Consider the following 57,425-nt stretch of genomic DNA (forward strand, 5'->3'; position numbering starts at 1 on the left):
CCAGCCAGCCCGCATTGGCCAGGCCGGCCACCTGAAAGACCGATCGCGTGGGCAGGTTCGGCTGCGCCTCGGTTCCGAAGAACTGGCGATAGCCGTTCATGAATCCCGCGAAATCCATCGGGGTGTCGGCATCCGGCGCGACCAGATAAACCTGCATCTTCACGACATCCGACAGCGACAGATCAAGGCTCTCCAGCGTATCCGAAATGGACTCGAGCGTCGTCACGGTCTGCGCCTCGGTATCGCCATAGGCGGCAAGGGTGCCACGCTCGGCGGTTTCATCGACCACGCGCGGCACCGCGCCGCTCAGGTAGACCAGCGTCGCATCGGCCGGGATCTCGACGGCGCGCAGGATCGGAAAGTCCGAATTCGGGATCGGATGGCGGATCACCTCGGCCTGCAGCGGAGTGGCCAGGGCCATGGCGGCAGCCAGGGCTGCGACGATACGTGTCTTCATCGGTTATCTCCTTGAGGATGGGTCAACGGTGGGCGGCGACGGCTTCGGCCGTCACAGGGTCGGCATAGTCATTGCCAAAGTTCGTGCGGATGAAGCTCACCACCTCGGCGATCTGGTCATCGTTCAGAACCCCGCCCAAGGGCGGCATCGCCTTCTGGCCATGGATCGTCAGGCTGATCGCGTAATCGGGGAATTCAAGCCGGTCATTGCCGGCAAGCGCCGGGTAATGGCCCGCCCCCTCGGCGCCCTGGCCGTCGGGCATGTGGCATCCGGCACAGACGGCCGAATAGATCGCGGCACCGCTTTGCTGCGTCAGGGCCGACCGGCTGGCGAACCAGGCTTCGGGCTCAAGCTCCTGTGCCGTGGCAGGCAGGGCTGCAAGAAGGGCGAACAGTGTCAGGACAGGTTTCATGATCTCTCTCCTTCAGCCATTGACCACGCGGTCATGCAGCCGCGAAATCGCATCGAGCGAGGACAGGATTGCCCCCTCCATCCAGGCCGGCAGATAGGACAGATGTTCGCCGGCCATCACGACGCGCCGATCCATCGCCACGGCATCCTGATACTGCGCGGCCTTGTCCTGCCAGATGCCGTAACAGCCCATGACCCAGGGCACCCGGTGCCAGGCGACGGCAACGCCGCTGGTGAAATGGTCGCGGTACTGCGGATGGATCTGCGCGCCATAGTCGAGTGCACGCGCGATCCGGTCTTCGGGCGGCAGCGCGTTGAACTGATAGGATGTGGCCCCCCAGCTGTAAGCCCCCAGCAGAACGCCGCTGCCACGGCGGAAATAGTCGTTCGAGGGATAGCTGATCATCGAGATCGGCAGATCGGTATAGGTGATGCCGCCGAAGATCTGCTCATCCTCTTCCCAGAAGCGGCGATCGAATTCGAGCCCGACCTTGATCGAACTTGCGTAATGCATCGTGTCGATCACATTCGACAGCGGGCCCGACAGGTTGTGGTCCACCTGCCCCAGCACCGAGAAGGGCAACGTGCAGACGCAGTAATCGGCGCGCAGCTGTTCGGTGCTGCCGGGGCTGCGCCGGTCCTCAAAGGTGACCGTCACACCTTCGTCGTCCTGTTCAAGCGCCACGACGCGGGTGTTGAAGCGGATCAGATCCTCGACCTCCCGCTGCATGGCCTGGGCGATCATGTCCATGCCGCCGCGCGGCTGGAACATCGGCATCTGGGTGTTCATCGAGTCACTGGCCGACAGATGTTGCCAGAGCCGCGATTGCAGCACGCTGGACAGATCGAGCGGATCGTTGGGGATCGGTTCGCCCTCCACCCCGCCACCGGGCGCACGTTCATAGCCGCGCCGCCCGCTGGCCGAGCTCGACCGCTGGTAACGCATCTCGCTGTCCAGCGCGCCGAAACTGCGCAGGGATTCCAGCAGCAGCGCGCGATCCTCGGCGCTTACCATCTGTTCCAGCGCGCCCTGGTCGGTCACCTTGGACAGAAGCTCGGCCACGTGGCCGCGATAATCGGCGCTGATTTCGCGCTGCCGGCGCGGCGTACCGTCGAAGGCGGTGGTGGAGTGCAGATAGGCGTTGCGGTTGTCCTGCAGGAACGGCTCCAGCTCGACCCCGAGGCGCTGGCAATAGTCCAGAACCGCATGGTGATGATAGGGAATGCGCCAGGGACCGGGGTTGAAGTAGTTGCCCTCGGTAAAGGCCACTTCCTGCTCGGCCCCGCCAAGTTCGGTGTAGCGGTCCCCGCCGCGCAGCGTCCAGCAACGGCCACCGGCCTTTTCGCGGTATTCCAGCACCTGCACCGAATAGCCGGCAGCGCGCAGTTCCATCGCGGCCACCATTCCGGCAAGCCCGGCGCCCAGCACCAGAACCGTGGCCCCCTGCGGATCGCCCTCAAGCCGCACCGGCCCGGTATAAGGCGAGGCATGGGCCACGCCCAGCATTGCCATCGCCTGATACATGGCCGAAGCGCCGGCCACCGTGCCGATCATCCCAAGCAATTGTCGCCGTGTCGGGGCGAGTTGCGGTTCTGACATTTCCGTTCCCTCTTGCTGCCATCACTCTCGGGCGCATGCCGGCGTGCCGCGCCGCAGCAAAGCGGCGAGGGGGTCACGCTTCCACCTCTGGTGGAGCATTCCGACATGCGCGATCCAATCCCCTGGAAGGGGGTCGTTATCGCTGAACGCGAATTCCTTAGTGATGCCCGCCGTAACCTGCTGTGTTTGCTGGATCATTATCAGCAGTCGCCGCAGGATCATCGCCAGGTGACGTATGATCCCACTGGGCAGAGGGGCACCTCCGCTGTTGTCGGGTTCAAGGCTATACAACCCCCGGTTCATGTCAACCACGCGGCCCATCAAATTTCTTGATCCGGTTTCACACCGGACCTTCTGCACCTGCAGCATCTTGACGCTCGGGTTGATGCAGCCTAGGTAGCCTTTGCACAAACTGCAAATTTCATGACCGACACCAGACATCCCCCTTCCCTGCGCGACCGGCGACGTCGCCAGACCGCACGCGACATCCAGGCCGCGGCGCTGCGGCTGGTCTGCGCACAGGGCTTCGACCAGGTGACGACCGAGGCGATTGCCGCCGAGGCCGGCATCAGCCCACGCACCTTCTTCAACTATTATCCCTACAAGGAGGCCGCGATCGTCGGACCGCCGCCCGCCCTGCCGGCCGAAGCCGTAGCACGGTTTCTTGCCGCCGAAGGCGCGGTGCCGACCGATCTTGCCGCGTTGATGCGGGCGCATCTGCTCGCGCTCGAAGACGCACGCGAACGGTTCCGCATCCTGCGCAGCCTTGCACGGACCCAGCCCAAGATCCTCGCGCTGCATCAGGGCTCGATCCTCGCGCTGCGCGAGGGGGTAGAGCGGCTCGTGGCGCAGCGCCTGCCCGACGACCCGGTTCTTGCGCGTTATCTTGCGATGCTCACGCTGGATGCCGCGCGCATTGCCCTCGACCATTGGCTTGAACATGACGAACCGCTGGCCCAGGTGCTGGATCGCGTGCTGAGCCGTCTGCCCGATCTGGGCGCCCTTCTTCTGCAGTTTTCCCCGTCAGGATCCGCCCATGCCCCGCTCTGAACCGCTCTGGCGGCCGTTCCTGTTCTTTCTTCTGCCGCTGATGGCGACGAACATCCTTCAGTCGTTGTCGATGACGATCAACAACATCTTCCTTGGCCGCATGCTGGGGGTCGAGGCGCTGGCCGCAGCCGCCGTGTTCTTTCCGGTGGCCTTCTTCTTCATCGCCTTCCTGATCGGCCTTTCGGCGGGCGCCACCGTGCTGATCGGGCAGGCGTTCGGGGCCGCGCAGCGCGACAAGATGCAGGCGATCACCGGCACGGCCCTGGGCGTGGCCTTTGTCGGCGGCGTCCTGATCGCGGCCACCGGCGGCATTCTGGCCCCCGCGATCATGGGCGGGCTCGGCACGCCGGAAACCATCCTGCCCGAGGCGATCGCCTTTGCCCGGACCAGCTTTCTGGTCATGCCGCTGACCTTCCTGTTCCTTGTCTCGGCCTCGCTGCTGCGCGGCACCGGGGACACGATGACGCCGCTGCTTGCGCAGCTGTTCGCGACCGTCCTCGCGGCGCTGCTGACGCCGGCGCTGATCCGCGGCTGGCTTGGCTTTGCCCCTATGGGCGCACCGGCAGCGGCGCTGGCCTCGGGCCTTGCCTTCGGCCTTGCGCTGCTGGCGCTGGCGGTCTTTCTGGTGCGTATCCGTCACCCGATGGCGCCAGACCGGGCACTGCTGCGCAAGCTGGTGCCGGATCTGCGTCTGCTGTGGCTGGTGCTGCGCATCGGCCTGCCGACGGGGGTGCAGGTGGTGGCGGGGTCGATGGCCGGGCTGGTCATCGTCGGGCTGGTCAACAGCTTCGGCTTTCAGGCCACCGCGGCCTATGGCGCCGTGGCCCAGGTTCTGACCTATGTGCAGTTTCCGGCGCTGTCGATCGCGATCGCCGCCTCGGTCTTTGGCGCACAGATGATCGGCGCCGGCCGGACAGACCAGCTCTCGGAGGTGTTGCGCACCGCGATGGTGATGAACCTTGTGCTGACCGGAAGCCTGGTGGCCGTGACCTACGCGGGGTCGCGGCACCTTGTGTCGCTGTTCCTGACCGACCCCGAGGTGATCGAGCTCAGCCAGCAGCTGCTGCACATCATCACCTGGTCGGCGCTGATGTTCGGGGCGGGCACGATCTTTTCGGGAATCATGCGCGCCTCGGGCACCGTTTTGGTGCCGATGCTGATCGGGCTTTTTGCCATCGTCGCCGTCGAACTGCCGGTGGCAATCGTGCTGTCGAACATGATCGGCCTGCCGGGGATCTGGTGGGGCTATGTCGCCTCGTTCGGGGCGATGATGGTGATGCAGGGCTCGTTCTACTGGTTCGTCTGGCGGCGCAAGACGATCCACGCGCTCGTCTGATACCGCGGCGATGGCTTGCGGAGGGCGCGCCTTCTGCCTAGCCTCGTCCCGCACAGGCAGGGAGCGCTGATGCCGCAGATCCGACCGCCATGCCGCGCAGCCGCGGCCACCGCACGCAGGCGTCGGCCCGCGGCATCCCTCGCGTCCCTGCGTTCGGGGCGCCGCCATGCGCATTGACCGCCGCAACGACCTGAGCCTGCGCCATCTCGAGGTGTTCGGCGCGGTGATGGAGCATCGCACCACGGTCGGCGCGGCCGAGCATCTGGGCATTTCGCAACCGGCAGTCTCGAACGCGATCCGCGCGCTGGAACGGCAGCTGGGCCTCGCGTTGTTCGAGCGCATCGGCCGCCGCCTGCGGCCGACCGAGGAGGCGCTGCTTCTCGTGCAGGAAAGCGAACCGATCTTCGCGATGCTGCGCGCGCTGGAAGAGGAGGTGCGCGACCTCAAGCATGCCCGCACGGGCCGGTTGCGCATCGCCGCCACGCCGCCGCTGGGTCATACGGTCCTGCCCCATGCCCTGCGCGAAGTTCTGGCGGGACGCGACCGGATGCAGTTGCGCTATTCGGTGCAACGCATCGGCCTTGTGCTTCAGGCGGTGGAAAGCGGCGCGGCGGATCTTGGCGTGTTCCTTGGGCCGCTCCAGAACCCGGGCCTGACAAGCCACCTTCTGACCGAGGCCGAACTGGTCGCGGTCGTGCCGCGCGATCACCCGCTGGCGGCCCGCGCGGTGCTGACGCCCTCGGACCTTGCCGATCACCCCCTGATCGGGCTCGAGACCACGATCGGCAAGCAGGTGACCGCGGCTTTTGCCACTGCCGGCGTGCCTTATCTGCCCCGGATCGAGACCCGGTATGGCCAGACGGCCTGTGCCCTTGTCAACGCAGGGCTTGGGGTTTCGGTGGTCGATCCCTACACGGCGGCAGCGGCCTCGGGGCTTGCCGTTGTCGCGCGGCGGTTTGCGCCCGTGTCGCGCATCGCGGTGATCGCCGTCACCCGCAGCGGAAACAGCGCCACCTCGTTGGCCGCCCAGGTGATCGAGACCCTGCGCCGCCGTCTGCATGCGACGCCGCCGCTGCCCCGGCTCTGAACGTGATATAGGCGCTCCGAATGAATCAATTACGAAATTAATAAGCAGCTTCCCGTTCTACCTCTGCTTGTTAATTTGGCAAACCGCCGGGCACTGCCTTGATCCGGCTCATAAAATACCTCCGCGGGTTGCGTGCCTCACAGGTCCGACCGCTTCTGCGACAGGGCGATTGACGCGTGCCACCGGCCGCGCCTTAACTCTCCTATAAGCTGATCGTCACTGTCCGGCCGCAGGAGGTCTCCGTCCCATGTCCCACCCCACCCATAGCCCTGCCAAGCGCCCAGCGGGCCCCTTCCGCTTCGGGTGCCGCCCGTGACCAAGGCCGATCTGGTTCTGACAAACGGGAAAATCTGGTGTGGCCTGGGCCTTGGCCATACCGAAGCCCTCGCGGCGGGCAAGGGAGAGATCCTCGCCACCGGGACAGCTGCCGAGATCGGCAGCATGATCGGCCCCGCCACCACCGTGATTGATCTGCAGGGCCGTCTTGCCGTTCCGGGCCTGAATGATGCCCATATGCACCTGCTGCCCTATGGCACCGCCATGGCCGAAGTGGATCTGCGGCCCGCTGCCGCCCCGACGCTGCCAGCGCTTCTGGATGCCGTGCGGGCCCGCGCGGCGCAGACGCCGGCAGGCGGCTGGGTGATCGGGCGCGGCTATGACCACTTCCTGTTCGATGAAAAGCGCCACCCCTGGCGCGAGGAGCTGGACGCGGCCTGCCCCGACCATCCGGTCTATATCGTCCGGACCTGCGGTCATCTTGCCGTCGCCAACAGCCGCGCGCTGGCGCTGGCCGGGATCACCGAAGCCACCCCCTCGCCCGAGGGCGGACTGATCGAGCGTCAGAACGGAAAGCTGAGCGGCCTTCTGGCGGAAACCGGGCGCGAACCGGTGATGGCCGTCATGCCCGCCGCCTCGGAAGAGACGCTGGTGACTGCGATCGAACGCGCGGGGCGCGATCTTCTGACCTATGGCATCACCTCGGTGATGGAGGCCGCCGTGGGCATCCGCGACGGCTGGACCGAGATGCTGGCCTATCAGCGCGCGCACCGCGAAGGGCGTCTGCCGGTGCGCACCTATGCCTGCCTGATGGGCGACAAGACACGATCCATCCTTGCCCAGGCCGAGGCTGCGGGGCTGGTGACAGGCCGGGGCGATGACATGTTCCGCATCGGCCCGGTGAAGATCTTCACCGATGGCAGCGCGGGCGGACGCACCGCCGCCATGACCCGGCCCTACAAAGGTTCTGAGGATCACGGCATCCTCTGCATCCCCGATCAGGAAGAGCTGTCCGAGATGGTGCTGTCCGCCCATCGCGCCGGCTATCAGATGGCGATCCACGCGATCGGGGATGCGGCGATCGACCAGGTGCTGAACGCCTATGCCGGCGCGCTGGCCGACACGCCCGCCCCCGACCGCCGCCACCGGATCGAGCATTGCGGCTGGCTGCGCCCCGACCAGATGACGCGGATGCGCGACATGCAGGTGATCCCCGCGCCGCAACCTTCATTCATGTATTACTTCGGAGACCTCTACCTCAGCGTTCTGGAGGAAGAGCGCGTCGCCGCCTCGCATCCCTACCGCACCTGGATCGACGCCGGGCTGAACCCCTCGGCCTCGACCGATTGCCCGGTGACCGAGATCGCGCCCCTGCCCGGCATTTACAACATGGTCACCCGCAAGACGAACCGCGGCACCCTCATCGGCCCCGACCAGCGCCTGACGCTGGAAGAGGCGTTGCACGCCTATACCTCGGCTTCTGCCTATGCGAGCGGCGAGGAACGGCGCAAGGGTCAGCTTGTCCCGGGGCAACTGGCGGATATCGCAGTGTTCGACCGCGATCTGTTCGCCGGCGATCCCGAAACCCTGCTGGAGGCGCGCTGCGATCTGACGATCCTGGGCGGGCACGTCGTCTTTGACCGGGCCGCCGCATGATCGAGACGATCTTCAACCGCCTGATCCTGTCGATCCCGGTCCTGTTCGGTGTGCTGCTGCTGGGCTTCATGCTGGTGCAGCTTGCGCCCGGCGATCCGGCCCGCGTGCTGGCCGGGCCGCAGGCCCCGCCCGAGGTCGTGGCCCAGATCCGCGAACGCATGGGGCTTGATGATCCGGTCTTCGTGCAGTTCTTCCGCTATCTCGGCCGCGTGGCCGAGGGGGATTTCGGCCGCTCGCTGATCTCGAACAAGACGGTGCTGAGCGAATTGGGCGCGGCCATCGGCCCCACGGCCGAACTGATGCTGGCCTGCCTGATCTGGTCGATCCCGCTGGGCATCGCAATGGGCACGCTGGCCGCCGTCTGGCGCGGGTCGCTCGTGGACCGGGCGATCATGGCCTTTTCGGTCGCGGGCGTATCGCTGCCGATCTTCTTCATCTGCCTTGTGCTGATCCAGGTACTTGGCGTGCAGCTGAGGCTCTTGCCCTTCATCGGGCGCGGCGGTCCGCTCTGGACGGTTGACGGGTTGCGCCACATCGCGCTGCCGGCACTGTCGCTGGGGCTGATCTTCATCGGACCCGTGGCGCGGATGACGCGATCAAGCGTGCTCGAGGTGTTGCGGCTGGACCATGTGCGCACCGCGCGCGCCAAGGGCCTGGCGGAAGGCCGGGTGATCCTGCGCCACGGCCTGCGCAACGCCCTGATCCCGGTGGTGACGCTGGTCGGGCTGCAGGCCGGCTATCTGCTGGGCGGCGCCGTGGTGACCGAGACGATCTTTTCCTATCCAGGCATCGGACGGCTTGCCGTCGGGGCGATCCTGTCATCGGACTTCCCGCTGGCGCAGGGCACGATCCTCGTGCTCGCGCTGGCCTTCATCTTCATCAACATGATCGTGGATGTGCTTTACGCAGCCCTTGATCCGCGGGTGCAGAAGAAATGAGCGCGACCGCAACCGACACCACGACCGACACGCCCCGCGATGACACGCCGCGCCGCCGCAGCTGGTGGCGCAGGCTTCTTGCCGATCGCGCGGCGGCGCTCGCGCTGGCGACGCTCGGGCTGATCGTCCTGGGCGCGCTTCTCGCCCCGCTTATCGCGCCTTACGATCCCGCAACAAGCAGCCGTTCGGTGATGACACCGCCTGTCTGGTCCGAGCGCGGCAGCTGGGACCATATCCTCGGCACCGACGGGCAGGGCCGCGACATCTTCAGCCGGGTGCTGCACGGAACGCGGCTCACGCTGCTGATCGGCGTGGTGGCGGTGGGTCTGGGCGGTGTGGCGGGCTCGCTTCTTGGCCTGCTGTCGGCCTTCTACCGCCGTATCGACCCCTACATCATGCGGCTGGTTGACATGATGCTGTCCTTCCCGGCGATCCTTCTTGGCCTTGCGCTGGTTGCGGTCTTCGGGCCGGGAACGCTGCCCGTCATCATCGCCCTTGCCATCGCCACGGTGCCCGACTGTGCCCGGATCGCCCGGTCGATCGCCGTCAGCATCATGGAACAGGAATTCATCGAGGCTGGCCGCGCGGTGGGATTGTCGGACGGGGCGCTGTTCCGGCGCTACCTGCTGCGCAACTGCATCTCGTCGATCATGATCTTCATCAGCCTGCGCTTCGGGCAGGTGATCCTGCTGGGCGCGGCGCTCAGCTTTCTTGGCCTCGGGGCGCGGCCCCCCGCGGCCGAGCTCGGGATGATGGCGGCACAGGGCCGCGACTTCCTTCTGTTCGCACCGCATATCGCGGTGATCCCCTCGGTGGTGATCTTCATCATCGTGCTGGCCGCCAACATCACCGGCGACGCGCTGCGCGACGTGCTCGACCCGCGTCTCAGATCATGACGGATAATCAAGACCAACAGGGAAAAAGGAGACTGCCAAGATGAAAGGGTATCGCCCGCTGCTGGCGGCCTGTGCTGCGCTGGCCCTTCCCGGCCTCGCGCTTGCACAGGAAATCACCATTGTCCGCGAGGTGGACAGCAACAATTACGACCCCCACAAATCCACCGCCCGCGCGGCAGCCGAAGTGCTGTTCATGATCGGGGACACGCTGGTGACACTCGAACCCGACATGCAGACGCTCGCGCCCGGCCTTGCCGAAAGCTGGGAGGTCTCGGACGACGGGCTCACCTATACCTTCACCCTGAAGGAGGGCGTGCAGTTCTGCGACGGCAAGCCCATGACGGCCGAGGACGTGGTCTATTCCTTCAACCGCTGGATCAACCCGGAAACCGCCTCGCCCGTTGCCTGGCGCGCGGGCGATGTGGAGGAGATCACCGCCCTGGACGATCGCACAGTGGAATACCGGCTTTCCGCGCCGTTCTCGGAACTGCTCTATCAACTCACCCAAAGCTTCGCGACGATCATCGACGAAGACAATGTGGCCGAACTGGGCGAGGATTTCGGCATCAACGGCATGAACGGCACCGGCCCGTTCTGCTGGGAAAGCTGGACCCCGCGCGACCGCATGGTCATGACCCGCAACGACACCTACACCTGGGGCCCAGACTTCTATGACAACCAGGGGCCCGCGCATATGCAGCGGATCACCTGGCAGATCGTGCCCGAGGAAAACACCCGCACCGTGGCGCTGATGACGGAACAGACCCAGGTCACGCAATATGTCCCGCATATCGCGCTGGAACAGCTGCGCGCCGCGCCCTCGATCGAGGTGCAGCGTTCGGACGAAGCCTTCTGGACCTATTTCATCGGCTTCAAGGTGGACAAGGACACCGTCTCCGACCCCGCCGTGCGCCAGGCGATCAACCTTGCCGTCAACCAGGAAGCGCTGGCCGAGGATCTGTTCTTCGGCGAGGTGGAACCGGCCTACAGCTATATCAGCCAGGCAACGCTGGACTGGAACCCGGGGATCGACGACCAGCTTCTGCGCCATGACCCCGAGCGAGCGAAGGCGCTGCTGGACGAGGCCGGCTGGGTGCCGGGCCCCGACGGCGTGCGCGTCAAGGACGGCGTGGCACTGCGGCCGGTGGTCTATGTGTTTGCCGGCTCGACCTGGCAGAAGATCTCGGAATTCGTGCAGGCCGAACTTCTGCCCATCGGCGTCGCGCTGGATGTCCAGGCCTATGACGCGACGGTCGCCTGGGGAATGATGGCCACCCAGGACTTCGACATGTTCGGAATGAGCTATCCCTACGTCTCGGCGGGTGACGCGCTCAATCTCTATTTCCGCTCGACCAACATGCCGACACCGAACCGGATGAACTGGGACGACGCCGAAACCGACCAGTGGCTTCAGGAAGGCAAGACCGCGCTGGACGAAGACACCCGCGCCGAGGCCTATGGCAAGGTTCTGGAAAAGGTGCATGAAGCCGCCGTCTGGCTTCCGCTTTATCATGAACCGATGTTCATCGCGCATACGGCGGCGCTTGAGCCGATCGTGCCGCACAACAACTATGGCGCCGGGCTCTACAAGGGGCTTGACCTCAAGTACCGCGACTGACGGCCGGGCCGGGCTTCGCCCCGGCCTGCCACCCCGGTGCGAACAGCCCGATCGCACCGGCCTCCTCCCGCACCACGTGATCCCGCAACACCTGATCCCGGAGTCCGCCCCCGTGAGCACCGACCAGAGCCCCGCGCAGCCAAGTTCCGACCAGAAGGTCACCGTCATCCGCAATGCCTCCTGGATCATTGCCTGGAACGGCGAAAGCCATGAATACCTCCGCGACGCGGATCTGGCGTTTCAGGGCGACCGCATCCTTCAGGTGGGCGGGCACTACGACGGCCCGGCCACGCACGAGATCGACGGGCGGGGGCGCATGGTCGCGCCGGGGCTGGTGAACATCCATTCCCACCCGCTGTCCGAACCGATGAACAAGGGCATCCTGGACGAGCTTGGCAGCCCCCGGCTGTACATGAGCTCGCTTTACGAATTCATGCCGCTGTTCCGCCCCGATGACGCCGGACGCACCGCCTGCACCGAGGTTGCCCTCTCCGAGGCGCTGCTGTCCGGCGTCACCACGCTGGTGGATCTGTCGGTGCCCTATCATGACTGGATCGACCTTCTGGCGCGTTCGGGACTGCGGGCGGTGGCGGCGCCGATGTATCGTTCGGCGCGCTGGTTCACGAAGAACGGCCATGTCGTCGAATATGAATGGGACGAGGCCGCAGGCCGCGCCGCCATGGACGAGGCTATGGCCGCCATCGACACCGCGACCGCCCATCCCTGCGGGCGTCTGACCGGCATGGTCGCCCCCAGTCAGATCGACACCTGCACCCCCGACCTGATCCGCGCAAGCTTTGACGAGGCACAGGCGCGCGGCCTGCCCTTCCAGATCCATGCGGCGCAATCGGTGGTCGAGTTTCACGAAATCACCCGTCGCCATGGGCGCACCCCGCTGCAATGGCTGGATGACCTGGGGGTATTGGCCCCCGGCGCGATCATCGGGCATGGCATCTTCCTCAACGATCATCCCTGGGTGCACTGGCCGCAGGCGGAAGACTTCGCGCTGCTGCGCGACAGCGGCGCGGCGGTTGCGCATTGCCCCACCGTCTTCCAGCGCCGGGGCATCGCGATGCGCAGCGTCGGCCGCTATATCCGCGCGGGCATTCCCGTCGGCATCGGCACCGACACCTATCCGCACAACATGCTGGAAGAACTCCGCCACGCGCTGATCAATTCGCGGCTGATGTCGGGCGATCCCTATGACCTGCGCACGCATCACATCTTCGATGCCGCCACCACCGGCGGCGCGCGGATCCTCGGGCGCGACGATATCGGACGGCTGGCGCCCGGGGCCAAGGCCGATCTGTTCCTGACCGATGTGACGCATCCGGCGATGCGCCCGGTGCGCGACCCGCTGCGCTCGCTTGTCTACGTGGCGGCGGAACGCGCGGTGCGCGACGTCTTTGTCGATGGCCGCCAGGTGGTGCAGGACGGTCGCGTCCTGGCCTTCGACCTGCCCGATGCGCTTGAACGGCTTGAAGCCGCACAGCGCCGCGCCGAGACCGAGTTTGCCAAGCTGGATTTCGCCGGGCGCAGCCATCTCGAGGCTTCGCCCCTTGCCTATCCGGTGGCCGGATGACCCAGCCGCTTCTGTCGGTCGAGGGGCTTCGCATCCAGTTCCGCATCGAGGGGCACGATCTGCGCGCCGTGGACGGAATCAGCTTCAGCGTCTCGAAGGGGCGGACGCTGGGCGTGGTGGGCGAATCCGGCTGCGGCAAAAGCGTGACCTCGCTGGGGATCATGCGGCTCGTGCCGCAGCCGCCGGGGCGCTATGTCGGCGGGCGGGTGATGTTTGACGGGCAGGATCTGCTGCAACTGTCCGAACGGCAGATGCGCCGGCTGCGGGGCGGACGGATCGGCATGATCTTCCAGGAACCGATGACCTCGCTCAACCCGGTCTATACCTGCGGCGAACAGATCGTCGAAAGCCTCCGCATCCACTCCGATCTTTCGGCCCGCGCGGCGCGCGACCGCGCCATCGAACTGCTGGATCTCGTGGGCCTGCCCTCGCCGAAAAAGCGGGTGGACGATTATCCGCACCAGCTTTCGGGCGGGCAGCGCCAGAGGGTGATGATCGCGCTGGCGCTGGCCAACGATCCCGACCTTCTGATCGCGGACGAGCCGACGACCGCGCTCGATGTCACGATCCAGGCGCAGATCCTCGAACTCATGCAGGATCTGCAGCAGCGCACCGGCACTGCGATCCTTCTGATCACCCACGATCTGGGCGTGGTCGCGGAAACCTGCGACGAGGTGGTTGTGATGTATGCGGGATCGGTGGTGGAACGCGCGGCGACGGCGGATCTCTTTGCCGACCCGCAGCATCCCTATACCATCGGTCTCATGGCCGCGGTGCCCCGCATTGATGTGGAAGCCGACCGGCTGGCCACGATCGAGGGGTCGGTCCCCGCCCCCTGGGTGCGGATCGACGGCTGCCGTTTCGCCTCGCGCTGCCCGCTTGCGACAGACCAATGCCGCGCCGAGATGCCGCCCCTGCGCGATGTCACCCCCGGCCACGGCGTTGCCTGCTGGTATGCGCCGATCGAAAGGGTTGCCCCATGACGCCTGTCCTCGAGGTTGAAAACCTGACCAAGCATTTCCCCGTCCGCCGCGGCCTCTTGCGCCGCACGGTCGGACAGGTGCAGGCGGTCACCGATGTCAGCTTTTCCGTGGCGCCCGGGGAAACCCTGGCCGTGGTGGGCGAATCCGGCTGCGGCAAATCCACGACGGGGCGCGCGCTGCTGCGGCTGATCGAGCCCACCTCGGGCCATGTCCGCCTTGACGGCGAAAGCGTGACCGATCTGGGCAAGGCCGATCTGCGCCAGATGCGGCGGCGGATGCAGATCATCTTCCAGGATCCCTACGGTTCGCTCAACCCGCGCATGACCGTGCGCGAAGTGCTGTCCGAACCGCTTCTGCTGCATGGCGTGGCAACCCCGCGGACGCTGGACGCAAAACTGGCCGAAGTGCTGGAGCTTTGCGGCCTCTCCTCCTTTCATGCCGAACGCTATCCGCACGAGTTTTCCGGCGGGCAGCGGCAGCGGGTGGGGATTGCGCGCGCACTGGCCACCCGCCCCCGGCTCATCGTCTGCGACGAACCCGTCTCGGCGCTGGACGTGAGCGTTCAGGCCCAGATCGTGAACCTGCTGCAGGATCTTCAGCGCGAACTGGGGGTGGCCTATGTCTTCATCAGCCATGATCTTGCCGTGGTCCGCCATATCGCCACCCGCGTCGCGGTGATGTATCTGGGCCGTATCGTCGAGGAAGGCGCCGCGGCGGGGCTTTTTGCGCGCCCGCTCCACCCCTATACCCGTTCGCTCATTGCGGCGGCGCCCCGGCCCGATCCGACCGCCGGCCGGGTCCACGCCTCGGTCCAGGGCGATGCGCCAAGCGCGATGGCCCCGCCGCCAGGCTGCGCCTTTCATCCACGCTGCCCGATGGCCATCGACCGCTGCCGCACCGAGCGTCCGGCGCTGCGGCCCTTTGGCGCCGCGCGGGTGGCCTGTCACCGGGCCGAGGAGGCGCCCGTTGCCGCCGGCATACTCCCCCGTGACGTCAGCGACACGCCGCTGGCCCGGCGCATGGCGGTCCTTGCCAAGGCCCGCAGCGGCGCGTGATAACGACCAGGAAGAACCGAAGGAGAGGCCCATGAACGGCGCCGAAAGTCTGGTCCGCACCCTGCATGGGGCAGGTGTGGACGTCTGTTTCGCCAATCCCGGCACGTCCGAGATGCAATTCGTGGACGCGCTGGACCGGACGCGGCTGATGCGCTGCGTGCTGGGCCTTTTCGAGGGCGTGGTGACGGGCGCGGCCGACGGCTATGCCCGCATGGCCGGCAAGCCCGCGGTGACGCTGCTGCACCTTGCGCCGGGCCTCGCAAACGCAGGGGCCAACATGCATAACGCCCGCAAGGCGCGGTCGCCGATGCTGAACCTTGTGGGCGATCACGCGGTGCGCCACCTTGCCTATGACGCGCCGCTGACGGCGGATGTGGCCGGGGCGGCCACGCCGTTTTCGGATTGGGTGCGCACGGCAACCTCGGCCGCGACGATTGCCCGCGACGCAGCCGAAGGGCTTGCCGCCGCCGCGGGGCATCCGGGGCGGATTGCCACCCTGATCGCGCCTGCCGATATCGGATGGGAAGAAGGCGGGGTGATCGCCGAACCGGTTGCGCCGCAGGGGCCGCGCCCGCTGGATGCGGCCGTCCTCGACCGGGCGGCGGCGCTTCTGCAGCCGGGCACGCTGATCTTCTGCGGCGGCTCGGTGCTGGAGGATCCGGCCACGCTGGCGCTGCTGGCGGGGATTGCGGCGAAAACCGGCGCTGATTTCCTCGCCCCCACCTCCAACCGCCGGATCGAGCGCGGCGCCGGGCGCAGCGACATTGGCCGCCTGCCCTATCCCGTCGATCTCGCGCTGGAACGGCTTGCCCCCTATTCCCGCGCGATCCTGATCGAAGCCCCGGCGCCTGTGGCGTTCTTCGCCTATCCCGACCGGCCCAGCCTGCTGCTGCCCCCCGGCTGCGAAACGCTTCAGCTTGCCGATTTCGATCAGGATGGCTGCGCCGCCATCGCCGCCCTGGCCGAGGCGGTCGGCGCCCGCCCCGCCGCAGCCGCCGACCGGCCCCGTCCGCAGGCGCCGCAGGCAGGGCCCATCACCCTTCCGGCGCTTGGCGCGGCCATCGCCGCCGCCCTGCCGGAAGCGGCGATCGTGGTGGATGAAGGCGTGACCTCGGGGCGCGATATCGGCACCGCCAGCGCCGGGTCTCCGCCGCACAGCTGGCTTGCCCTTACCGGCGGCTCGATCGGGATCGGCCTGCCGATGGCTGCCGGTGCCGCCATCGCCTGCCCCGATCGCCCGGTCGTGTCGCTGCAGGCGGATGGTTCGGCGATGTACACGATCCAGGCGCTCTGGACCCAGGCACGCGAGGGGCTGAACGTCACCACGGTGATCTTTGCCAACCGCAGCTACGAAATCCTCAAGCAGGAGCTTTACCGCGTCGGCGCCAATCCCGGTCCGGACGCGCTGAACATGCTGGACCTGTCGCGCCCCGATCTGGATTTCGTCGCGCTGGCCCGGGGCATGGGCGTGCCCGGCCGCCGGGTCGAGGATGCCGCCGAGCTTTGCCGCGCCATCGCCGATGCCATAGCAGAACCCGGCCCCTTCCTGATCGAGGCGATGCTCTGACCCCGCTCAGCCGCGCGACACGAACTTGTTGAAGCGGCTGGTGCCGCCATCGGCCGTCTTGTCCTGGTACAGGAACTCGAGATCGTTGGCGTCGAAGATCTCGAAGAACTCTTCCCAGCTGATCGCGGTCAGGCCGGGTTCGGGATCGTTGAAGTCGATGCGCAGGATGCCGCCCTCGCCACCGGTATCAACCTTGGCGGGGTGGCCGTTGCGCGCTTCGGCCCAGTGGCGGATGGTTTCGTGATCGCGGGTGGTGTGGGATTGGGTCATGGAAGGCTCCTTTCCCCGCCAGAACCCGGCAGCCGCCCCGGCTGTTCCCGAACGGATCAGATCCGCGCCGCCCAGAAGCGGAAGCGGCGCTGGCCGGTCAGTTCCTGAACAAGCCCCAGCGCCTCGAAAGCGGCAAGATTGCGCTCGGCCGTGGCGCGCGACACGCCGGACAGGCTTTCCAGCATTTCGGCGGATACCGCCGGATTCGCGACCAGAAGATCGATCAGGAGGGGCGGCGTGCGACCCTTCATCCCGGCCGAAGCCGCGCGCGCGCGCTGCACCCAGGCCTCGATCCGGTCCAGCCGCATCAGGGCAGCAAGGGACCCATCCCGGACCGCGCCATACCAGTGCTCCAGCCGCTCGCGCAAAGGGCCCGTCGCGCGCGGCCCCGCCCCGCGCCCCTGCGCCAGTGGCAGGAACAGCGCGCCGCCGCGGGCTTCGGACGCACCGATGCGGGCTGCGACCACGCTCGCCTCGATCCGCATGTCCGGGGGGGACAGGCCCAGATCGATCCAGCCCTGCCAGACGATCGCACCGCGCGTGATGCCATGCGCCGGGGCCGCGGCCGCAAGCAGCCGCAACCAGGCGGATTCAAGCGCGTCGAATTCCTGCCCCACCGGCCGCGCCGCCAGACGGTCCAGCCCGTCCCGCCCCACGGCCATCCGCCCCAGAAATCCGCGCAGCCCGGCCTCAGGCCCCGGGCCACCGGACAGGCGCCGCGCCGCCCAGGACGCCTCGCTCAGCGCGGCGGGATCGGCCGAGGCGGGGGCGGCGCGCAGCGCCTCGTAAAGCACGATGGTTTCAAGCCGCAGCCGGTGGCCTTCGGCCCAAAGCAGCGCCTCGGCTTCCGACAGCGCGAGCCTGCGGCGCAGACCCTTGGGCGCAGACCGCAGCCGTTCGTCCAGCGCGGCAAAAGCTGCCGCCGCCCGGGCAAGGGGCGCGGCCAGCGCAGCCTCCGCCTCCAGCCAGTCGGATATGCGCGGGGCGGGCCGATGATCGGCCCGCCGCCACGGAGGCTCTGCCGGATCGGACAGATCCGGCGGGCCGGGAAGGAACCAGAGATCGCTCTCGGGATCCGCATCCTCCGAAGGGTCTTGGTCGGGCGCGCGCATGGCCGGGTCCGCTGATCGTTGTAACCGCACCATAGACCAGCCTTCACGGAAATCCCAAGCCCGCGCGCGCCCCAACGGGCTCAGAAGGTCGCGTTCACCCCAAGGTAGAAGGCGCGACCGGCCTCGTTGTAGGTATTCGCCCCGGCCGAGGCCACGCTGCCTTCGCGCAGGATACGCTTGTCGAAGACATTGGTGACACCTGCTGTCAGACGGTAGGTTTCGGTGAAGTCATAGACCACGCCAAGGTTCGCGATCGTATAGGCCGGCCGCGGCGCAGGGTTTTCCAGCGCGACCCCCGTGGTCGCGGTCAGGGTGGCCGAGGGGGTGCGGCCATAATGCGTGGCCGAGGCCGTCACGGTCACATCCTCGCGGGCATACCAGTCAAGGCTCGCGTTCACGGTATAGTCGGGCACCAGGCTCAGCGGCTGGCCGTTCGACTTGTCCTCGGACTTGATCATGTAGGTGGCGTTGGCGGTAAGGGCGAATGCGTCACCCATCGGCAGGCGCAGGTTGCCCTCAAGCCCCGAGACCACGGCTTCGGGCACGTTTTCCCAGCGGAACACCTGCGCGAAGTTCGTGCCCCCGGTCGTCACCCCCACCGGAACCATGCCGCTGGCGATGCGATCCTTGTAGTCGTTGTGGAAATAGGTCAGCCCCGCATCCACGCCATTCACCCCGTTATAGGCCAGGCCGATCTCCTTGTTGATGCTGGTTTCGGGCTTCAGATCGGGGTTGCCGACGACATAGCAGCCGGTTTGCAGACCGGTGTTCGTATAGCCGACCGGGCAGCCGAAGCCGCGGGTGTAATAGACGTAGTTGGGGTTCAGCTGGAACAGGTTCGGCGCCTTGAAGGCCCGCGCCACGCCCAGTTTCAGCGACCATTCCGGCGTGATCTCATACGACGCATTCAGGCTCGGGCTCAGGTTCGCGCCGAAGTTGCTGTTGTGATCCAGCCGCAGGCCCGGCGTCACCGTCAGTTGCGGTGTGACATGAATGTTGTCCTCGGCATAAAGGCCCAGCGTCCACTGATCGCTGTAGGGCGAGCGGTTGGCCCCCACCGGATCGATGCCCGGAATGGTGCCCACGGTGATATCCTGACGCAGCGACACCGGATCGTGCATGAATTCGGCGCGCAATTCGCTGCCCAGCGTCAGCATCTGGTCCATGCCCCGGAAGGCCAGCGGCAGGATCCACTCGGTCTTGGCCGTGACGTTGTCCAGCGTGATCGTGCCCTGTTCGGTCGAGATGATCGACCCTTCGGGCCCGCCCGCAAGTCCTTCCAGATAGCGGCGGTTGCGGGTGTTTTCCCATTGCAGGAAGCTGGTCGATTCGCCGAAATCATAGGTGCCGCGATGGGTCAGCGCATAGGTGCTGCGGGTCATGCGGTTGGTTTCGGCGCCCGAATTCGCAAGCTGATCCAGCACGTCGTTGATGATCTCCAGCTGCCGGTCGCCGGTAAAGATGTTGCTTTGACGGCTGATACCGGCCTCGAAGTCGATCTCGTGGCCGGGGGCCACTTCCCAGGTCAGCAGCGCGCCCAGATCCCGGTTCACCACGCCTTCGCGCCCCGCGGCGGGGCAGGGCGTGGTCACGGTGGTGCCGTTGCGATCAAAGCTGCAGGTGGTGTCATCCACGCCTGCGTTGATGTCGCGGGCATCCGGCTCGCTGCGGTTGAGGTTGCCGTGAAGCCGGAACGACAGGCGTTCCCCCACCGGCCCGCCGATCATGAAGTTGCTGCGGCTGGTCTCGCCTTCCTTGCTGGATTCGGGCGCGCTGTAGAACAGGCCGACGCTGCCGAAGAAGGTCTCGGGGCGCTTGGTGATGATGTTCACCACCCCGCCCGAGGCGCCCGAGCCATAGCGCGCCGCCGCCGGCCCGCGCAGGACCTCGATCCGCTCGACCAGTTCGGCCGGCACCCAGTTGGTATCGCCGCGGCTGTCGCGCTCGCCTGCCCGGCCCATGCGCACCGCGTTGCGCGACAGGACCGGTTTGCCGTCGATCAGGATCAGCGTGTTTTCCGGGCCCATGCCGCGAATGTCGATCTGGCGCTGGTTGCCGCGCTGCCCCGAGGCCGAGGCGCCGGTGAGGTTCACCCCCGGCATGCGGCGGATGATCTGCGACAGGTCGTTGGTCACCGGCTGGCGCGCCAGGTCATCCGCTTCGATCACCGAGACGCCCGGCGCCTGCTTGAGCTGTTGTTCGGCGGAGAGCACGACGATTTCATCAAGAACGATGACATTGTCGCCGCTCGGGCTGTCGGAAACTGTCTGCGCGCCAAGCTGGGGCGCAAGCAGGCAAAGCGCCAGGGCGCTGGTGGACAGGACACGCGATCTTGGCATTGAAGCCTCTTTTGCACTGGATCTACAGGGGATTGCGTGCTGGCAGAGGCTGGCTGGCAGTGCGCGCTCCTTAGGTCCGGGGCTGCGCCGAGTCAACCTGACAAAATTGCTCTGGTATTCCGTTGGCCTGGCGGCTGTGGCCGGGCGGCAACAGATGGCGGGGCCGGGTCAGAGCGCCTCCACGACCGCCGCCACCAGCGCCTCGGTCGGATTGGCGGGGTCAAGCGGCACCACCCGGCCATTGGGCGCCGCCCTCAACGCCTCCCCCTGCGCACCCAGATCAAAGCCCAGCACCGGCAGTCCGGTTGCAAGTGCCTCGTGGGTGGTGAAGGAAAAGGTTTCGGGCCAGACCGACGGCACCAGCCAGGCGCCCACCCGGTAATGCGCGGCAAGAGCCGGCAGATCCTCGCGCCGATAGCTGCCATGCACAGGGATCTCGCGTGGCAGCGGCACGGCGGGATCGACATTGCCGATCACCACCAGCCCGATGCCGTGACGGGACAGGGCCCGCGCCAGTTCCGGCAACAGACGCGCACCTTTCGCCAACCCGATATTGCCCAGAACCGCAAGCACATGTCCCCCGGGCGACAGCCGGCCCGGATCATGCAGGATCCGGTGCGGCTGCAGGTGGATCCGTGCGGCCACATCCGGCCAGACCGCGGCGACATGGGCGGCGCTGTCCCGCGAGAAGACCACGAGCCGATCCGCCCGTGCGATCAACCCGTGCCAGGCCTCCCGCCATTCGCGAAGGCTTGCGGTGCCGCCCCGCCCGTCGCGATGCAGATGCGCCGGGTCCTTGTCATCATCCGCGGGCACGCCATGAAACCAGCCATCAGAACCCAGGAGCGTATAGGACGGGCTGAGCGGGAAGAAATCGTGAAACAACACGTCAAGCCGGTCGCCATCGCGCAACAGGCCCTCCAGCACCTGCGGCAGGCCCAGCGGATCGCGGTCGCCCACGGCGCAGGAATAGACCAGCCGCATTGCCGGCAGTGCCGACAGAAGCCGCGACAGGCTGGCGTTGTCATCGGTTTCGGCCATCGTGACCCCGCCGGTGGTGTGCAGCTCGATCCGCCAGCGCCGCGCGCCGCCCAGCCGCAGCACCACCGCGGGCTGCCCTCCCGCCAGACCCTCGGCGATCCGGTGGCGCAGGTAATCCTCGGCCCCGCCACCCATCGAATGCGCGACATAAACCGGCACCGGTGCCTCCGAGAGGCTGCCGGCCCAGGCAAGGCCCAGGATCAGCCGTGCGCTGACCAGCGGATCGTTCAGGATGAAATCCTGCACCTCGGCGTCATACCGCGGATAGCGGGCGGCGACGATGGCATTGTTCTTCTGGATCAGCCGCAGCTTTTCGACCGAGCCGAAGGATTCGCCGCCACGATGTTCCACGAACAGCCCCGGCAGGCCGATGTGGCGCCCGCCCAGGGCGCGGGCCTTCTGGCACCAGTCCACCTCTTCGCCATAGCCGCGGCCAAAGGTGATATCCAGCGCCGGGATCCGGGCCAGGAAGGCCCGGTTCATCGCCATGCAGAACCCCACGCCCGTGGGCGCCTCGGCCAGGCCCGCCCCCGGCGAAAGGCCGGCGGCGATGCGATCGATCGCATCGCCCTGCCCCGGCCGCAGGCTGCTGCGCCGGCAGATGACGGGAACGGTGAAGATTTCGGCATCATTCGACAGCGGCGTGACACTGGCCACATCCGGGTCCGCCACGATCGGCGCCAGAAGCCGCCCCGCCCAGCCCGCCGGAACGAAGGCGTCCGAGTTCAACAGCACCACATGCCCCTCGCGCTGCCGCGCCAGATCGAGGCCCCGGTTGACGCTGCGGATGAAGCCGAGGTTCGTCTCGTTCTCCAGAAGCGTGACCTGGCCCGGATCGCGCGCCGCCACCCAGTCGCGCAACCAGGGCCGCACCGCCGGATCGGGCGAGGCATCCTCGATCACGATCAGATGCCACGGCAGATCGGTATGGCGCAGAACCCGATCCAGAACCTCGGGCAACAGGTCAAAGGCATTATAGACCGGTAGCACGATGCTGACCGCTTGCGCCTGCGCGAGCGGCGGGGGCGCTGCCGGCGCAAACAGCCGGCTGTCCAGCACCGAGGCCGCGGGGGCCGCCTCGAGACGCAGCGCCGCCCGGATCCGCGGGCGCAATGCCGGATCCCGGCGCCGCCACCACCGCAGGATCAGCGGCAGCGCATGCGCCAGATCGCGCAGAAAGGTCAGAGCCAGCCGCAGTCGGGCGGCGGAGCGGCGGAGCGGCCCCGGCAGCCCAAGGCGGAACCTGTGCAGATCGCCCGTGCCTTCGACGCTCAGAACCGCCGGCCCTGTCGCCGCGGGCAGGGACAGTTCGAACCCGCGCGCCGCCTCGAGCCCGGGATGGGCCACGACATCGTCGCGCAGGATCTGCGGACTGGTCTCGGCCGCGGCCCCGCCGTGTTCCAGGCGCACCCGGGCTGCCAGTGCCCAGCCCGACACGCACAGCCGGCCCCGGGCGATACGCACCCGCTCGACCTGGCCGATGCGTCGGCCGGCAGCGTCGCACACCGCAGGCCCCGCGCGCTCCAGTTCAAGATGCAGGGCGGCGTAGCGCCGGAACAGCCGGACAAGACGCAGGATCATGCCGCACTTTCGCTTTCCCGCCCCAGGGACAACATGCTAATGATATGCCTTTTAGACCGTAATTCACGCGAAGGCCGCCTTTCATATGTCGATACAGACTTTTGGTTGCTGCGACAAGGTCGCTTGGCTATCAACAGGGCGAGCCCGCTTCCGGGCGAGACACCTCAGGTTGCGGAGCATGGCTTGAACACGCCTCATCTCGTGGAAATACGGAACCACCTCGATGCGCGTGGGGCGCTCGGGGTGATCGAAGGCGCGGATCTGCCCTTTGACATCCGCCGCCTCTATTATCTCTTCGATGTGCCGATCGGCAGCGTGCGGGGCGAACATGGCCACAAGCGCCTGCAACAGCTGATCCTCTGCCTGCATGGAAAGGTGGACATCACGCTGAACGATGGCCGTTCGCGCTGGCCCTTCACGCTCGACCGCGCCACGCAGGGGCTTTACGTGCCGCCCGGCATGTGGCGCAGCCTGGAGTTCCGCGACCCGGGCACCGTGGTCTGCGTGCTCGCCTCGCGGCCCTATGAGGTCGAGGATTACATCTATCACTTCGAGGATTTCCTGGCCTGGGTTCAGGCCGGGCGCCCCCTGCCCGAGGATCAGCCCTGATGCGCCACAGCTTTCTTGACGTCGGTTTCACCTACCGCAGCCTGAAGGCGGATCTGGACGCCGCCCATGCCCGGGTGATGGACAGCGGCATCTATATCGGCGGGCCAGAGCTGGAGCAGTTCGAACAGGCCTTCGCCCGGGCCTGCGGCGCCAGCCATTGCGTGGGCCTTGGCAACGGGCTCGAGGCGCTGGTGCTGCCGCTGCGCGCCCGTGGCATCGGCCCGGGGGACGAGGTGATCGTGCCCGCCCATACCTTCATCGCCACCTGGCTTGCCGTGGCCCAGACGGGGGCCGTTCCGGTGCCCGTCGATGCCGATCCCGCCACGATGAACCTTGATCCCGCGCTGGTCGAGGCCGCGATCACCGAACGCACCCGCGCGATCCTGCCGGTGCATCTTTACGGCGCGCCGGTATCGATGGCGCCGCTGCGACGGCTGGCCACGGCACATGGGCTTTTCCTGCTGGAAGATGCGGCCCAGGCCCATGGCGGGCAGGAGGACGGGCGGACGGTCGGAAACCTCGGCGATGCGGCAGGCTTCAGCTTCTATCCCGGCAAGAACCTCGGCGCCTTCGGCGATGGCGGCGCGCTGGTGACGAATGACGGGGATCTTGCCGAACGGGTCCGGATGCTGGCCAATTATGGCGCAAGGCAGAAATATCACCATGACCTTGCCGGCGGCAATTCCCGGCTTGATCCGCTGCAGGCGGCGTTCCTGAACGTCAAGCTGCGCGCGCTGCCCGGCTGGACGCAGCGTCGGCAGGACATCGCCGCGCGCTATCTTGATCGGCTTGCCGATGTGCCGGGGCTGCGCCTGCCGGCGGTCGCCGAGGGAACCACGCCGGTCTGGCACCTCTTCGTCATCCGTCACCCGCAGCGCGATGCGCTGATGAAGGCGCTCGAGGCATCCGGGGTTCCGGCCGCGCTGCACTACCCGGTGCCCAATCATCACAGTGGCGCCTTCCGCGACAGCCATGGCCACCTGTCCTTCCCGGTGACCGAGGCGATCTGCGCCACCTGTCTCAGCCTGCCGATCGGCCCGCATCTGAGCCTTGAGGATGCCGAGGATATCGCCGCCAGGGTCACCGGGGCGGTCCGGGGGCTTTCGGCGTGAGCGACGGCGCCGCGCCGCCGGCCCCGGCCGCGCCCGACCAGCGGATCGAGGCGGCACTGGCAGCGGGCAATCCCGCCCTCGCGCTCGAGATCCTGTTCTCGGCGGCCTTTGCCGCCGCCCGCGCGGGCACCGGCAGTGCCGCTCTGGAACTGCCCGCGCTCGAGGCAGCCTGCACGCAGTTTCTCGCCGCAGCGGCCCCGCAGCACCCGCTGCCCGCCCCGCATGCAGGCTTTGACCGCCCCACCAATCTTTACATCGTTACCGAGATCTATCAGGCCGGCGGCCACCGCGCGCTGCTCGAGGCGCTGATCGCGGCACGGCCGCAGGATCGTCATCTGGTCCTGTTCACCATGACCATCGACCGGCAGCGCGCCTTCAGCCTGCAGCGCATGGCCGATCTGGGCGTTCTGGCGCTTGCCCCGGATCCGGGGACGGGGCTTTACGACAGCTGGCTCTGGCTGCGCAACAAGCTGGCGGCGCTGGCAGCGCGGCGGGTGTTTCTGCTGCACCACCCCGAAGATGTCGTCGCGGCCCTTGCCGCGCGCGAAGTCGCGCCGCGGCTGGGGCCCCGGCTTTACGTGATCCGCCATGCTGACACGGTGGCAAGCCTCGGCACCGGGCTCGATGGCGCCACACAGGTCGCGATCCGCCCCGAACAGAAGGCCCGGCTGATCGCGCAAGAGCCCGGCCGACGCGTGGCGCTCTTGCCATTGGTGCCGCCCGCCCCTCTGCCGAAACGCGCCCTGCCACTGATCGCCCCGGCACCGGCGCCGCCACCCCCGGCGCCCCTTCCCCCGGGCCGGCGGGCACGGCTGCGCCGGGCGTTGCGGCAGCTGGCCACCTTGCCCGCCCGCGTGACCCTTCCCGCGCTTGCCGGACTCCGGCCGCCGGCGGCGGCGGTCACCGCCACCTGCGGGACCGAACACAAGTTCCTGCGCGACGGGCCGCTTGGATTTCCGGCGGCGCTGGTGGCGCTGTTGCAGGCGACGGGCGGCCGGCATCTGCACATCGGCCCCACCAGCGAGACGTTTCGGGCCGCCGCCCATGCCGCGCTTGATGCGGCCGGGATCAACCGCGAGCGGCTTCTGCTGGCGGGCGAGGTCGGATCGGTCGCCGACTGCCTCCGCAGCCACCGGGTGCAGCTTTACCTTGGCTCCTTCCCGGTCGCCGGGGCGCTGAGCCTCTATGAAGCCATCGGGGCGGGCATCCCGGTGGCGCTGCGTACCCCCGCCCCAGGGGCGGATGCGACCGAACGCTATCTCGCCGGAACCGGCCTGCTGCCGCCGGGCCTTCCGCACTGGACGACGGTTGCGGATCTTGCACAGCTTGCCGGCGCCCTGCCGGTGCGCGATCCGGCCCGGCAGGCGGCGCTGCGGGCCGCGCAGGGCTGGCTGCGCCGCCGCCACAGCCCCGAGCGGATGCGCCGGCGTCTGGATGCGCTGATTGCCGCGACCGAGGGACGGACGCGCGCCGGTCTGTCCGCCCCGGATGCCCGTGAGGCCATCGCGCCGCTTTTCGATGCGGCGGCCTATCTGAAGCGCAACCCGGATGTGGCGGCGGCGGGTCTTGATCCGCTGGATCACTACCTGCGCCACGGGGCCGCCGAGGGCCGGCCGGCCCATCCCCTGTTCGACGCGGGCTGGTATCTCGCGCGGCTGCCCGAAGGGGAACGCCGCCGGGCCAGCGCCACCCCCCTTGCCCACTACCTGTTGCGCGGCGAAGCGGCCGGCCATGCACCGCATCCGCTGTTCGATCCGGCGCTTGCCGCACAGGGCCTTCCCGGCGATCTGCCCGGTGCCAGCGTGCTGGAGCGTTACCTGCGCAGCGACGGCATGGCGCGGCCGCACAGCCTGTTTGACCCGGACCACTACCTGCGCCAACTGCCCCTGGCCCCGCAGGGCCAGACACCGCTTGAGCATTTCCTGACCCAGGGGGCCGAGCTTGGCCTCTCTCCCCATCCCGCGATCGATCTGACGCGGCTGTGGCAACAGGCCGGAAGCCCGCCCGGGGCCGGGCTCTTGCGCAGCTTCCTGGACTGGCTCGCCCGCAAGGGGCCGGATGCGGCCGAGCCCTCGCCGCATCCGCTGTTCGCCGCGGGGCACCTTCTGGCCAATGCGCCGCAGCTTGACGTGCCCTGCCTGCCCAACGCGCTCTGGACCTATCTGGTCGCGGGCAACAGCGCCGCGGCGGCGCCGCATCCGCTTGTGCTGCCCGCCCATGTGGACCGGATGCGCCCGGGCACCCTGACCGAGGCCGAGCCGCTCCTGGTGCCGCTTGCGCAGAACCGGTTGGGGGTGGACACGCATCCGCTGCTCAGCAACGCCCATGTGCAGGCCCAGGCGCCCTGGCTTGCCCAGGGCAGCCAGAGCGCGACGGAGTTCTTCGCCCTGAACGGAAGGACGCTGCAGATCGACCCGCATCCCTGGTTTTCGTCGAAACACTATCTGCACCAGAATCCCGATGTGGCGGCCGCCGGCGTCAACCCGCTGCTGCACTACCTCCAGCATGGCGAAACCGAGGGCCGCAACCCGCATCCCTTCTTCAACGCCCGGCACTACCGCGCGGCTCATCGCGGCGCCGAAACGCGGCCGTTTCAGCATTACCTTTGCTGCGGAGTGGTCTCGGCGCTGCCCGTCACCCCGCAGGACGGGGGCATCCGCCGCCTTGGCCGCTCGGCTGCGGCGACGGCGCTGGCAACGCCGGGCCTTGCCCCCGCGCGCGCCGCAGCCCTTCTGGCCGAGGCCCTCCACCCGCCCGGCGCGCCGGTCCACCCCACGCTGACGACCGAGGCGCGGCCCCTCGCCCTTGAACCACCGCAGGGCCGCGGGCCGCGGCACAGCCTTGTCCCTGTCCCGCAGCCCGTGCTGCGCCCGCGGCTGCTGGGGCCCGGTCCCCACCATCCGCCGCTGACCCCGCCGGCCGGACATTGCGCGCCACCGGACGTCACGCTTGAAACCCATGCCGATGCGCTGGTAGTGGGCGGGGCGGATGGCTTTGTGCCCGACGGGGCGGATGGCCCCTGGTATGATCCGGGACTCGCCGGTTTCGACCCGGCGATCGCGCAGCTCAAGGCGCTCGGCCCGGTAGAGGCGGTGCGGATGCCGCAGGGCGCCGAGCCGGGCGCGGTTCTGCTGCGCCGGCACGGCCCGGAACAGGCCATCGCCACCGGCATCTTTGCCTGCGGCAGCTACAGCAACAATTACTTCCATTTCCTGGTGGAAGTGCTGCCGCGCGCGCTTCTGGCGGCCGACGGCGCCCCGCCGGGCACCCCGATCCTGACCGACGCCGGGATGCCCGCGCAGCATTACCAGGCGTTGCGCCTTTACCTGCCGCAGAATCCGATCCTGCAGCTTGACCGGCACCGCAGCTATCGCGTTGGCCGGCTTTACGCGGCCGGGATGCCGAATATCATCCATGACGCCTTTGGCGCGACCGAAGGCAGGCTCGATACCATCCGCTATTCCCCCGATCTGCTGGCCCGCCTGGCTGCGCCGGCGGCGGCGCTGCGCGATGGCGGCACGCCGCGCCGGCTGTTCCTGTGGCGCGACAGCCCGGTGCGCCGGCTCCTGAGTGCCGAAGAGCTTGCGAACGAACTGGCCGGGCGCGGGGTGGTCAAGGTCAACTTCGCGCAGATGCCTTTTGCCGAACAGATCCGGCACATGGCGAATGCCGAGATCATCGTCGGCCAAAGCGGCGCGCATTTCGCCAACCTTCTGTTCGCCGCCCCGGGGGCGCGGATCCTCGCGCTGTTCTCCAATGCGCCGGGCACGCCCTATGGCCTCTGGAGCGGGCTTGCCCAACGCACCGGTGCCGAGGTGATCAACATCGCCGGGCCGCGCCGGGTGGGCACCTCGGGCGGCGAGCCCGAGGCCCATGAGGATTTCAGCGTCCCGCCCGAGTCGATCCTGCCCTTCGTTCCACCCCAGCAGCCCCCCCCGCCCGCGCCCGAGCGCCCCGAACCGCTCCGCCCGCTTCTGGATCAGCTGCACCGCGCCGCGGTCGATGCCACGACCCGCAGCGCCGCCTGGGGCATCCTTGCCCGGCCCGCCCCCGAAGGCAGCCTCGACGCGGTGATCGACCTGCGCCGCCGCGCCCGGGCTGCGCTTCTCGCGGCCCCGGTGCACGAGCTTGCCGCGCTGACCGACCATCCGGTCTTCCTGTTCCCCGAGGGCAAGGTGAACACGGGCCTCGCTGCTCATGACGCCCATCTGCCCGAGGAGGAACAGACGCTTGCCGAACTCGGGGCCTGCTTCGGTGCCCTTGCGGCGGGCGATGATCCCGCCAGCTGCCTTGACGCACACGGGTTCGCCGGCGGGCCGGAGGGCGGCCTGCGCCGGCTGGTGATGATGGCGATGCTCTATCTGCAGGGCTGGCGCCTGCCGTTGCTGCACCGGCCCGAGCGCCTGCCCCCCGACCTTGCCGAACGCTATCTGGCCTGGCTGGTGGCCAGCCCCTTCCTGTTCCGCAAGGGCGATGACGCGGCCTATGCCGCCCGCGCGGCGGCGCTTCTGGACTGGTTCGGCACCCAGCTTGACCGCGATCTGCCGCCACGGCTGCATCTGGCGCTGGCGCGGATGGCGACCCGCACCGATCTGGGCAATCTTCTTCTGGCCGAGGCACCGATGGAGGCGGTCTTTGCCGCGCGGAACCGCCTGCTGACACGGCTTGCCATTGCCACCGGCACGCCGCGTCTGCGCCCCCGCGCCGCCGACGGGCGCGAAGGCCGCATCCGCGTCGGCATCCTGTGCCGGACCTTCCTCAAGGGCCCCGACAGCGAGGCGGTGGCGGCGCTCTTTCAGGATTTCGACCGCAGCCGCTACGAGATCTTTGCCTATTCGATCGGCCATCGCGACCGGGTGGTCAGCGAGGATGCCGATTTCGCCCGCGCCTTCGATGCGGCCATCGACCACCGCCGCAGCCTTCCGGGCGATGCCGCGGGGATCCGCGCCCGGATCCTTGCCGATGATCTGGACGTGTTCCTGCAGGCCAATGCGACGACCTATGGCATCATGGCGCAGGATCTTGCGCTGTTCCATCCCGTCGCCCCGCTTCAGGCCGAGATGAACTCGCACCTGCCGCTGCCCTCGGGCTATCCCTCGTTCCCGCATTTCATCACCGGCGAGGATCCGCCCGGCCATGCGGTTGGCGCTGGTGCGGGGATGATCGCCCTGCCGGGGCCGGTCATTTCCTATCTCACCTCGTTGCAGCGCCGTCCGGGACCGCCGCCCCTGGACCGGGCCGCGCTGGGGCTGGCGGATGAGGATGTGGTGCTGCTGAACGCCGGCGCGCTGGAGAAACTCCGCCACGACACGCTGCTGGCGATGATGCAGGCAGCCGCCGCCACGCCGCGCGGGGTGCTGCTGCTTGCGCCCTACAATCCCGGCTGGGCCGGGTGCAGCCGCGCCATGTCCTTTGACCGCCAGATCGCGGAAACCGCGGCGCTGGCCGGGCTGGACCCGGCACGCATCCGGGTGATGGGCGAATTGCGTGTGGCCGAGGCCGAGGCGCTGCTGTCGCTGTCGGATCTTTACCTTGCGCCCTTCCCGCATGGCGGGGCAACGATGATGCATCTGTCGCTGATCCACGGCCTGCCGCCCGTGGTCCTGCGGCGCCGGTCCACCCGCTCGATCGACCAGTTCCTTCTGGAAAGCCTCGGCTTTGACGAGCTGGTGGCCGAAACGCGCGAGGATTATGTGGCGCTGGCTGCCGCGCTTGGCCGGGATGCGCCGCGCCGCAAGGCCCTTGCCGCGCGCATCCATGCCGCGGCACAGCATCCGCCCTTCGTCGCCAATCCCGACCATTCGCGCCGGATGCAGGCGACGATCGACACGCTTCTGTCCCAGAAGGAGAGCTGAGCCATGAACATCTCCACCGCCGACCTCGAAGGCCATGTCACCCTGCTGCGCATCGTCGCGCCCGAGGATGCGGCCTATATCTGGGGCCTGCGCAACGATCCGCGCTATAACGCCCATCTGTCGCAATCCTCCGGCACGGTCGAGGATCAGCGCGCCTGGATCACCCGCTACAAGGAACGCGAGGCTGCGGGCAGCGAATACTACTTCATCATCCGCCGCCGCGATGACGACCGTCGCTGCGGCACGGTGCGGATCTATGATATCCGCGAGGGCCATTTCACCTGGGGCAGCTGGATCCTGGATGAGGCCAAGCCCCCGCGCGCCGCACTTGATACCGCGCTTCTGGTCTATCGCTTCGGCTTTGACCGGCTGGGGCTGGACCGCGCGGTCTTTGACGTGCGGCGCGAAAACACGCATACGCTGGCCTTCCACGACCGCTTCGGCGCGACCCGCACCGGCGAGGATGGGCAGGATGTGTTCTTTGAACTGCCCCGGTCCCGGTTCGGCCCGCTTGCATCACGTCACGCGGCCGCCTTCGGGGAAAGCTGACATGGCCTGCTGTCCCGCAGGCGCCGGACTTGCTGACAAGGAAAGACGATGACCCAGAACACCCCGCCCTGCCCGATCATCTTTGTCGGCGGCGCGCCCCGGTCCGGGACGACGGTGACCCATGCGCTGCTGTGCACCTCGGCGCATTCCAATGTCTACCATCCCGAAGTGGCCTTCATCCGGCCGCTGGTCGAATCCTACGCGCTTGGCATGGCCACCTGGCAAAGCCACACGGCCGCCTTCTTTGCCGAACCCGAACATCTGCGCATCCACCTGAGCCATATCGTGACCTGGGCCTTCAACCATGTGGCCGCGGTTCTGAAGAACCCCGACGTGCTCTGCGTGAAGGATCCGATGATGTCGCCGATCTTTCCGGAACTGCGGCAGCTTCTGGGCGACCGCATCCGCTTCGTCACCGTGGTGCGCCATCCCTATGACGTGCTGCGCTCCCGTCAGGAGGTGATCGAACGCGCCGGGGAACCGTTCGATGCCCGTGTCGTGGGTGTCATCGCGCAGGAATACATGAATTTCTACACCCATCTGGATGCCGATCTGCTGCGCGGGGCGCTGCTGCCGCTGAGATACGAGGATCTCGACAAGCCCGAAACGATCGACCGCCTTGGCGCGTTCTGCGGCCTGCCCGATCTTGCCCCCGAAAAAGTCTGGGCCGAAAGCCGCGACCAGTCGGGGGTGGATCAGTCGCCCTGGACCTCGCCCAAGTATCACAGCCCGATCGATACGCGCAGCCGGTTCGAGCCGCTTGCGGACCAGTGGTGCGCGATCGTGGACGAGATCTGCGGCCCGATGATGGATCGCTTCGGCTATGCGCGCCGCACGGCGTAAGCGGGCCGCCGGGCCGCGGCAGCTGGCACCTTTCGCCAGCCCGCCCGGGGCCTTTGCAAAGACCGGCGGCTTTTGGCATGGTGCGCGTCAAACGACTGGATCGCGGGAATGAAGATCGAAGAAACCGCCCTTGCGGGTGTTCTGCTGCTGACCATGCCGCGCCACGTGGACCCGCGCGGCCATTTCAGCGAAAGCTGGAGCCAGCCGCGGCTTGCGGCGGCGGGAATCGATATTGCCTTCGTGCAGGACAATGAATCGCTGTCGCGCCGGGCAGGCACGGTGCGGGGGCTGCATTATCAGGCGCCGCCGGCCGCCCAGGCCAAGCTGGTGCGGGTTGCGGCGGGGGTGATCTGGGATGTGGCGGTGGATATCCGCCGCGGCTCGCCCAGCTTCGGGCGCTGGGTCGGGGCCGAACTTTCGGCCGAGAACGGCCGCCAGATGCTGATCCCCGAAGGCTTCCTGCATGGCTTTGTCACCCGCGCGCCCGATACGCTGGTGCTTTACAAATGCTCGCGTCCCTATGCCCCCGAATGCGACCGCGCCGTGCGCTTCGATGATCCCGATCTGGGCATCGACTGGGGGATCGCGCCGGGCCGCGCGATCCTCTCCGACAAGGATGCCGCGGCGCCCACCCTGCGCGACGCGGGCACGCCGTTCGACTGGGCCGGCTAGGTCAGCCGCCCAGCAGCCGTTCGTGAACATGGATCGCTTCGTCCAGATCCTCGTAGAAGGTCAGCCGGCCCGCCTCGAGCACCGCGCCCATCCTGCAGACCCGTCGCACCATCGGCATCGAATGGCTGACAAAGATCGCGCCGCTGTCGCGCATCCGGGCATCGAACAGCTCTTCGCTCTTGCGGCGGAAGGCGGCGTCGCCGACGCTGGTCACCTCGTCCACCAGATAGGTGTCGAAATGGATGCCCATGCTGACGCCAAAGGCCAGCCGCGACCGCATCCCCGAGGAATAGCTGCGCAGGGGAAGATGAAAATGCGCCCCCAGCTCGGCGAAATCCTCGACGAAATCCAGAAGCGCATCGCCATCCACGCCATAGACGCGGGCGATGAAGCGCGCGTTCTGCGCCCCGGTCAGATCGGGGTGAAAGCTGCCGGCAAAACCCACCGGCCAGGATATCGTGCCATCCGACAGGATCTGGCCCGCCGTCGGGTCCATCGTGCCGGCGATCATCCGCAGCAGGCTTGACTTGCCCGCGCCATTGCGCCCCAGAAGCGCCACGGGAACCCCGGTCGGGAAGGTAGCGGTGATGTCATCGGCCACAACCTTGCGGGCGCCATTGACCGAATAGACCTTGGTGAGGTTCTGAAGCCGGATCATCGCGGCTCAGCGCCGGTCACGCACGCTGTAATAGACCAGCACGCCCACCGCCCAGGCCATCAGCAGGAAAAAGCCCGCGAGCGCCAGCAGCAGTTCCCGTTCCGGAAACATCGCCCGCTGCGCCAGCGTCGGGCGCACATGCGCCGCCAGATAGCGCGACTGGCGCTGCGCCTCGGAGACCGCGCCGTCATAGGCCGCCATTGCCGCACGATAGCTCTGCTCGGCAAAGTCGAGATCGACCATCAGCCGCTCGAACTCGCCCACCAGCCGCGCGTAATCGGCGCCGCCCGGCCCCTGCCCGCCCTCGCCGAACTTGCGTCGCTCGGCGATGATGCGGTTCTCGATCACCTCGATCCGCCGCGCGATCTGGGTCAGACGCGGATCGCCCTCGCGGGTGGTTTCGCGCAGCAGATCCAGTTCCACCATCGCCTCGGCCAGCTGGCTTTGCAGGGTGTTGATCACCCCCATCTGCCCCTGCAGATCGGCCTGGGGGTCAACGATCTGCGTTTGCAGCCGGAAGCCCGTCATCCGTTCCCGCGCATCCTTGAGCCGTTCGAGCGCGCGGTCCAGTTCGTCCTGCGCATAGCGGGTGGCATCGGCCCGCGCATCCTGGGCCAGCGCGTTGATCATCCGGCTGCTTTCGCCATAGATCGCCGTGGCGATCTCCTGCGCATCCTGCGGCGTGAAGGCCGTGACGCGCAGGGTGATGATGCCGCTTGACGTGTCATAGATGATCTTGACCCGCCGTTCCCAGTGGCGGTGCAGATCCTCGATCGTGCCCTCGGGGTTGAAGGCAAAGACCGGATCACCGGGCCAGGCGCGGGAAAACCGCGCCCGCAGGTCCAGATCTGCGTCGATCGTGGCGACCAGATCCTGACTGCGGATGAAATCGTACAGGATGTCACTGTCGGAACTGGCCGAGCCGGTCAGCCGGGTGATCCCGCCCAGAAGATCAAGCGAGGACGAGGTTTCCTCTTTCCGGACCGAGAACGAGACCGTCGAGGCATATTGATCTTCCGCCATCAGCCAGAGATAGGCGGCCGTCGCGATCACCGGCAACAGAACCAGCAGGACAAAGCTGAGCAGGATCCCGCGGTGCCGTCGCCGCAGCGGTGCCGGCCCCGCAACCGGCGGCGCCGCGCGCTGTGCCGGTGTCTGGGCCGCGGCCGGCGGGACGGCCCGCGCTGCCGGCGGCTGCGCACCCGGCGCCCTTGGCGGTGCGGAGGCCGGATGAACGGCCTGGGCCTGTGCCGGCTGGGTCGGGGCGGGCTGGGTCGGCGCGGGCTGGGGGCCGGGACGCACCGGCGTCACCGCCGCCTGCGGCGCTTGCCCCGGCATGGCTGTCGGGCCGCCGCCGGCAGCCCCCGACGGGGCCGCCGCGGCCGAAACGGTGCCGGCGACCTCTCGCGTCCCTGAAGTCTCTGCCACCTGCGCCTCTGTCCGCTTGATTGCCCTGCACCGGAATTGATGCGAGATTACAGCCTTGGCGGCGGAACGGCAACACCGGCGCCGACCCCGACAGGCGGGCCGACGGAGCGGGCATGCAGGCACTGAAACCACGGAACCGGACGGGCGGCGCCCTGCGGATGCCGCGCACGGTCGCGGCGCTGATGCTGCGGGAAATGGCCACAAGCTATGGGCGGTCGCCCGGGGGCTATCTCTGGGCCATTGCCGAACCCGCCGCGGCGCTGGCGCTTCTGTCGGTGATCTTTTCCACCGCCTTCGCCGCGCCCTCGGTCGGGGTGAACTTTCCGCTGTTCTATGCCACCGGCTATCTGCCCTTCATGCTGTTCAACGATGTCGGCAACAAGATGGCCACCTCGATCCGGTTCTCGAAGCAGCTTCTGGCCTATCCGGTGGTGACCTTCCTTGATGCGCTGGTGGCGCGGTTCCTGCTCAACCTGCTGACGCAGGCGACGGTGATGATCATCGTCTTCACCGCGATCCTGATGATCTTTGACACGCGGGCAGTGCTGCACATGCCCTCCATCCTGGCCTCGGTCGCCATGGCGGCGGGATTGGGGCTGGGGGTGGGCACGCTGAACTGCTATCTGATGACCGCCTTTCCCGCCTGGGAAAGAAGCTGGCAGATCGCAACGCGGCCACTGTTCCTGATCTCGGGGATCTTCTTCATCTATGATGACATCCCGTCGCCGGTGCGGGAAATCCTGTGGTACAACCCGCTCATGCATGTCGTCGGGATGATGCGGCGGGGCTTCTATGGCTTCTACCACGCCAACTATGTCAGCCCGCTTTACGTGACCTGCATCGCGCTGGCCACACTGGCGCTGGGGCTTTTGCTGCTGCGCCGGCACCAGCGGGCGCTGCTGCAGGACTGAGGCTACAGGATCAGGTCGCCGGCGCTGATGCCGGTGATCCCGTCCAGCGCCAGCACGAAATCGGCGATGCCGTCGCCGTTGGTATCGCCCATCAGCAGCCCCGCCCCCGCCACATGGGCAAAGCGCAACTGCCCGGCCACCCCGGTGAAGGCGGCCGCCCCGATGAAGCGCAGGCCAAGCGCGCTGAGGTCGATCAGATCGAGGCCGCGTTCGAAATCGGTGATCCGGTCGCGGGTGGCACCGATGCCGATCTCGGCCGCCGAGGCAAAGACAAAGACATCCGCCCCCGCGCCCCCCGACAGCACATCGGTGCCCGCGCCGCCAAACAGCCGGTCATTGCCATCGCCGCCGAACAGATGGTCGTCGCCCGCCCCGCCATAAAGCCAGTCATCCCCCGCCGCCCCATAAAGCGCGTCGTTCCCTTCGTCGCCATGGAGGGTGTCATTGCCGCTGCCGCCGCCCAGAAGGTCGTTGCCGGCACCACCATAGAGCAGGTCGTCGCCCGCATCGCCGAACAGCCGGTCATTGCCGTTGCCGCCGTAAAGCAGATCGTTGCCTGCGCCGCCATAAAGCCAGTCGTGCCCGTCCGCCCCATAAAGCGAATCGTGCCCCGCCTCGCCATGAAGGGTGTCATTGCCCAGGCCACCGCCCAGAAGGTCATTGCCGGCGCCACCGTAAAGGAGATCATCGCCCGCTTCACCGAACAGCTGGTCGTCGCCCTCGCCGCCATGAAGCACGTCGTTACCCTCGCCGCCGTAAAGCACATCATTGCCCTCGCCGCCGAACAGCGTGTCATGGCCCGCCTCGCCCCACAGCGTATCGTTGCCGCCCTCGCCCTCGATCACGTCATTTCCCGCGCCCCCATAGAGCCGGTCCCAGCCCCAGCCCCCGAACAGGAAATCGTCGCCCTCCCCGCCATAAAGCCAGTCGGCGCCATTGCCGCCATAAAGCCAGTCGGCCCCGGCGGCGCCATAAAGCGTGTCGTCGCCCTCGTCGCCATGCAGCGTGTCATTGCCCTCGCCGCCGCCCAGAAGATCGTTTCCCGACCCGCCAAAGATCAGGTCATGGCCCTCCTCGCCCAGCAGAAGGTCGTTGCCATCGCCGCCGTAAAGCCGATCGTTGCCCGGACCGCCCTGCAGCGTGTCACGCCCCGCACCGCCGTGAAGCGTGTCATCCCCGGCCTCGCCGTGGATCAGGTCATCGCCATCGCCGCCCTCCAGGTGGTCGTTGCCCTCGCCGCCGTAGAGCGTATCCATGCCCGCGCCCCCGAACAGCCGGTCGGAACCCGCACCGCCGTAGAGGGCGTCATTGCCTTCGCCGCCATAAAGCCAGTCGTCGCCATCGGCACCGTAAAGCGCATCATTCCCGTCGTCGCCGTAAAGCGTGTCATTGCCGGCGCCGCCGCCCAGAAGGTCATCCCCCGCGCCGCCGTAAAGCAGATCCGCACCGGCGGCGCCCAGAAGCGTGTCATTGCCTTCACCCCCATAAAGCGCGTCATCGCCCTCGCCCCCGTCCAGAAGGTCGTTGCCGGCCTCGCCCCACAGGGTGTCGTTGCCTGCCCCGCCGTAAAGCGCATCATGGCCGCCGCCGCCGAACAGAACGTCATGGCCCAGCCCGCCGTGCAGCGTGTCATTTCCGCTGCCGCCATACAGCAGGTCATCGCCCGCGCCGCCGGCAAGTTCGTCCGCGCCCTCTTCGCCATGAAGCGTGTCATTGCCGTCGCCGCCGAACAGAAGGTCGTTGCCGGCACCGCCGAACAGCACATCCGCCCCGTCATCCCCGAACAGCCGGTCATTGCCCGGCCCGCCATAGAGCGTATCGTTGCCCGTGCCGCCATAAAGCCAGTCGTCGCCGTCATCGCCAAAGATCTCGTCCTGGCCGCCGCCGCCATGGATCGTGTCATTGCCCTCGGCGCCGCGCAGCACCTCGTCATCATCGCTGCCCTCCAGCAGATCGTCGCCCTCGGTGCCGATCACCAGCGTCTGCGCCGCGAAGGGCGGAAACCGCGAGAGGTTGAGCAGCACCTCGTCGGTGAAATGCGCGACCGGAATCGGATCGCCGGTGGCGCTGGTGATCTCGATCGTGGTGCTGCCAAAGGTCAGCCGCGCGCCCTGCGCGGTGGACTGGATCGACAGCTGGCCCACATTGCGCAGCATCGGAAAGGCCGACATGTCGATCCGGTCGATGCCGGGCTGGTAATCCATGATCCAGATCGTGCGCGCGCCCGGCGTCAGCACGAACAGGTCACGCCCCGCCCCGCCCCACATGCGCAGGGCGTTCGCGGCGGAAACCAGGATGTCATCGCCCCCGCCACCGCGCAGTTCCGTCGTGGTGAAATCTGCGGCCAGCAGATCGTTGCTGGCCGTGCCCTGGATCACCCCCGCGCCGCCCATCCGCGATATCCCCAGCGTCCCCAGGTCAAGCTCGAACTGGGTGATGCCGGTTTCGGTCAGGCTGCTGACAAAGACCTGCACGCGCCCGTCGCGATGGGTGGCCGCAATCGCCCCCACCCGCGCCAGCGTTGTCGCCAGCCCGTCGGCCAGGCTGGCAAGGTGGATCAGCCGCCCGTCCGGCAACAGGGTGAACAGGCTGATGCCGTCATCGGCGCCGCCCGCCAGCACGAAAACCCGATCGCCGACGGTAAAGCTTTCCAGCGCGGTGACGGATTGAAACCGCGTGTCCCGCGTGTCGATGACATGATCGACCGCCAGCAGATCGCCGTTCGGCAGCACCCGCAGCACGCTGAGCGATGAACTGCCCGATCCCGCCACGACCACATAGCTGATCCCATGCAAGGTGACGGTGGAAATCGCGGTCGGTGTGGCAAAACCCGTGCCGCTCTCGGCGCCGATGCGCCCGGCCAGCGCAAGGCTGCCATCAGCCGCCATGCGATAGCTCGCGATGGAATCGCCCAGTGCCGAAACCGCAAGAAGATAGTGCTGCCCGCCCACCTGCACCGCCGACAGCCCCGCGATCGCGGGCCCGGGCAGCGATTCACCGCTGATCTGGGTCACGCCGCGCGCGGCCGTCATCTCGTAGGTCAGAACTCCGCTGTCTCCGGCACGGGCAGCATAGAGAAAGCTGCGCCCGCCCAGCGTCACCTCGGTCAGCGCAACCAGATCCTGCGGCAGGCCCTGACCGCTGACAAAGGTGAACCGTGCGCCAAAGCTGCCGTCCGACTGGATCCGGTAGGCCCCCGACGACGACTGATCGAATCCCGAAGGCATGAGCACCGGCCCGCCGGCGGTGGTGATGATGCCGATCTGCGGCGTCGCCAGATGGCGCACCCCCGAGACGAAGGACTGCTGCGCCGTCAGGGCGGCCGCGGGACCCTCCAGGGAAAACACGCTCAGCCCGCCGCCGGTCCGGGTGGTGGCATAAAGCCGCGCAACGCCGCCGATCTCGGCGATATGCAGATCGGCAATACCCGCCAGAAAGGTCGTGTCTCTCACCCCATGGGTGGCGACGTGACGAAACACAGCCATACCGGACCCCTTCACCCTGCACCCCCGTGCAGGTTCGAAACTAGGGGTCAGGGTTTAATCAGCCCTTAATCCGGCGGCTGTTCTTAAAGGGATCTGGAATCAGTATGAAGAAGTCGTTACAGGATGAGATCCCCCGCGCCGAGGCTGTTGAGCCCATCCAGCGCGATGACGAAATCGGCGCTGCCATTGCCGTTCATGTCGCCCACCAGAAAGCCGGTCTGGCCATCGGTGACAAAGCGCAGTTCGCGCGCCGCGCCCGTCAGCTGGCCCATTCCGAACCAGGTCATCCCCAGTGCGCTGAGGTCGATGCGGTCGATCCCGCGCTCAAAGTCGGTGATCCGGTCGCGCGTCGCGCCGCGCCCGATTTCCTCGGCCGAGGCAAAGACGAATACATCGGCCCCTGCGCCCCCGGTCAGCACATCGGTGCCCGGCCCTGCGATCAGCCGGTCGTTGCCGGCCCCGCCGTCAAGCCGGTCGTCGCCCGCGCCCCCGAACAGCACGTCATCCCCCGCACCGCCGAACAGCAGATCATTGCCATCGGCGCCATAGAGCATGTCGGCCCCGTCGTCGCCATGCAGCGTGTCATTGCCCGCGCCGCCGCCCAGCGTGTCGTTGCCGGCCCCGCCGAACAGCAGGTCGTGCCCGCCTTCGCCCAGCAGGAGGTCATCCTCGGTTCCGCCATAAAGCGCATCATTGCCGTCGCCGCCGTACAGGGTGTCGGCCCCGCCGGCCCCGTAAAGCGCATCATTGCCCCGGCCGCCGAACAGAAGGTCGCGCCCGCCGCCGCCGCCCAGCAGATCGTCGCCATCCTCGCCGTACAGGGTGTCGGCGCCGTCCCCGCCCAGCAAGGTGTCGTTGCCGATGCCGCCGAACAGCCCGTCCTGCCCGGCGCCGCCCTCAAGCAGATCATTGCCGGCCGCGCCATAGAGAAGGTCATCGCCCGCGCCGCCCTGCAGATGGTCGTCGCCCTCGCCGCCGCCCAGAAGGTCGTTGCCGGCGCCGCCGAACAGGCTGTCGTTTCCGGCGCCGCCCAGCAGCGTGTCATTGCCCGCGCCGCCGTCCAGCATGTTGTCCGCGCCATTCCCGGTCACCAGGTCCGCGCCCTGGCCGGCAAAGACCCGCTCGATCACCGTTCCCGGTGCGATCAGCAGCGCGCCGCGCAATCCATAGACATCCGAGGCGCTGCCCGGGCGCAGGTCGATCACCTGGTTCGAGCGGTCGGAGCGCAGGTCAAGCGTGTCCTGCCCGCCCTGATCGAAGATCGTGTAGCTGATCGCGCGCCCCGCGGCCATGAGCTGTCCCAGCGCGTTGAACAGCGCCCCCGCCGTCGCATTCTCGCCATAGACCGTGTTGCCCGCGCGCTGGCCCGTGGGGGTGCCATAAAGGCTCTGGATGGCGTGGATGTCGGCCATCATCGGCGTGAGCGCATAGGCAAAGCTTGCGTTGACGAAGGTATTGTCGGTCTGGCTGAAATAGGACATCAGGCTCATCTGCCAGCTGTCGTTCGGGTAATGGTTGTCGATGCCATACCGGGCGCTGCCGTTGTAGTTTCCGGCATGGCCCAGCCCCAGCGCATGGCCGATCTCGTGGATATAGGTCTGGAAGGAATAGGAATCGAGCCCGGTGCCATAGGAGGCAAGCCACTGGGTGCTGACATTCACATGCGACGAAATGATCCGCCCGCCCGAGATGATGCTGCTGGCATAGGCGCCGCTCTGGTCGTCGTCGAAGGTGATGTGCCTCGTCTGTCCGGCCTGCGGCGCGGTGTTGAAGATGATCCCGGTGACGGCCGTCCAGGCCTCGAGCGCGGACAGGGCAAGGCTCCGGCCCGCGCTGGTCAGGGCGGACAGATCGACATTCAGCGTGCCGCCCGGCGCCACGTTGAACGACCGCGCGGTTCCGCCGAAGGATTCCCAGTAGCCATGCGTCAACTGACGCGCGATCTCGGCGGTGGTGAACGGCGCCGTGGCAGTCCCGACCGTCAGCTGATAGCCGCCGGTATGGCTGCCGAAGCCCTCCGCAGAAAGGTAATAGGTACCACTGGTGGTCGGCGTGAAGTCCAGCCGCGCGTTCAGCCCGTCGCCGCCGTCGTCATTCATCGCCAGCTGGACGCCGCCAGCCGAATGAACCCGCAGCAGCGGATCCCCGAGCGCGGCCCCGCCCTGGCCATAAAGATCGATCCGGTAGCTGCGCCCGGCTTCGAGCGTGATCGCGATCCAGTCCACATCCCCCGTCGCGGAGATCGTGCCGCGGAAGGTCTCGCCCGGCAGAAGGCGGTAGGGGGTAGCACTGCTGGCCGGTGCATCGGCCCCTTCCGTCGCCGTGGGCGCGGGCGCAGGCACCAGAAGCACGTAGGGGCAGTCGGGGTCGAAGGGTCGCAATCCGGCGCAGATGGTGCACATGCCGAAGCCTCACTCTTGGCGTGGGGTAAGGAAGGGGATGTCGGAAAGGTCAAGCAGCGCGCGTGCCAGGCCGGCAAGGCTGTCCTCGGGCAGGCCGTCGTGATCCATGATGGCAAGCTCGATCTCGGGACCCTCGCCCGCCTGGCCGTCGGCGCTGCGCCAGGCCAGCCGGGCACGGATCGGGCCGGGCCGCAGATCGGTCACCGACAGGACAAGCTGGCCTGGCTCTGCCGTTTCACCGGGTAGCACCCGCGCCCGGGCAAGATCGGTCAGCCGCGCGCACAGCGGGGCAAAGCTCGCCTCCTGCCCCGGCGGCAGCACGCAGTCGATCTGCAGCGCCCCGGCCGTGGCCCCGCCGCAGGAGGCCGCGAAACAGATCGCCATTCCCGCCGCGACCTTCAGCATCGCGCCCGCCCCGGATGTGCCGTCATGCCTTGTGCCCCTTCGACCTGTGGTCAGCGCAACTGCTTTCGCATAAAGATATTGCACAGATACTAAGGAGAGTCTTCCCAGATGCCAAAGATGCGGCCAGATTCGTTTCCCCGGCCCGGGCAGCCATGACCGGCGGCGAAGCAGATGTCGCGATCCTCATGGCGCTGCACAATGGCGCCCGTCATCTTTCGCAACAGCTTGAAAGCCTCGCAGCCCAAAGCCATCGGCAGTGGCATCTGATCGTTTCGGACGACGGGTCGCAGGATGACGGGCCGGCGCTTCTGCAGCGCTTTGCCGCAGGCCGGCCGCAGGGGCAGGTGCGGCTGCTGGCCGGACCCGGACAGGGCTTTGCGCGGAACTTCCTGCATCTTCTGCAGGCGGCGGGGCCGGATGTGCCGATGGCGGCGCTGTCGGATCAGGATGACCTCTGGCTGCCCGAGAAACTGGCGCGCGCCGTCGAGGCGCTGGCGCGCCTGCCCCCGAACCGGCCGGCGCTGTTCTGCGCCCGCACGCTGATCTGCGATGCGGACCTGCGTCCGCTCGCGCCCTCGCCGCGCTGGCGTCGGCCCTTCGGCTTTGCCAATGCGCTGGTCCAGAATGTCGCGGCGGGCAACACGATCGTGCTGAACCGCGCCGCGCTGGATCTGGCGCAGACCCTCGCGCCCCTGGCGGGGGTGGTGCCGGCACATGACTGGTGGCTTTACCAGATCGTCACCGGAGCGGGGGGGATCGTGCTGCGCGATGACCGGCCGGCGCTGCTTTATCGCCAGCACCCCGGCAACCTGATGGGCCGCAACGACACCCCGCGCGCGGCGCTGGCCCGGGCCGCCCGCCTGGGCGACGGCACCTTCCGGCGCTGGGTGGATGCCAATCTTGCCAACCTGGCTTCGGCCCAGGCCTTTCTGACGCCCGAGGCCCGCACCCGCCTTGCCATCTTTGCCGAGGCCCGCCAGGCCCCGGTGCCCGCGCGATTGCGCGGACTTGGCCGCGCGGGGATCTATCGCCAGACGCGCCGCGGCACGGCGGCGATGTGGACGGCGGCGGCCCTGGGGCGGCTCTGATCACTCGGCCAGGATCTGCGCCAGATAGCGGCCATAGTCGTTCTTGCGATACCGTTCGGCGAGCCGCCGCAGCGCCTCGCGGTCGATCCAGCCCTGCTGAAAGGCAATTTCCTCGGGGCAGCCGACCTGCGTGCCCTGGCGTTTTTCCAGCGTGCGCACGAAATTGCCCGCATCCAGCAGGCTGCCATGGGTGCCGGTATCAAGCCAGGCAAAGCCGCGGCCCATCAGCTCGACCGTCAGTTCGCCATCGGCCAGATACATTTCCAGCAGGCTGGTGATCTCCAGCTCGCCGCGCGCCGAAGGCTGCACCGCCCGCGCGCGTTCGGGGGCACTGCCGTCCAGGAAATAAAGCCCGGTCACCGCATAGGGCGAGGGCGCGATCTGCGGCTTCTCGATGATCGCCCGCACCTGGCCGCCGGGATCGAAATCCACCACGCCATAGCGTTCCGGATCGGCCACGCGATAGCCGAAGACCGTCCCGCCCGTGGGCCGCGCGCCGGCCGCCGCCATGAGATCGGTCAGCCCGTGGCCGAAGAAGATGTTGTCGCCCAGCACCATGGCCGAGGGTGCGCCCGCAAGGAAGGCTTCCGCCAGCAGATAGGCCTGCGCCAGCCCGTCCGGGCTGTCCTGGGTGATCCAGGTCAGGGCCAGCCCCCACTGGCTGCCATCGCCCAGAAGCCGCTGGAACTGTTCCTGATCGGCAGGGGTGGTGATGACCGCGATCTCGCGGATGCCGGCCAGCATCAGCACCGACAGCGGATAATAGATCATCGGCTTGTCGTAGATCGGCAGAAGCTGCTTCGAGATGCTCATGGTGATCGGATAAAGCCGGGTGCCGGATCCCCCGGCCAGGATGATGCCCTTGCGCGTCATGGCGCGTCCCTTTCCAGTTCCGCAATGATCCCGGGCAGCGCGGCGCGCCAGTCCGGACGGTCGATACCATGTGCCGCCCTCAGCGCCCGGCAGTCCAGCCGCGAGTTTCGCGGACGCTGCGCTGCGGTCGGCCAGTCGGCGCTGGCGATGGGCACGACCTGCGCCGCAAGCCCCGCCTCGGCCAGTATGGCGCGGGCAAATTCCGCCCAGCTTGCATCCGGCGCGCCGGCGAAATGAAAGGTGCCGCCCGGCCCGGTGCCCGCCGCAAGCCGTGGCGCCAGCGTGAGAAGCGCCGCGGCGATGGCCGCGGCCGGGGTCGGCCCGCCGATCTGGTCATCGACCACGCGCAGCCGGTCCTCTGCGCGGCCCAGCCGCAGGATGCTGCGCAGGAAGTTCGTGCCATGCGCCGAAAACACCCAGGAGGTGCGCAGGATCAGATGCCGCCCGCCGGCCACCCGCACCATCGCCTCGCCCGCGGCCTTGCTGCGGCCATAGGCCGAAAGCGGCGCCACGGGATGCGTTTCATCCATCGGCGCCGCGCCCGCGCCGTCAAAGACATAATCCGTGGACAGATGCAGCAGTGGCACCCCGGCCCGGGCGGCGGCCACGGCCATTTCGCCGGGCACCTCGGCATTCATGCGCCAGGCTGGTTGCGGCGCGGCCTCGGCGCGGTCCACGGCGGTGAAGGCCGCCGCATTGATCACCGCCTCGGCGCCCGATCCGGCGATGGCGCGGGCCGCGGCGCCCGGCTGTTCGAGATCCACCTCATCCCGTCCCGGGGCCGACAGCCGCCAGCCCGGCGGGCACAGCCGGCGCAGCTCGGTTCCCACCTGGCCGCTGCCGCCAAAGACCAGAAGCCTCATGCAGCCGATCCGCTGATGCCCAGCCGCTGCCCCACGCCGGCGCGGTTCTGCAGCGCCTGCCACCATGCCGGATTGTCCAGATACCAGCGCACGGTGCGGCGCAGCCCCTCGTCCAGCGTGACCGAGGGGCGCCAGCCCAGTTCGGTGCGGATGCGGCCGGGATCGATCGCATAGCGCAGATCATGGCCGGGGCGGTCGGCGACAAAGGTGATCAGCCGGTCATGCGGGGCCGATGCCGGCCGAAGGTCATCGAGGATCGCGCAGATCCGGCGCACCAGATCGATGTTGCGGGCCTCGTTCTCGCCGCCGATGTTGTAGCTGCGCCCCAGCGTGCCGCGCCTCAGCACGGTCAGCAGCGCATCGGCGTGATCCTCGACATAAAGCCAGTCGCGCACGTTTTCGCCCGTTCCGTAAACCGGGATCGGCGCGCCCGCCAGCGCGCGCAGGATCACCACCGGCACCAGCTTTTCGGGAAAGTGATAGGGGCCGTAGTTGTTCGAGCAGTTGGTCATCACCACCGGCAGGCCATAGGTTTCATGCCAGGCCCGCACCAGATGATCCGAGGCCGCCTTCGAGGCCGAATAGGGGCTGTTGGGCGCATAGGGCGTTTCCTCGGTGAAGAAGCCCGAAGGCCCGAGCGAGCCATAGACCTCATCGGTCGAGACATGGTGAAAGCGGAAGCCCTCGGGCCGGCCCGCGGCCTCCCAATACTGCCGCACCGCCTGCAACAGCGTGTAGGTTCCGGTGACATTGGTGTCGATGAAGGCGCCCGGCCCGTCGATCGAGCGGTCAACATGACTTTCGGCCGCCAGATGCATCACCGCGTCGGGGCGATGCCGCGCAAGGATCCGGTCAAGCGCCGCCCGGTCGCGGATATCGGCATGTTCGAAGGCATAGGCCGGATCGCCCGCGACATCGGCCACATTGTCCAGGCAGGCCGCATAGGTCAGCGCATCGAGATTGACGACCTCGAACCCCTGGCGCACCGCCAGCCGCACCACGGCCGAGCCGATGAACCCCGCCCCGCCCGTCACTAGTAGCTTCATGAACACGGCCCCGTGCTGATTCCGATTCCCGCATCTTGCGGGCATCTGTATCCCTGCGGCAAGCTATGCTAGCACCTGCGCGGAAGCTTACACAACCCTCGGTAGCCAAGCCCTCTCTGGCGGCCGGGCGACGGGCCGGGAAGGATGGCGATGCAGGCCAAGGCGCCGATACCACTGGTCATTCTGGGCGCCACCGGGCGGATCGGTCGCCTGCTTCTGCGCGCGCCGGGGCCCGAGATCGCGCCCATGCCGCAGACGCGCCACAGCCCGCCGCCGCCGGGATGGTTCCACTGGACGCCCGGCAGCGCCCTGCCCGCTGCGGCGCGGGGCGCGGTCCTGCTGCACCTGGCCGGGCCGACCCCGAGCGGCAGCGGGGGCGACTATGACGATCATCTGACGCTTGCCCGGGCGGGGCTTGCGGCCGCGCGGGCGGCGGGCGTGGCGCATGTGCTGATGGCCTCGTCCGCGGCGGTCTATGGCCGCCCGCCGCCCGGCAGCGTTCCGGACGAAGACAGCCCCTGCCGTCCGTTCACCGCCTATGGCGCGGCAAAGCTGGAGATGGAAAGGGCGCTCTGCGGTCCGGGCGTCACGCTGCTGCGCATCGGCAATGTGGCGGGGACGGATCTGCTGATGCGCAACGCGCTGCTGGCGACAGCGGCCGCACCGTTGCGCCTGGAACGCTTTGCCGACGGCCGCAGCGCCCGACGCGCCTATATCGGCCCCGGCACGCTGGCGCAGGTCATCACCACGCTTGCGCGGCGGGCCGCCGGGGGCCTGCCCCTGCCCGAGGTTCTGAACATCGCGGCACCGGGGCCGGGGGTGGAAATGGCGGCGCTTCTGGCGGCGCTTGCCGCCGCCGGCCGGCCGGTGCCGCATGACGATATCCCTGCCCCGCCGACGGCGCTGGCCGATCTGCCTCTGTGCACGGCGCGCCTTGCGGCCCTCCATCCCTTCACCGCCGATGACAGCTGCCCTGCCGCAATGGTGCAGCAATGGTTGCAGCTGAGCGTCCCGGCATGACACCCGCCAAACGCCTGTTCGATCTGATCGTGGCGCTGGGGCTTGCGGTGCTCCTGGCGCCGGTGATCGGCCTCATCGCGCTCCTGATCCTGCTGCGCGACGGCCGGCCGGTGTTCCATGTCTCGGAACGGATGCACAGCCCGGACCGGCCGTTCCGGCTGTGGAAGTTCCGCACGATGCGCGTCGTGGCCGATGACAGCGGCGTCTCGGGCGGGGACAAGGCCGCGCGGATCACGCCGCTGGGCCGCTTTCTGCGCCGCAGCCGCCTGGACGAGCTGCCGCAGCTGTGGAACATCCTGCGCGGCGACATGAGTTTCGTGGGTCCGCGCCCGCCGCTGCGCGCCTATGTTGACCGCTTCCCGGGCCTTTATGCCCGGGTGCTGAAGGCCCGCCCTGGCGTCACCGGCCTTGCCACGCTGGTCTATCACCGCCATGAGGAGCGCCTTCTGTCGCGCTGCACCAGCCCTGCCGAAACCGATGCGGTCTATGCCCGGGCCTGTGTGCCACGCAAGGCACGTCTGGACCTTCTCTACCTGGAAAACCGCAGCCTATGCCTTGATATCGTGCTGCTTCTGCGGACGCTGGCCCGGCTCATGCCGGATCGGCGGCGCTGAGATCCAGGATGCGGATGCCGCGATCCTCGGCCTGACAGGCCGCGAGCAGCCGCACCGCAAGATGGGTGCGCACATAGCTGGCGTGAAAGGCCGTGGGCGCGCGCAGGGCGATCCGCCCCTCCCCTGCCCCGGCGAACTGCAACCGGTCGATCCAGGTTGCGAACAATGCCGGATCCTGGCCGCGCAACCGCTGACGCACCCGCCCCCAGAGCGAGCGGTCCTCCTGTCCCCGCGGGGACGCAGCCGCGGGAAAGGGCAGGACCTCGGCGCCGGGCGACACCGGCGCCGGGCTGTCCTCGGGCCGGCCCGAAAGCCGCGCCTCGAAATCGCTGCCCACCGCCGCCCAATATGCCCGCGTCGCCGTCAGGATCACATCCGTCGCCAGCGCGTATTCCGCCACCCTGCCCCGGCTGGCCTGACGCCGCAGCCGCAGCCAGCCCAGATCGCGCAGCCGGGCCATCTCGCGCTTGACCGTGCGTTCGTCCACCGACCAGAGCCGCGCGATCTCGCGCTGGCCGACGGCAAGCTCGTCGCGCGCCCAGTTGTAGCGTGCTGTGATCAGTGTCAGCAGCCGCAGCACCAGCCGCTGTTCCTGCTTGCCCTGGGCCAGCGCATAGGCGCCCAGTGCCGTCAGCAGGTCATACTTGCGCGATGCGGCCCTGGGGCCGACTGCACGGATGACTGTCATCTCCGTCCTCGAATGCCTGTGCCGCGCCGGAACGCGGATCTGCCCTGGGGCGCTGCCCCGATTGTTCCGGGATCATGTCCCGGTGCTGCCGTCGCTGCACGAAGAGCCCGCCACCTTGCCGTGATCTCAACGCTCTTCGTCCCTCGGAAGCAATTTGCGTTGAGCGCGACGATTCTGTCAAGCCGTCTCTGCCTGGCGCCCCAAAACCGGGCGCATAACCCTTTTCAGACTCTGAAAAGCAGGTTTGAAAGGTATTGGGGGACAGCCTGCCTGTCACCCCATGGCCAAGCTTTTGTCCCCTCAGCGTCTTTTTCGGTGCCGATCCGTCCCGCCATCGCGCTGGCTGCGGATTCCGCGGCTTCTGCAGCCTGTCCCTGCGGGGACAAACGCGCCGGAGCAGGTAATTTGCGTCCTTCGGCGGTTTCGCAGATCCCACTATATTACCTTTTGCGTTTTTTGCAAATCGCGCGTAAATCGGTTTCAGATAAAAATCTACGTTGGAGGCGGGGCAGATGTTCTCCCATGAAGACCTGAGCCGGATGCAGGCGCAGTCGCTCAAGATGCAGGGCTGGATCCGGCAGCAGACCTATTCGCCGCAGATGGAAAAGACCCTGCGGCGCTTTTCAAGCTGGGAGCTGGGCGAGCTGATCTTCCGCGTCAACCAGTCCACCCTGCGCGGGCGCATGGCCGCCGACCCGTCCCTGCCGCAGGGGCTGGTCGAGGAGGACGGCCGCCAGCGCTGGTTCACGCTGGAAGAGATCAACGACCTGCGCCGCAAGCTGAAGATCAACCGCAAGTCGCTGATGCCGGTGCGCCCCGCGGGCAAGCGCGCGATCCGGGCCGCCATCGCCAATTTCAAGGGCGGCGCCGGCAAATCGACCGTGGCGCTGCATTTCGCCCATGCGGCGGCGCTGGATGGCTATCGTGTGCTGGCGGTGGATTTCGATCCGCAGGCGACGCTCAGCCATTCGATGGGTCTGTCGGATGTGGCCGAGGAATTCACCGTCTGGGGGATCATGGCCCGCGATCTCATCCGCGAGACCGAGCGCATGAATGCGGCCGCGCGGGGGGCGGAAAGCGGCGCCTCGCTTCCGCAGCGCCGCCTGCCCGCGCAGATCACCGAGATGGGCCTTGCCGATCTGCGCGCCAAGGATTTCATCAAGCCGACGTCCTGGCCCACGATCGACATCATCCCCTCCTGCGCGAATGCTGCCTTTGTCGAGTTTGCCAGCGCGCAGTATCGGCATCTGAATCCCGAATGGTCGTTCTTCGCCTCGGTTGCGCGCTATCTCGATACGCTGCCGGCCGATGCCTATGATCTGGTGATCTTCGATTGCCCGCCGGCGATCGGCTATCAGTCGATGAACGCGGTCTTCGCGGCCGATGTGCTCTATATCCCCTCGGGCCCCGGCTATTGGGAATATGACAGCACCACCTCGTTCATCGGCCAGCTGGGCGAGGCGCTGGGGGATCTGTCGCAATTCGCGGGCATCGTCCCCGCGGGGACAATGCAGTTGCCCAAGGCCTTTCTGGATGTGCGCTTCCTGCTGACGCGCTACGAGCCCAACAACGATCTGCACCGTGCGATGTATTCAGCATTCAAGAAGGTTTTTAATGATAGGGTGACCGAGAACCCGATCGAGATGACCCGCGCGGTCGAACAGTCCGGACGCTTCCTGTCCTCGATCTACGAGACGGATTACCGCGAAATGACGCGCGAAACCTGGCGGCGCGCCCGTGGTTCCTTCGATCGGGCCTATGAGGAATTCCGCGGCCATCTTCTGGCCGCCTGGGACAAGCTGGAGACTGAGTCATGAGCAAGCGGCGGATCTTCGACATCGACTTCCCTGAAACCGATGCGCCGGCGGGGGCGGCTGTCCCCGCGGGGACAGAGCTCGAGCACCGGCGCGGCCCGATGGCCGCCGCCATCGTCGAAAATGCCGAGGCGCTGCGCGAACGGCAGGCCGCGGAAGCGGCGATCCGGGCCGAGAATGACCGGCTGGCGCATGAACATGTGCGGCTGAAGAAGCTGGGGCTGATCGTCGATCTGGTGCCGCTGGATCAGATCCGGGTGGACAAGCTGACCCGCGACCGGGCGCAGGCGCGCGATCCGGAACTGGACGAGCTGAAGGAAAGCATCCGCGCCATCGGCCTGTCGAACCCGATCCGGGTGGAACAGGCCGATGAAGGCTATGAGCTGGTGCAGGGCTTCCGCCGGCTCAGCGCCTATCGCGAACTGCTGCAGGAAACCGGCGATCACGACCGCTATGGCCGCATCCCCGCGGGGCTGATCGCGCGCGGCGAAACGCTTGAGGCGCTCTATCGCCGCATGGTCGATGAAAACCTCGTGCGGCGCGACATCTCCTTTGCCGAAATGGCCGAGCTGGCGCGGGCCTATCTGGCCGATCCCGACACGCCGGCGACCAGTATCGACCAGGCGATCGCGCAGCTTTACGGCTCGGCCGGGCGGCAGAAGCGCGTCTATATCCGCAACTTCGCGGCGCTTCTGGACCGGATCGGTGGCAGCCTGCATTTCCCCGAGGCGATGCCGCGGGCGCTTGGGCTGTCGCTGCTCAAGCGCATCGAACGCGAGCCCGGCCGCGCCAGTGCGGTGCAGAAGGCCCTGCAGGCGCGGCCCGAGCGGACCGACGAGGAAGAGCTTGCCATCCTGCGCGCCCATGCCGACGCGGTGGCGGGGATCCTGGAGCCCGAGCCTGCGGCGAAGGGCCCCAAGCGGTCGGGCGGCAATCCCGGGGCGCGGACCAGCCTGCGCGTGGATTGCGGCAGCGGCGCGATCGCGCGCTGCGTGGCCACCGACGGCCGGGTCGAGCTGCGGATGGAGCGCGACTTCTCGGCCGTGGACCGCCGCCGCCTGGAAGAAGCCGTTGCCGCCTTCATGGCGGCGCTGGAGGACTGACCCTTCAGTAAACCGCAAAACGGCCGCCAAATGAGGATTTGGCGGCCGTTTTCTTGTGCGCCAGGGATATTCCGGGGATGCGTGCATCTGTCCCCGCGGGGACGCTAGACCCGTTCCAGCACGAGGAAGGTGAAAAGACCCAGGGGCGGCACACTGGTTTCCGACTTGATGCGCAGCCGAGGCTCGCCCAGCACCCGGTCACGGGGAAAATCGGGATGCCAGCCTAGTTGATCGGCCAAGGGCGCCATGCCGCGCTCGATACGCGCAAGCAGCCCGGTCTCGCGGGCGAAGTGATTGAGGATCAGAACCTCGCCCCCCGGCTTGCAGACCCGCGCCATTTCCGACACCACCCGTTCCGGCTCGGGCACCACCGAAACCAGATACATGGCGACGACGGTATCGAAGGTCGCGTCGGGGAAATCGAGCTGCCGCGCATCCATCTGCCGCAGTTCCTTCACATGCGACAGACCTTCTTCCCGAACCTTGGCCTGCGCCTTGGCCAGCATCTCGTGCGAAAAGTCGATGCCCGTGACCGAAAGGGCGGGGCTGTATTGCGGCAGCGACAGGCCGGTGCCGACGCCCACTTCCAGAAGCGAGCCCTGGCGCGCATTGACATGGGCCACGGCGCGGCGACGGCCGGCACGGGTGATCCGCCCGAAGGTTCCGTCATAGACCGGCGCCCAGCGGCGATAGGAACGCGTGATGGCGTCGATATCCATAAAACTTCTCCTCGTTACTGTGGGTCGGGCAGGCCGGAACGCTTCCTTGTGATGAGGGCATAGCCAAGGGTGATGACATAGGCGCCCGACAGCAGGATCATCAGCAGCCAGAACCGGGTAAAGACCAGCCCTCCGACGACGACCATTCCGATCAGCACCGGCGCCACCTGGTCGCGCCGGATCCGGATCGCCTTGGGCGAGGGGGTCGGCAGGCGGCTGATCATCGCCCAGGCCACCAGCGCCAGCCAGGGGCCGACCAGCCAGGGCATCTGGCGCAGATTCAGCACGCCTTCGGCCGTCAGGAACAGCGGCACCAGCGCCAGAAGCGCGCCGGCCGGGGCGGGGACGCCGGTGAAATGCGGCCGGCCGACCCCCTGGGGTTCCTCGCGGCTGACGTTGAACCGCGCCAGACGCAGGCAGCAGCAGATCACATAGATCAGCACGAACAGCCAGCCGAGGTCACGCATCCCCGTCAGCGCGAACTGGTAGATCAGGATCCCCGGCGCCACTCCGAAGTTCAAGAAGTCCGAGAGCGAATCAAGCTCGGCGCCCATCTGGCTGGTGGCATTGATGCGCCGGGCGATCAGCCCGTCCAGCCCGTCGATCAGCGCCGCGAAGATGATGAGCGAGGCCGCGAATTCATAGCGCCCCATCATCACGAAACGGATCGCCGTCAGCCCCGCGCAAAGCCCGAGGATGGTGATCATGTTCGGCAGCAGATGCAGGAAGGGCAGACGGTCGCGGCTCAGGCGGCGGCGGGGCTTGCGCATCGGTCAGTCCATCCGGGACGGGCGCGGGCCCTCGGCCGAGGCCATGTCGGCCAGCACCGTTTCGCCGGCGATCGTGGTCTGGCCGATAGAGACCAGCGGCGCCACGCCCTCGGGCAGATAGGTATCCAGCCGCGACCCGAAGCGGATCATGCCGAAACGCTCTCCGGCCCCCAGCGCCTGGCCCTCCTTCACCTCGCACAGGATGCGCCGCGCCACGAGGCCGGCGATCTGCACCACGGCGATGCTGCGCCCGTCCTCCATCCGGATGGCAAGGCTGTTGCGTTCGTTGTCGGCGCTTGCCTTGTCAAGCGAGGCATTCAGGAACTTGCCCGGCCGATAGGCGATGCGGGTCACGATGCCCGGCACCGGTGCGCGGTTCACATGGCAGTTGAACACGTTCATGAAGACGCTGACCCGGGTCATCGGGTCGGGGCCAAGGCCCAGTTCTTCAGGGGGCACGGCAGGCTCGATCAGCGACACCACCCCGTCGGCCGGGCTGAGGATCAGCCCGTCGCGCAGGGGCGTCACCCGCGCCGGATCACGAAAAAAGTAGTAACACCAAACGGTTAGACCAACTCCGATCCAGCCGAGAATCTCGGACAGGAAGAACAGCACAAGCGTGACCGCCGCGAATATGGCGATGAACTTGTACCCCTCGCGGTGAATGGGCTTGACCACGGTCGAGATGAGATCAACGGACATCGGCACCTTCTGTATGTCGCGGTTTTCCCCTCTTAGCCCAAGGGCGCCGGCAAGAAAACCGCCCCTGCGCGCTGGCGGTAACCGATCGTCAACACGAATGGGTCAGGATTCGCGGGCCGGAATTGGCCGGTGCCCTGCCGGAGATGCCGCCGCGCGGGATGAGAAGGAATAGACCATGATCCGTTTTTCCCCCGATGCCGACAACGCCCGGGCGGTTCTTGCCGGGCTGAAACGCTCGCAGGCCGTCATCAGCTTCCGGCCCGACGGCACCATCATCGCCGCGAACGAGAACTTCCTGTCCGCGGTCGGCTATTCGCTGACGGAAATCCAGGGCCGGCACCACAGCATGTTCGTCGATCCGGCCTGGCGCGACAGTGCGGAATATGCCGCCTTCTGGCAGCGCCTGGGCGCGGGCAACCACGATGCAGGTCAGTATCTGCGCCTTGCCAAGGGCGGCCGGAAGATCTGGATCGAGGCCAGCTACATTCCGGTTCTGGATGCGCGCGGCAAGGTCGTTCAGGTCGTCAAGTTCGCGACCGACATCACCGCCCGCACCATGCGTCTGGCCGATCTGGAAGGGCAGGTGGCGGCGCTCAACAAGTCGCAGGCGGTCATCAGCTTCGAGCTTGACGGCACGGTGATCGACGCGAACGCCAATTTCCTTGCCACCCTCGGCTATTCGCTTGCGGAAATCCAGGGCCGGCATCACAGCATGTTCGTCGATCCCGCGCAGCGCGCCTCGCCCGAATACCGCGCCTTCTGGGCCAAGCTGGCCAGCGGCCAGTTCGACCGCGGGCAATACCGGCGCATTGGAAAGGGCGGGCGCGAAATCTGGATCGAGGCCTCCTACAATCCCATTCTCGATGCCGAAGGCACGCCCTGCAAGGTGGTCAAGTTCGCCACCGACATCACCCGCCAGATCTTGCTGATGCGGGATCTCAAGCGGCTTATCGATACCAACTTCGCCGAGATCGATCATGCGATCGGAAATCTTACCCGCCAGTCGCAGGCCGCGATGGGGGCGGTGCAGGGCACCAGTTCCAGCTTCCAGTCCGTCGCCGCCGCCTCCGAGGAGATGAGCGCCTCGCTTTACGAGATCGCCGACAGCATGGCGCAGTCGCGCAGCGCGGCCGAAACCGCGCAGGGCAGTGTCGAGCGGGCCGACCGCGCGACGCAGCGCCTTGCTGACGCGACCCGCGCCATGAGTTCGATCGTCGAGCTGATCCAGAGTGTCGCCAGCCAGATCAACATGCTCGCGCTGAATGCCACGATCGAATCCGCGCGCGCGGGCGAAGCCGGACGCGGCTTTGCCGTGGTGGCGAACGAGGTCAAGAACCTTGCCGGACAGGCGGCGCTTGCCACCCGCAACATCGTGACCGAAATCGAGAACGTGCAGGGTGTTGCCACCGATGTGGTCGGGTCGCTGCAGGACATCAAGTCGTCGATCACCGCCCTGCGCGACAGTGTCACCACGACGGCCCATGCCGTCGATCAGCAGAGCGCCGCCACCGATGAAGTCGCGGCAAGCATGCAGAGCGCCTCGGCGGCGGTCAGTGGCATCGGACGGAACATCACCGAAATCACCAGTGCCATTCACCAGACCGCGGGCATAATCGGCACCACCCGCGACGCCGCGCAGGTTCTGGCGCGATAGGCACCGCCACGAGATCGCGGGCCGGGCATTGGTGCGGCAGCGCGCCGACGTTGTGCTGTCTGCGCGCGCGCTTTTGCCACTGGCGCGCGCGGCTGTACAACCGCCGCATGAATCGTGTTGAACTGCGCTGCAGTTCGGGCTGTATTGCGAAGGGCACCGACTTCGGATGCAATGCGTGAGGTAAATGTGACCAGGTTCCAGACATGCCGCCGCGGGCGGCGTTTTCCGGCTGCGGGAAGATGCAGCTGATGAAGGATATGTCCCCGAAATTTCCCGGAGCCTGCGGTGCATATTGATTTCTGCTTCATCGACAGCCAGGAGCGGCTGATCGCCACCGGCTGGAGCCTCGAGAGCGACCCCGGCCTTGGCCTTCAGATCGGCGCGGAACGGCTGGCGCCGCTTGTGCTGGAACGCCACGCCCGCCAGGATCTGCGCAGCAGCGAGCCCTTCGGCTGGATCGCCGTCTTTGCGCTTGGCGAAGTTGCGGGCGCGGGCGAAGAGCCGATCTTTCTCGAATCGCAGGGCGCCGTGGCCGAGATTGCCCCCGACCGGCTGTTCGAGGATGAGCCGCGCCTGGTCGAGATCGGCGTGGACGAGGTCTTTGCCGCCTATGTCCGGCTGGTCGCGGCGGGCGCGATCGGGGTGCCCGGCGAAGACCCAGCGCGTCTGGTGCGGCTGCGGCTGCGCGCCCGGCAGGTCAGCGCGCTTGAAGCCGATGATTTCGCCCTGTCGGTCGATCGCTGTCAGGTTTCGCCCAGCGGCGAGGGATTGATCGTCGGCTGGTTCCTGGGCGCCGGGGCAGGGGGGGCGCCCCTGGTGGCGCTGGCCATGGATGCCCGGCAGGTGGTGCCGGTGACGCTCGCGGCCAACAGCCTGCGCCGTGACGATCTGCACGCCTATGCGCCGCGCTACCGGTTTACCGGGACTGACGGGTTCTGCGGCGCCTTCCGCCTGCCCGAACCGCCCGAAGGCCCGGTGCGGGTGATCCTGATGCCACCGGGCGAGGAGGGCATGCTGCTTGCCGCCCCGGCCGAGCCGCAGCCGCCGGCACGGATCGCGCGCAGTTTCTGCGAGATCGCGCCGGGGCTGGCCGATGCCGCCCAGCGACAGGCGCTGCGCCGGGTGCTGGTGCCACCCACCATGCCCGACCTGCCGGCGGAGCCGCCCCCGACAGATGCCCCGGCCGGCGCGGGGGTGCTGCTGATCCTGGATCACGACCTGTCCGATTGCGATCTGCGTGACGTGCTGCGCAAGCTTCTGGCCGATATCGACGGCCCGGTGCAGCTGCATCTTCTGCGTCCGGCCATGAGCCCGGTTCTGGAACAGGCGCTGCGCGGCGCCGATCACGAAGAGGGCAGCGGGCGGCTGACGCTTGCGGCCGTGTCGCTGACGGCCATGACGCCCCTGTCGGCCGCGCGTCGGGTGGTGTTCGGACGCAGCTCGACGCTGTTCCAGATGGATCTCGCGCCGCTTCTTGCCGCGGCCGCACCCGCCGCGGCGCTGGTGCTGGATCCGATCGGCACGATCGACGGCGCCATGTCACCTGCCGCGCTGCTGCAACGCTTCGAACGCGATGTGCTGCCCTTCGCCGCCGCGATCGACGGCGCCCTGTTCGCCAGCCTTCTGCGCAGGGCGCCGCGCGGGTTCCTGACCCTGGAAGCGCAGTTGCGCCTTCTGCTGGAGGGGCTTGCGGCGACGGGCGGGCTGGATCTGCGCCGCGCCGACATGCACCGCTACTTCGCCGGCCGCGCGGGGCCCCATGCCGAAACCTTCCCCGGTGCGCTTGACTGGCACGCCTGGGACGCCGCCACGCGCAGACTGATGGCAGAGGCCAGCCAATGACCCGCACCGTGATCGTTTCCCATTCCCATCCGGCCCTCAAATACGGGGGCGGAGAGGTTGCGGCCTATCGCCAGTTCGAACATCTGGAAAGCCTGGGCGAGGATGTCTATTTCGTGGGCTCGACCATCGGCCCCGAGGACAGCGACAAGTTCTTCGGCGCCACGCAGCAGGTGGTCAGCTTCGGCCCGCGCGATTTCTGCCTGCGCGGCCGCGGCATGGACGGCTTCATCATGGAGCAGGGTCAGATCGACGACGAGGACTGGATCGTCGAATTCCTTTCTGCCTTCCGCGGCGATGTCTATCACTTCCACCATTTCTGGAACATCGGCGCCGGCACGATCCGGCGCCTGCGCCGGGCCCTGCCGGCGGCGCGTTTCATCTGCACGCTGCACGAGATGACGGCGATCTGCGCCAACCACGGCCAGATGGTCAAGACATCGGGCGAACTGTGCTATGCCGCAAGCGAGGTTGCCTGCGCCGCCTGCCTGCCGGGCCGCAGCCCGATGGATTTCGTGCTGCGGCGTGCACGGCTGCGGGAACTGCTGGACGGTTTCGACGTGCTGCTGTCGCCCAGCGTCTTTCTGCAGAAACGGTTCGAGGACTGGGGCCTGCCCCCGGGCCGGGTCAAGGTGATCGAGAACGGGCTGGACTATCCCGCCCTTGTCGGCGCGGAAACCGAAGAGAGCCTTGCCCGCAAGAGCACGCGCTTTGCCTTCTTCGGCCAGGCGACGCCCACCAAGGGGCTGGATGTGCTGATCCGGGCCGCCAACCTGATCGAGGAGGTGCGGTCCGAGGCCGAGGCCGGCCCGCCGGTGCAGATCGAGGTCTATGGGCTGGATCAGTCC

46 protein-coding genes (2 of these 46 running past the window's edge) are annotated in these 57,425 nt (G+C 67.7%); 26 read left to right on the top strand and 20 right to left on the bottom strand.

Annotated features, from left to right (window positions below):
- The 4 genes in view from ACFQXB_RS11145 to ACFQXB_RS11160 are tightly spaced (at most 22 nt apart) and all read right to left on the bottom strand, a layout consistent with a single transcriptional unit that may run on beyond the window.
- Positions 1-457, bottom strand: partial view of a RidA family protein gene (locus tag ACFQXB_RS11145; protein WP_377403382.1) — the 5' portion only. Its footprint begins 32 nt before the window's first position; 457 of the gene's 489 nt are visible here — the first part of the coding sequence; its start codon is at positions 455-457; its stop codon lies beyond the left edge, outside the window.
- A 22-nt stretch (positions 458-479) separates the two neighbouring features.
- Positions 480-869, bottom strand: a complete 390-nt coding sequence (locus tag ACFQXB_RS11150; protein WP_377403384.1) for a c-type cytochrome — start codon at positions 867-869, stop codon at positions 480-482.
- A 12-nt stretch (positions 870-881) separates the two neighbouring features.
- A complete protein-coding gene (locus ACFQXB_RS11155; protein WP_377403386.1) occupies positions 882-2,468 on the bottom strand; it encodes a flavin monoamine oxidase family protein in 1,587 nt (528 codons plus the stop codon).
- Between the two features lie 21 nt (positions 2,469-2,489).
- The gene (locus ACFQXB_RS11160) at positions 2,490-2,909 is read right to left on the bottom strand and encodes a hypothetical protein (protein ID WP_377403388.1); all 420 of its coding nucleotides are present in this window, start codon (positions 2,907-2,909) and stop codon (positions 2,490-2,492) included.
- Between ACFQXB_RS11160 and ACFQXB_RS11165 the strand changes: the two genes are divergently transcribed.
- The 11 genes from ACFQXB_RS11165 (at position 2,892) to ACFQXB_RS11215 (ending at position 16,512) form a co-directional block, all read left to right on the top strand.
- Positions 2,892-3,518: a TetR family transcriptional regulator gene (locus ACFQXB_RS11165; protein WP_377403390.1), complete on the top strand. Its 627-nt coding sequence runs from the start codon at positions 2,892-2,894 to the stop codon at positions 3,516-3,518. The genes ACFQXB_RS11160 and ACFQXB_RS11165 overlap by 18 nt on opposite strands.
- Positions 3,505-4,854 carry an MATE family efflux transporter gene (locus ACFQXB_RS11170; protein WP_377403392.1) on the top strand — a complete coding sequence of 450 codons (1,350 nt, stop codon included), beginning with the start codon at positions 3,505-3,507 and terminating at the stop codon, positions 4,852-4,854. The genes ACFQXB_RS11165 and ACFQXB_RS11170 overlap by 14 nt, the downstream gene beginning before the upstream one ends.
- A 166-nt stretch (positions 4,855-5,020) precedes the next feature.
- Positions 5,021-5,941: a LysR family transcriptional regulator gene (locus ACFQXB_RS11175; protein ID WP_377403394.1), complete on the top strand. Its 921-nt coding sequence runs from the start codon at positions 5,021-5,023 to the stop codon at positions 5,939-5,941.
- A gap of 312 nt (positions 5,942-6,253) precedes the next feature.
- Positions 6,254-7,873 (top strand): amidohydrolase, encoded by a 1,620-nt coding sequence (locus ACFQXB_RS11180; RefSeq protein ID WP_377403396.1) that lies wholly within the window; start codon positions 6,254-6,256, stop codon positions 7,871-7,873.
- Positions 7,870-8,811: an ABC transporter permease gene (locus ACFQXB_RS11185; protein ID WP_377403398.1), complete on the top strand. Its 942-nt coding sequence runs from the start codon at positions 7,870-7,872 to the stop codon at positions 8,809-8,811. The genes ACFQXB_RS11180 and ACFQXB_RS11185 overlap by 4 nt, the downstream gene beginning before the upstream one ends.
- The gene (locus ACFQXB_RS11190; RefSeq protein WP_377403400.1) at positions 8,808-9,707 is read left to right on the top strand and encodes an ABC transporter permease; all 900 of its coding nucleotides are present in this window, start codon (positions 8,808-8,810) and stop codon (positions 9,705-9,707) included. The genes ACFQXB_RS11185 and ACFQXB_RS11190 overlap by 4 nt, the downstream gene beginning before the upstream one ends.
- 40 nt (positions 9,708-9,747) lie before the next feature.
- Positions 9,748-11,325, top strand: a complete 1,578-nt coding sequence (locus ACFQXB_RS11195; RefSeq protein WP_377403402.1) for an ABC transporter substrate-binding protein — start codon at positions 9,748-9,750, stop codon at positions 11,323-11,325.
- Positions 11,326-11,437: 112 nt separating this feature from the next.
- Entirely contained in the window at positions 11,438-12,907 is a 1,470-nt protein-coding gene (locus tag ACFQXB_RS11200; RefSeq protein ID WP_377403404.1) for an amidohydrolase family protein, read from the top strand.
- Positions 12,904-13,890, top strand: coding sequence for an ABC transporter ATP-binding protein (locus tag ACFQXB_RS11205; RefSeq protein ID WP_377403406.1), 987 nt, complete (start codon positions 12,904-12,906; stop codon positions 13,888-13,890). The genes ACFQXB_RS11200 and ACFQXB_RS11205 overlap by 4 nt, the downstream gene beginning before the upstream one ends.
- On the top strand, positions 13,887-14,945 hold the full coding sequence (locus ACFQXB_RS11210; protein WP_377403408.1) for an ABC transporter ATP-binding protein: 1,059 nt from the start codon (positions 13,887-13,889) through the stop codon (positions 14,943-14,945). Before ACFQXB_RS11205 ends, ACFQXB_RS11210 begins: the two co-directional genes overlap by 4 nt.
- 31 nt (positions 14,946-14,976) lie before the next feature.
- Entirely contained in the window at positions 14,977-16,512 is a 1,536-nt protein-coding gene (locus tag ACFQXB_RS11215; protein ID WP_377403410.1) for an acetolactate synthase large subunit, read from the top strand.
- Between the two features lie 6 nt (positions 16,513-16,518).
- Here the strand turns inward: ACFQXB_RS11215 and ACFQXB_RS11220 are convergent, their stop codons facing one another.
- The 4 genes from ACFQXB_RS11220 to ACFQXB_RS11235 all read right to left on the bottom strand — a co-directional run bounded on the left by ACFQXB_RS11220 (position 16,519) and on the right by ACFQXB_RS11235 (position 22,855).
- Positions 16,519-16,782 (bottom strand): hypothetical protein, encoded by a 264-nt coding sequence (locus ACFQXB_RS11220; protein WP_377403412.1) that lies wholly within the window; start codon positions 16,780-16,782, stop codon positions 16,519-16,521.
- A 56-nt stretch (positions 16,783-16,838) separates the two neighbouring features.
- Positions 16,839-17,894, bottom strand: a complete 1,056-nt coding sequence (locus ACFQXB_RS11225; protein WP_377403414.1) for a helix-turn-helix domain-containing protein — start codon at positions 17,892-17,894, stop codon at positions 16,839-16,841.
- 80 nt (positions 17,895-17,974) lie between these two features.
- Positions 17,975-20,233, bottom strand: coding sequence for a FepA family TonB-dependent siderophore receptor (locus tag ACFQXB_RS11230; RefSeq protein WP_377403416.1), 2,259 nt, complete (start codon positions 20,231-20,233; stop codon positions 17,975-17,977).
- Between the two features lie 168 nt (positions 20,234-20,401).
- Entirely contained in the window at positions 20,402-22,855 is a 2,454-nt protein-coding gene (locus tag ACFQXB_RS11235; protein ID WP_377403418.1) for a glycosyltransferase family 2 protein, read from the bottom strand.
- A 183-nt stretch (positions 22,856-23,038) separates the two neighbouring features.
- On the opposite strand from ACFQXB_RS11235, the gene ACFQXB_RS11240 reads away from it, so the two are divergent.
- From ACFQXB_RS11240 to rfbC, 6 genes are all read left to right on the top strand, one after another.
- Positions 23,039-23,464 (top strand): sugar 3,4-ketoisomerase, encoded by a 426-nt coding sequence (locus ACFQXB_RS11240; protein ID WP_377403420.1) that lies wholly within the window; start codon positions 23,039-23,041, stop codon positions 23,462-23,464.
- Positions 23,464-24,576, top strand: coding sequence for a DegT/DnrJ/EryC1/StrS family aminotransferase (locus ACFQXB_RS11245; protein ID WP_377403422.1), 1,113 nt, complete (start codon positions 23,464-23,466; stop codon positions 24,574-24,576). Before ACFQXB_RS11240 ends, ACFQXB_RS11245 begins: the two co-directional genes overlap by 1 nt.
- Positions 24,573-30,431: a glycosyltransferase 61 family protein gene (locus ACFQXB_RS11250; RefSeq protein WP_377403424.1), complete on the top strand. Its 5,859-nt coding sequence runs from the start codon at positions 24,573-24,575 to the stop codon at positions 30,429-30,431. Before ACFQXB_RS11245 ends, ACFQXB_RS11250 begins: the two co-directional genes overlap by 4 nt.
- Before the next feature lie 3 nt (positions 30,432-30,434).
- Complete coding sequence (locus ACFQXB_RS11255; RefSeq protein WP_377403426.1) at positions 30,435-30,980, top strand: GNAT family N-acetyltransferase; 546 nt, start codon at positions 30,435-30,437, stop codon at positions 30,978-30,980.
- A 48-nt stretch (positions 30,981-31,028) separates the two neighbouring features.
- Positions 31,029-31,823, top strand: a complete 795-nt coding sequence (locus tag ACFQXB_RS11260; protein ID WP_377403428.1) for a sulfotransferase family protein — start codon at positions 31,029-31,031, stop codon at positions 31,821-31,823.
- Between the two features lie 108 nt (positions 31,824-31,931).
- Positions 31,932-32,495: a dTDP-4-dehydrorhamnose 3,5-epimerase gene (gene rfbC, locus ACFQXB_RS11265; RefSeq protein WP_377403430.1), complete on the top strand. Its 564-nt coding sequence runs from the start codon at positions 31,932-31,934 to the stop codon at positions 32,493-32,495.
- Between the two features lies 1 nt (position 32,496).
- On the opposite strand, the gene ACFQXB_RS11270 is transcribed toward rfbC, so the two are convergent.
- Positions 32,497-33,153, bottom strand: coding sequence for an ABC transporter ATP-binding protein (locus tag ACFQXB_RS11270; RefSeq protein WP_377403432.1), 657 nt, complete (start codon positions 33,151-33,153; stop codon positions 32,497-32,499).
- A gap of 6 nt (positions 33,154-33,159) precedes the next feature.
- The gene (locus tag ACFQXB_RS11275) at positions 33,160-34,581 is read right to left on the bottom strand and encodes a hypothetical protein (protein WP_377403434.1); all 1,422 of its coding nucleotides are present in this window, start codon (positions 34,579-34,581) and stop codon (positions 33,160-33,162) included.
- 113 nt (positions 34,582-34,694) lie between these two features.
- Here ACFQXB_RS11275 and ACFQXB_RS11280 point away from each other — a divergent pair, with 113 nt between their 5' ends.
- A complete protein-coding gene (locus tag ACFQXB_RS11280) occupies positions 34,695-35,492 on the top strand; it encodes an ABC transporter permease (RefSeq protein WP_377403436.1) in 798 nt (265 codons plus the stop codon).
- A gap of 2 nt (positions 35,493-35,494) precedes the next feature.
- On the opposite strand, the gene ACFQXB_RS11285 is transcribed toward ACFQXB_RS11280, so the two are convergent.
- The 3 genes from ACFQXB_RS11285 to ACFQXB_RS11295 form a co-directional block, all read right to left on the bottom strand.
- Positions 35,495-38,977 (bottom strand): calcium-binding protein, encoded by a 3,483-nt coding sequence (locus ACFQXB_RS11285; protein ID WP_377403438.1) that lies wholly within the window; start codon positions 38,975-38,977, stop codon positions 35,495-35,497.
- Between the two features lie 116 nt (positions 38,978-39,093).
- Complete coding sequence (locus ACFQXB_RS11290; RefSeq protein ID WP_377403440.1) at positions 39,094-41,379, bottom strand: M10 family metallopeptidase C-terminal domain-containing protein; 2,286 nt, start codon at positions 41,377-41,379, stop codon at positions 39,094-39,096.
- A gap of 9 nt (positions 41,380-41,388) precedes the next feature.
- Positions 41,389-41,784 carry a hypothetical protein gene (locus ACFQXB_RS11295; protein ID WP_377403442.1) on the bottom strand — a complete coding sequence of 132 codons (396 nt, stop codon included), beginning with the start codon at positions 41,782-41,784 and terminating at the stop codon, positions 41,389-41,391.
- Between the two features lie 152 nt (positions 41,785-41,936).
- Between ACFQXB_RS11295 and ACFQXB_RS11300 the strand changes: the two genes are divergently transcribed.
- A complete protein-coding gene (locus ACFQXB_RS11300) occupies positions 41,937-42,872 on the top strand; it encodes a glycosyltransferase family 2 protein (RefSeq protein WP_377403444.1) in 936 nt (311 codons plus the stop codon).
- Here the strand turns inward: ACFQXB_RS11300 and rfbA are convergent, their stop codons facing one another.
- Genes rfbA through rfbB form a run of 3 tightly spaced genes read right to left on the bottom strand, consistent with a single transcriptional unit; the run spans position 42,873 to position 45,654 of the window.
- On the bottom strand, positions 42,873-43,745 hold the full coding sequence (gene rfbA, locus ACFQXB_RS11305) for a glucose-1-phosphate thymidylyltransferase RfbA (RefSeq protein WP_377403446.1): 873 nt from the start codon (positions 43,743-43,745) through the stop codon (positions 42,873-42,875). It lies immediately after the preceding gene.
- Positions 43,742-44,608 carry a dTDP-4-dehydrorhamnose reductase gene (rfbD, locus tag ACFQXB_RS11310; protein WP_377403448.1) on the bottom strand — a complete coding sequence of 289 codons (867 nt, stop codon included), beginning with the start codon at positions 44,606-44,608 and terminating at the stop codon, positions 43,742-43,744. The genes rfbA and rfbD overlap by 4 nt, the downstream gene beginning before the upstream one ends.
- Positions 44,605-45,654, bottom strand: a complete 1,050-nt coding sequence (gene rfbB / locus ACFQXB_RS11315) for a dTDP-glucose 4,6-dehydratase (RefSeq protein WP_377403450.1) — start codon at positions 45,652-45,654, stop codon at positions 44,605-44,607. The genes rfbD and rfbB overlap by 4 nt, the downstream gene beginning before the upstream one ends.
- Positions 45,655-45,804: 150 nt before the next feature.
- On the opposite strand from rfbB, the gene ACFQXB_RS11320 reads away from it, so the two are divergent.
- Positions 45,805-46,674 (top strand): NAD-dependent epimerase/dehydratase family protein, encoded by an 870-nt coding sequence (locus tag ACFQXB_RS11320; protein WP_377403452.1) that lies wholly within the window; start codon positions 45,805-45,807, stop codon positions 46,672-46,674.
- Positions 46,671-47,288, top strand: a complete 618-nt coding sequence (locus ACFQXB_RS11325; protein ID WP_377403454.1) for a sugar transferase — start codon at positions 46,671-46,673, stop codon at positions 47,286-47,288. The genes ACFQXB_RS11320 and ACFQXB_RS11325 overlap by 4 nt, the downstream gene beginning before the upstream one ends.
- Here the strand turns inward: ACFQXB_RS11325 and ACFQXB_RS11330 are convergent.
- Positions 47,266-47,976 (bottom strand): DnaA N-terminal domain-containing protein, encoded by a 711-nt coding sequence (locus ACFQXB_RS11330; protein WP_377403457.1) that lies wholly within the window; start codon positions 47,974-47,976, stop codon positions 47,266-47,268. The genes ACFQXB_RS11325 and ACFQXB_RS11330 overlap by 23 nt on opposite strands.
- A gap of 512 nt (positions 47,977-48,488) precedes the next feature.
- On the opposite strand from ACFQXB_RS11330, the gene ACFQXB_RS11335 reads away from it, so the two are divergent.
- On the top strand, positions 48,489-49,793 hold the full coding sequence (locus ACFQXB_RS11335; protein WP_377403460.1) for an AAA family ATPase: 1,305 nt from the start codon (positions 48,489-48,491) through the stop codon (positions 49,791-49,793).
- The gene (locus tag ACFQXB_RS11340; RefSeq protein ID WP_377403462.1) at positions 49,790-50,893 is read left to right on the top strand and encodes a ParB/RepB/Spo0J family partition protein; all 1,104 of its coding nucleotides are present in this window, start codon (positions 49,790-49,792) and stop codon (positions 50,891-50,893) included. Before ACFQXB_RS11335 ends, ACFQXB_RS11340 begins: the two co-directional genes overlap by 4 nt.
- 104 nt (positions 50,894-50,997) lie before the next feature.
- On the opposite strand, the gene ACFQXB_RS11345 is transcribed toward ACFQXB_RS11340, so the two are convergent.
- Genes ACFQXB_RS11345 through ACFQXB_RS11355 form a run of 3 tightly spaced genes read right to left on the bottom strand, consistent with a single transcriptional unit; the run spans position 50,998 to position 53,084 of the window.
- Entirely contained in the window at positions 50,998-51,612 is a 615-nt protein-coding gene (locus tag ACFQXB_RS11345; protein ID WP_377403465.1) for a class I SAM-dependent methyltransferase, read from the bottom strand.
- Between the two features lie 14 nt (positions 51,613-51,626).
- Positions 51,627-52,382: a CDP-diacylglycerol--serine O-phosphatidyltransferase gene (pssA, locus tag ACFQXB_RS11350; protein ID WP_377403468.1), complete on the bottom strand. Its 756-nt coding sequence runs from the start codon at positions 52,380-52,382 to the stop codon at positions 51,627-51,629.
- A gap of 3 nt (positions 52,383-52,385) precedes the next feature.
- Positions 52,386-53,084: a phosphatidylserine decarboxylase gene (locus tag ACFQXB_RS11355; RefSeq protein WP_377403471.1), complete on the bottom strand. Its 699-nt coding sequence runs from the start codon at positions 53,082-53,084 to the stop codon at positions 52,386-52,388.
- A 175-nt stretch (positions 53,085-53,259) separates the two neighbouring features.
- On the opposite strand from ACFQXB_RS11355, the gene ACFQXB_RS11360 reads away from it, so the two are divergent.
- The 3 genes from ACFQXB_RS11360 to ACFQXB_RS11370 all read left to right on the top strand — a co-directional run.
- The gene (locus tag ACFQXB_RS11360; RefSeq protein WP_377403474.1) at positions 53,260-54,738 is read left to right on the top strand and encodes a methyl-accepting chemotaxis protein; all 1,479 of its coding nucleotides are present in this window, start codon (positions 53,260-53,262) and stop codon (positions 54,736-54,738) included.
- Positions 54,739-55,023: 285 nt separating this feature from the next.
- On the top strand, positions 55,024-56,580 hold the full coding sequence (locus tag ACFQXB_RS11365) for a hypothetical protein (RefSeq protein ID WP_377403477.1): 1,557 nt from the start codon (positions 55,024-55,026) through the stop codon (positions 56,578-56,580).
- Positions 56,577-57,425, top strand: partial view of a glycosyltransferase gene (locus ACFQXB_RS11370; protein WP_377403480.1) — the 5' portion only. It continues 387 nt past the right edge of the window; the window shows 849 of its 1,236 coding nt (coding positions 1-849); the start codon lies at positions 56,577-56,579; its stop codon lies beyond the right edge, outside the window. Before ACFQXB_RS11365 ends, ACFQXB_RS11370 begins: the two co-directional genes overlap by 4 nt.

It is taken from the genome of Halodurantibacterium daqingense, assembly GCF_042666235.1.
GTDB lineage: Bacteria > Pseudomonadota > Alphaproteobacteria > Rhodobacterales > Rhodobacteraceae > Halodurantibacterium > Halodurantibacterium daqingensis.

What these genes read in the sequence shown, in the direction of transcription:
- ACFQXB_RS11150 (WP_377403384.1), bottom strand. Translation starts at nt 869, where the DNA reads ATGAAACCTGTCCTGACACTGTTCGCCCTTCTTGCAGCCCTGCCTGCC.
- ACFQXB_RS11155 (WP_377403386.1), bottom strand. Translation starts at nt 2,468, where the DNA reads ATGTCAGAACCGCAACTCGCCCCGACACGGCGACAATTGCTTGGGATG.
- ACFQXB_RS11165 (WP_377403390.1), top strand. Translation starts at nt 2,892, where the DNA reads ATGACCGACACCAGACATCCCCCTTCCCTGCGCGACCGGCGACGTCGC.
- ACFQXB_RS11160 (WP_377403388.1), bottom strand. Translation starts at nt 2,909, where the DNA reads ATGTCTGGTGTCGGTCATGAAATTTGCAGTTTGTGCAAAGGCTACCTA.
- ACFQXB_RS11170 (WP_377403392.1), top strand. Translation starts at nt 3,505, where the DNA reads ATGCCCCGCTCTGAACCGCTCTGGCGGCCGTTCCTGTTCTTTCTTCTG.
- ACFQXB_RS11175 (WP_377403394.1), top strand. Translation starts at nt 5,021, where the DNA reads ATGCGCATTGACCGCCGCAACGACCTGAGCCTGCGCCATCTCGAGGTG.
- ACFQXB_RS11185 (WP_377403398.1), top strand. Translation starts at nt 7,870, where the DNA reads ATGATCGAGACGATCTTCAACCGCCTGATCCTGTCGATCCCGGTCCTG.
- ACFQXB_RS11190 (WP_377403400.1), top strand. Translation starts at nt 8,808, where the DNA reads ATGAGCGCGACCGCAACCGACACCACGACCGACACGCCCCGCGATGAC.
- ACFQXB_RS11195 (WP_377403402.1), top strand. Translation starts at nt 9,748, where the DNA reads ATGAAAGGGTATCGCCCGCTGCTGGCGGCCTGTGCTGCGCTGGCCCTT.
- ACFQXB_RS11205 (WP_377403406.1), top strand. Translation starts at nt 12,904, where the DNA reads ATGACCCAGCCGCTTCTGTCGGTCGAGGGGCTTCGCATCCAGTTCCGC.
- ACFQXB_RS11210 (WP_377403408.1), top strand. Translation starts at nt 13,887, where the DNA reads ATGACGCCTGTCCTCGAGGTTGAAAACCTGACCAAGCATTTCCCCGTC.
- ACFQXB_RS11215 (WP_377403410.1), top strand. Translation starts at nt 14,977, where the DNA reads ATGAACGGCGCCGAAAGTCTGGTCCGCACCCTGCATGGGGCAGGTGTG.
- ACFQXB_RS11220 (WP_377403412.1), bottom strand. Translation starts at nt 16,782, where the DNA reads ATGACCCAATCCCACACCACCCGCGATCACGAAACCATCCGCCACTGG.
- ACFQXB_RS11225 (WP_377403414.1), bottom strand. Translation starts at nt 17,894, where the DNA reads ATGCGCGCGCCCGACCAAGACCCTTCGGAGGATGCGGATCCCGAGAGC.
- ACFQXB_RS11230 (WP_377403416.1), bottom strand. Translation starts at nt 20,233, where the DNA reads ATGCCAAGATCGCGTGTCCTGTCCACCAGCGCCCTGGCGCTTTGCCTG.
- ACFQXB_RS11235 (WP_377403418.1), bottom strand. Translation starts at nt 22,855, where the DNA reads ATGATCCTGCGTCTTGTCCGGCTGTTCCGGCGCTACGCCGCCCTGCAT.
- ACFQXB_RS11245 (WP_377403422.1), top strand. Translation starts at nt 23,464, where the DNA reads ATGCGCCACAGCTTTCTTGACGTCGGTTTCACCTACCGCAGCCTGAAG.
- ACFQXB_RS11255 (WP_377403426.1), top strand. Translation starts at nt 30,435, where the DNA reads ATGAACATCTCCACCGCCGACCTCGAAGGCCATGTCACCCTGCTGCGC.
- ACFQXB_RS11260 (WP_377403428.1), top strand. Translation starts at nt 31,029, where the DNA reads ATGACCCAGAACACCCCGCCCTGCCCGATCATCTTTGTCGGCGGCGCG.
- rfbC (WP_377403430.1), top strand. Translation starts at nt 31,932, where the DNA reads ATGAAGATCGAAGAAACCGCCCTTGCGGGTGTTCTGCTGCTGACCATG.
- ACFQXB_RS11270 (WP_377403432.1), bottom strand. Translation starts at nt 33,153, where the DNA reads ATGATCCGGCTTCAGAACCTCACCAAGGTCTATTCGGTCAATGGCGCC.
- ACFQXB_RS11280 (WP_377403436.1), top strand. Translation starts at nt 34,695, where the DNA reads ATGCAGGCACTGAAACCACGGAACCGGACGGGCGGCGCCCTGCGGATG.
- ACFQXB_RS11285 (WP_377403438.1), bottom strand. Translation starts at nt 38,977, where the DNA reads ATGGCTGTGTTTCGTCACGTCGCCACCCATGGGGTGAGAGACACGACC.
- ACFQXB_RS11290 (WP_377403440.1), bottom strand. Translation starts at nt 41,379, where the DNA reads ATGTGCACCATCTGCGCCGGATTGCGACCCTTCGACCCCGACTGCCCC.
- ACFQXB_RS11295 (WP_377403442.1), bottom strand. Translation starts at nt 41,784, where the DNA reads ATGCTGAAGGTCGCGGCGGGAATGGCGATCTGTTTCGCGGCCTCCTGC.
- ACFQXB_RS11300 (WP_377403444.1), top strand. Translation starts at nt 41,937, where the DNA reads ATGACCGGCGGCGAAGCAGATGTCGCGATCCTCATGGCGCTGCACAAT.
- rfbA (WP_377403446.1), bottom strand. Translation starts at nt 43,745, where the DNA reads ATGACGCGCAAGGGCATCATCCTGGCCGGGGGATCCGGCACCCGGCTT.
- rfbD (WP_377403448.1), bottom strand. Translation starts at nt 44,608, where the DNA reads ATGAGGCTTCTGGTCTTTGGCGGCAGCGGCCAGGTGGGAACCGAGCTG.
- rfbB (WP_377403450.1), bottom strand. Translation starts at nt 45,654, where the DNA reads ATGAAGCTACTAGTGACGGGCGGGGCGGGGTTCATCGGCTCGGCCGTG.
- ACFQXB_RS11320 (WP_377403452.1), top strand. Translation starts at nt 45,805, where the DNA reads ATGCAGGCCAAGGCGCCGATACCACTGGTCATTCTGGGCGCCACCGGG.
- ACFQXB_RS11325 (WP_377403454.1), top strand. Translation starts at nt 46,671, where the DNA reads ATGACACCCGCCAAACGCCTGTTCGATCTGATCGTGGCGCTGGGGCTT.
- ACFQXB_RS11330 (WP_377403457.1), bottom strand. Translation starts at nt 47,976, where the DNA reads ATGACAGTCATCCGTGCAGTCGGCCCCAGGGCCGCATCGCGCAAGTAT.
- ACFQXB_RS11335 (WP_377403460.1), top strand. Translation starts at nt 48,489, where the DNA reads ATGTTCTCCCATGAAGACCTGAGCCGGATGCAGGCGCAGTCGCTCAAG.
- ACFQXB_RS11340 (WP_377403462.1), top strand. Translation starts at nt 49,790, where the DNA reads ATGAGCAAGCGGCGGATCTTCGACATCGACTTCCCTGAAACCGATGCG.
- ACFQXB_RS11345 (WP_377403465.1), bottom strand. Translation starts at nt 51,612, where the DNA reads ATGGATATCGACGCCATCACGCGTTCCTATCGCCGCTGGGCGCCGGTC.
- pssA (WP_377403468.1), bottom strand. Translation starts at nt 52,382, where the DNA reads ATGCGCAAGCCCCGCCGCCGCCTGAGCCGCGACCGTCTGCCCTTCCTG.
- ACFQXB_RS11355 (WP_377403471.1), bottom strand. Translation starts at nt 53,084, where the DNA reads ATGTCCGTTGATCTCATCTCGACCGTGGTCAAGCCCATTCACCGCGAG.
- ACFQXB_RS11360 (WP_377403474.1), top strand. Translation starts at nt 53,260, where the DNA reads ATGATCCGTTTTTCCCCCGATGCCGACAACGCCCGGGCGGTTCTTGCC.